The organism is Massilia endophytica (assembly GCF_021165955.1).
In the GTDB taxonomy this organism is placed as follows: Bacteria; Pseudomonadota; Gammaproteobacteria; order Burkholderiales; family Burkholderiaceae_D; genus Rugamonas; species Rugamonas endophytica.
Genome location: NZ_CP088952.1, coordinates 4,289,103 through 4,344,633 on the forward strand (window position 1 = coordinate 4,289,103; position 55,531 = coordinate 4,344,633).

Sequence of the window (55,531 nt, forward strand, 5' to 3'; positions counted from 1 at the left end):
CTAACGCCTTATTCAGTCTGAGATTGCGCAAGGATACTGCAAAGCCCCGCCCACTGGGTCGGCTATGCCATATGGAAACGTTACCATATATCTGCCGGGACTATAGCACAACGCCCGGCCAATGCAAGCGCTCAGCGGGCTGCCGCAACCTGGGCGATGGTATCCAGGTTGCGGTCCAGGGACATGGCCAGTCCGGTGAGCATCTGCGTCACGCTGGCGAAGAAGGCCGGGTTGATGCGGGCGAAAGTGTCGCTCGGCGCGTGATAGTCCTCGTGGTCAGCCACGCCGAAGTAGAGGAAGGGGATGCCCGCCTTGTGGAAGGCTCCATGATCGGAGCTGGAGGTCCAGTCCTCCACCGATCCTGCCAGCAGCTGCGGGCGGTCATGCCCCGCCGTCACGTGCACCGACGTGGCGGCTGCCGACTGCTCCACCAGGGGTTTCAGGAAGGGGTAGTGGTGGGTGCCCGCGACGAAGATCTGGTTGTCGTTATTGTGGGCGATCATGTCGAAGTTCAGGTTCATCGCAACCTGCTCCTTCGGCACCGGCAACCTCGCAACGAAGGCATTGGCGCCTTCAAGACCCAGCTCCTCGGCATCGAAAGCGGCGAAGATAATGGAATGCTGCGGCGGATTGGCCTTGAACCGGGCTGCCAGCGCCAGCATGGCAGCCACTCCAGATGCGTTGTCGTCCGCGCCGGGATAGAGCTTGCCGTTGCGGATGCCGAGGTGATCGTAGTGCGCCGAGATCACCAGGTAGCGGTCCGGCGCCGCCGTGCCCCGCACATAGCCGACAATATTCGTGGCGTCGTTATAGGCCGTTTCGTAAGGGCGCCCTGGCGTCACCAGGCCCTTGATGCTGCGGTGCTTGAAGGTGAAGGGCTGGCGGAAGCTGCCGCCGAAGGGCTGCAGGCCGAGCGCGGCGAAGCGCTGCTCGATCAGCGCCTGCGCCTTGCGGTTGCCTGGTGTGCCTGTCCTGCGCCCTTCGTATTCGGGCGAGGACAGGATACGCACATCCTCCAGCAGGGCTGCGCGCTCGGCGGCCGACATGGGCGCGGGCGGCTGCGATGCCGAGGGCATCGGCACCGAAATCCGCTTCGCTTCCAGATAGCTGGCCCCGTTGAACCAGGCTGCGATCAGGGCCACCACAATCAGCCCGCGCACAATACGCCGCTTCATTGCCATGCTCTTACTCCGCCGCCTTCACCATGTCTTCAATGACTTTCTTCGCATCGCCGAAGACCATCATGGTCTTGTCCATGTAGAAGAGCTCATTGTCCAGGCCTGCGTAGCCGGCCGCCATCGAGCGCTTGTTGACGATGACGGTCTTGGCCTTGTAGGCCTCCAGGATGGGCATCCCCGCGATGGGCGACTTCGGATCCTTCGCTGCCGGGTTCACCACGTCGTTCGCGCCAAGCACGAGCACCACGTCGGCCTGGCCGAACTCGCTGTTGATGTCTTCCATCTCGAACACCTGGTCGTATGGCACCTCGGCTTCGGCGAGCAGCACGTTCATGTGGCCCGGCATGCGGCCCGCCACGGGGTGGATCGCGTACTTGACCGTTACACCATGCTCGGTGAGCTTCTCCACCAGTTCCTTCAGCGCGTGCTGGGCGCGTGCCACTGCCAGGCCGTAGCCCGGAACGATGATGACGGTTTCCGCATTGCTCATCAGGAAGGCCGCATCGTCCGCCGAGCCGGATTTGACGGGACGCTGCTGCTGCGCGCCGCCGGTGCTGGCAGAGGAAGCCTCGCCGCCGAAGCCGCCCAGGATCACGTTGAAGAAGGAGCGGTTCATGGCCTTGCACATGATGTAGCTCAGGATCGCGCCCGAGCTGCCCACCAGCGAACCGGCGATGATCAGCATGGAGTTATTCAGCGAGAAGCCGATACCTGCCGCCGCCCAGCCGGAATAGCTGTTCAGCATGGACACCACCACCGGCATGTCCGCACCGCCGATGGGAATGATGATCAGCACACCGAGCACGAAGGCGATGGCCGTCATGAGCAGGAAAGGCGTCCATGCCGGCTCCACGCCGCCGCTGAAAACGAAGGCCAGGCCCAACGCGATCATCACCAGCGCCAGCACCAGGTTCAGGATGTGCTGGCCGCTGAAGACCACGGGCGCACCCTGGAACAGGCGAAACTTGTATTTGCCCGCCAGCTTGCCGAAGGCGATCACCGAGCCGCTGAAGGTGATGGCGCCCACGAAGGTGCCGATAAAGAGTTCGATACGGTTACCGATGGGCAGAGCCTCGCCCACGGCGGCGATATTGAAGGCATGCGGCTCCGAAACCGCCGCCACGGCGATGCAGACAGCGGCGAGGCCGATGAGCGAGTGCATGGCCGCCACCAGTTCCGGCATCTTGGTCATTTCAACCTTCTTCGCCAGGTAGGCGCCGATGGCGCCGCCCACCACCACGCCGAGGGCCACCAGGCCAAGGCCAATGCCGCCGCCCGCCGCCGCTTCCGATTTGAGCTTCAGGATCAGCGCAATAGTGGTCACGAAGGCGATGGCCATGCCGGTCATACCGAAGGCATTGCCCTTGCGCGCCGTGGCGGGCGAGGAAAGGCCTTTCAGCGCCTGGATAAAGCACACGGACGCTATCAGATACAGCATCGTCACCAGGTTCATGGAAATGAAGCTCATTGCTTGCCCCCTTCCTTGGCGCCCTTGCCTTCCTTCTTCTTGAACATCTCCAGCATGCGCTGGGTGACGAGGAAGCCGCCGAAGACGTTGACGGCCGCCAGCGCCACGGCGACCGTGCCCGCGACCTGTCCCACGACGCCATCCGTCAGGCCCGCCGCCAGCATGGCGCCGACGATGATGATGGCCGATACCGCATTCGTCACCGCCATGAGCGGCGTGTGCAGCGCAGGCGTAACGTTCCAGACCACGTGGTAGCCGACGTAAATCGCCAGCACGAAAATAATCAGGTTGATGATGGTGTGGCTGACTTCCATATGTCTCTCCTATTTGCGCAGCACTTCGCCAGCGTGGGCGACGAGGGTGGCCTTGATGATTTCGTCTTCGCGGTCGATCAGCAGCTTGTCTTCTTTGTCGATCACCAGCTTGAGGAAGTCCAGCACATTGCGCGCGTACAGCGCGGACGCATCGGCCGCCACCTGGCAGGCCAGGTTCGGTTCGCCGACGATGTAGACGCCATGCTTCACCACCGTCTTGCCCAGTTCGGAGAGCGGGCAGTTGCCGCCCTGCTCCACCGCCAGGTCCACGATGACGGAGCCCGGCTTCATGGCCTTCACGGTTTCCTCCGAGATCAACACCGGCGCGGGGCGGCCGGGGATGAGGGCGGTGGTGATGACGATATCGGCCAGCTTGGCGCGTTCGTGCACCAGCTCCGCCTGGCGGCGCATCCAGTCCGCAGGCATGGGACGCGCGTAGCCGCCCACGCCCTGCGCGATTTCCTTCTCCTCGTCCGTGAGGAAGGGCACGTCGATGAATTTCGCGCCGAGCGACTCCACCTGCTCCTTCACCGGCGGGCGCACATCGGAAGCTTCGATCACGGCGCCCAGGCGCTTGGCCGTGGCAATGGCCTGCAGGCCCGCCACGCCCACACCCATGATCAGCACACGCGCGGCCTTCACCGTGCCCGCTGCAGTCATCAGCATGGGCATGAAGCGCTGATAGGTGTTCGCAGCCACCATCACGGCCTTGTAGCCCGCGATATTGGCCTGGGATGACAGCACGTCCATGGACTGAGCGCGCGTAATGCGCGGCACGGCCTCCAGCGCAAAGGCGGAGAGGCCCGAGGCAGCCATGGCGACGATGGTTTCCGCGTCGAAGGGGTTGAGCATGCCGATCACCACACTGCCCGGCTTCATCTGCGCGCGCTCGGCGGCATCGGGCGCCCGCACCTTCAGCACCATCTCGGCGCCCAGTGCATCGGCCGCGCTGCCGATGGTGGCGCCTGCGGCGGCATAGGCGTCATCCGTGATGGATGCCGCCAGCCCTGCGCCCGACTGCACGACGATGGTGTGCTTCCCGGCCAGCTTCTTGACGGTTTCCGGCGTGGCTGCAACTCGGGTCTCCCCCGGCCTGGTCTCGGCCGGAACGCCTATTCTCATAAGTGCCTCCAAAAATGTGGATAAACTGGCTAAAATCTAACATGGATTCATAAAAGCCAACATTTTATGTTTGCAACATTTGGAAGAATCCCACACCCGCCGGGGCGGGTCCGGTGCGCTCAGCCGGAACAGGCTAAAATAGCGCCTCTTTCAAGGATGAAACATGCCGCTTACCTGGAGACCTAACGTCACCGTCGCCGCCGTTATCGAGCGCGACGGCAAGTTCCTGCTGATCGAAGAAGAGACCAGCGATGGCATTCGCCTGAACCAGCCGGCGGGCCATCTGGACCAGCACGAATCGCTCGAACAGGCCGTGGTGCGGGAGACCCTCGAAGAAACGGCGCATGACTTCACGCCCACCGCGCTGGTGGGCATGTACATGTCGCGCTACCGTTCCGCGCGCACGGGGCAGGCGGTGACCTACCTGCGCTTCGCCTTCTGCGGCGATGTGGGCAAGGAACACGACCGGCCCCTGGACGAAGGCATCCTGCGCACGCTGTGGATGACGCGCGACGAGATCGCGGCCTGCCGCGAACGCCACCGCAGCCCGCTGCTGCTCACCTGCGTGGACGAATACCTGGCAGGCAAGCGCGCGCCGCTGGACATCCTGCATACCCACTCCTCGGTGTTCGAGGAAGTGTGACCGAACCGGATTGAATGGAATGAGCAAGAAAAAAGTCGTGATCGGCATGTCCGGCGGAGTGGACTCCTCGGTCGCGGCCTGGATGCTGAAGGAACAGGGCTACGAAGTAGTGGGCCTGTTCATGAAGAACTGGGAAGACGACGACGATTCCGAATACTGCTCCACGCGCCAGGACTGGATCGACGCGGCCAGCGTGGCGGACGTGATCGGCGTGGACATCGAAGCCGTCAACTTCGCCGCCGAATACAAGGACCGCGTGTTCGCCGAATTCCTGCGCGAGTACCAGGCGGGCCGCACGCCCAACCCGGACGTGCTGTGCAACGCCGAGATCAAGTTCAAGGCCTTCCTCGACCACGCCATGCACCTGGGCGCGGACCTGATCGCGACCGGCCACTACGCGCGCGTGCGCCAGAACACGGAGAACCAGCGCTTCGAGCTGCTGAAAGCCTTCGACCATACCAAGGACCAGAGCTACTTCCTGCACCGCCTGAACCAGGCGCAGTTGTCCAAGACGCTGTTCCCGCTGGGCGAGATTCCGAAGACGGAAGTGCGCAAGATCGCCGAGAAGCTTGGCCTGCCCAACGCCGCCAAGAAGGATTCGACGGGAATCTGCTTCATCGGCGAGCGTCCCTTCCGCGACTTCCTGAACCGCTACCTGTCCTACAAGCCCGGACCGATGAAGACCCCGGACGGCAAGGTGGTGGGCGAACACGTGGGACTGTCGTTCTACACGCTGGGCCAGCGCAAGGGCATCGGCATCGGCGGCGTGAAGACCTACCAGAACGCGGACGGCAGCAGCGACGCGTGGTATGTGGCGCGCAAGGACATCGCCAACAACACGCTGTGGGTGGTGCAGGGACACGACCATCCCTGGTTGCTGTCGCAAACGCTGGAAGCGGACCAGGCCAGCTGGATCGCGGGCGTGGCGCCCGAAGCGGGCCGCATCGCCGCCAAAACGCGCTACCGCCAGTCCGACGTGGCCTGCGACGTGGCGCCGCGCGAGGACGGCAATTTTGCGCTGAGTTTCGTGGATGCCCAATGGGCGGTGACGCCGGGCCAGTCGGCCGTGCTGTACGACGGCGACGTCTGCCTCGGCGGCGGCATCATTGCCGGTTCAGGCTTCGTCCCCGCCTGATTCCTCCGTGCCTGCGGCTTCAGCCTGGGCTTTCTGCTGGCGCTTCACCATGGCGATCACCGTATTGCGGATGGTCTTGAGCACCGTGCCCGCGTTGAAGGGCTTCACGATAAAGCCATTGAAGCCCAGGCCATGCGCCCACTGCACGCTGGCGGCATCGAACTCGCTGGAGACCATGAACATGAGCGCCTTCGGGTAATCGGCGCGCATGGCCTTGGCGGCATCCACGTCCGCCTCGACGGAATCGCGCGCCACGCAGATGATCTGGGGCTGATACTTAATCAGCAGCACGGCGCCTGCCGCGCAGGTATGGGCCTGGCCGGCCACATCGTAGCCGCCCTCCGTCAGCACGGTATTGAGCAGGCCGCGCGCCACTGCGCTGCCGTCGATAATCACTGCCTTTAACATCGTCTTCGTCCTATGGGGCGCGGTGCCAGGCCAGCATGTTCCAGCTGACGCCGACCCGCACATCCGTCTTCAATTGAACCAGCTGACGTGAAAGATACAGCATCTCGCGCTCTTTTCGTAGTGTTTCGCCAAGCTTGTCTTTCAGGATGCCCGCGCCGGCCATGATGCCGTCCAGCGTGCCGTAGGTGCGCAGCAGCTTCGCGGCCGTCTTCATGCCGACCTGGGACACGCCGGGAATGGAATCGGTGGCATCGCCCATCAGCGCCAGCAGGTCCGGTAGCTGGTCGGGCGGGACGCCCCATTTGTTCTCGACCCATGCATGGTCGTGCCACTCGCTGCGGAAGTGATCCCAGACCAGGGCGCCGTGGGCGATAAGGCAGTGCAGGTCCTTGTCTGTGCTCGCGACGACGGCCTCGCCGCGGCCCTCGTTCAGCCAGCGCATGACGACGGTGCCGATCACATCGTCGGCCTCCACTTCGGGCAGGGACACCGGCTTCAGGCCGATCTTCTCGAGAGTCTGATAGAAGGCAGGCAGCGCAGCGCGCAGCGGCGCCGGCATGGGATCGCGCGCCTCGCGGTAACCCTGGTAGAGCGCGTGGCGCCAGGTGGTGCCGCCGAAATCGAAGGCAGGCAGCACATGGCTGGGATCGTGGTCGTTGACGAGGGTGCGGAAAGACGACAGCGCATGGCGCAGCGCGATCTCGGCCTTCAGATCCGAATCCGGCTCCGGGCTGGCCTCATACACGCGCCGCACGATATTCAACCCATCGATGGCAAGCAATCTCCCCATCCGCGCATTCTACCGTAGAGCCCGTGTCACACCCTGGTGCCAGGGAAGAAAGTGCGACACGGACTGTGCTCTACGCGGCTAGCGCAGCGCTCGTGTCACCCTTTCTTCCCTGGCACCAGAAGGTGACACGGGCTGGGCTGTCAGCTGAGCTGGAAGGGGCCGCCGCGCTCGAGGGCGCGCTGGTAGGCGGGGCGGGCGTGGATGCGGGAGAGGAAGGCGCTCAGGCGGGGACGGGTGCTGTCGAGGCCCCCTCGCGCGGCTGCCGCTTCCACCGGGAAGCTCATCTGGATGTCCGCGGCGCTGAATTCGCCGCCAGCAAACCAGTCGCGATGGGCCAGCTCGCCTTCAAGATAGTCGAGGTGGGAGGCGATCTGGGGCATGACGAAGGTACGCTTGACCTTCTGCGCAATGCCGCGCGTGAAGGGCTTGAGGAAGAATGGGGCGGGAGCGGATTCGATACGATCGAACACGAGCTTCAGCAGCAGCGGCGGCATGAGGGAGCCTTCCGCGTAGTGGAGGAAGTAGGTCCAGCGCCGCTTTTCCACCGTGCCCGCGACAGGCACCAGCCGCCCGCCGCCATGGGTCTCCAGCAGATACTCGATGATGGCGCCGGATTCGGCCAGCACGGCGTCGCCATCCACCACCACGGGCGATTTGCCCAGGGGGTGGATGCGCTTGAGCTCCGGCGGCGCGAGCATGGTCTTGGCGTCGCGCTGGTAACGCACGATTTCGTAGTCGAGGCCCAGCTCTTCCAGGAGCCAGAGCACGCGCTGGGAGCGCGAGTTGTTCAGGTGGTGGACGGTGATCATGCGCTTCCTCGTTGTTGAGCAAACGCCAGCTTAGCAGCTTTGCCGCCGTCCACCATCGCTGTCAGAAACCGGGCGGCGGGTTCTCCGGGATCTGGTTGCGCAGGCTCAGGTTGATGACGTTCCAGCCGCGGATCACTGCCACGCAGTAGCAAAGCTCCGCAATTTCGGTCTCGCTGAAGAAGTCCTTCACCTTGGCGAAGGCGGCATCGGTGTGGTCCTGCTGCGGCAGGGCGTTCATCGCTTCGGCCCATTCCAGCGCGGCGCGCTCACGTTCGCTGAAAAAGGGGGCCTCGCGCCAGCCGGCCACCGCGTTCAGGTGGCGCGGATCGGCGCCTTGCTTGATCAGGTCGCGCCAGTGCATGTCGATGCAGACGCCGCAGCCGTTGATCTGCGATACGCGCAGGTTGACGAGTTCCACAAGGCGTGCGCCCAGCGAGCTTTTCTTCACGCTGGCGGAAAGCTCGATCATGGCGCGCAGGTTGTTCGGCGCGAGCTGGATGAAAGGAAGACGTGCAGTATGAGTCATGATTTGGCCTTTCAGGGTCTGGAGGACGCCCTGTGCGCCCTCTTCATGCTCATAAGACGTGGCGCTTAGCCGGTTTGTGACAGCCTTTCTCAAATATTCCGAGGTATCCCTGCCAGCTTGTCGGGATTTCGGATCACAAAAATGGCGACGATGCGCCCATCGTCCACGATAAAGGACTGGGCGGACTCGATCTGCCCGTCCACGTAGCGCAGCAGTCCTGGTTCGCCGTTGATCTGGGCGGCGCGGTAGCTCACCTGCCCAGGGAACTTGTGTTCCAGCGACCAGTAGACGCCTGCCACCCGCCCTGCCCCGCGCAGCACCTTGAGGAAGGACGTGACCTTGCCGCCGCCGTCGGCCACGAACTGCACTTCGTCCGAGAGCAGCGCCTTCATGGCGCTGCGGTCGCCCACGGCCGCCGCCTGCATGAATTTGCCCAGCAGTTCCTTGTGCGCGTCCTTCGGCACCGTGAAGCGGGGACGCTCCTCTCCAACCCGCGCCTGGGCGCGGCTCACCATCTGGCGGCATGCAGCCTCGGATTTGCCCAGCATGGCGGCGATATCGGCATAGTCATGATCGAAGGCCTGGCGCAGCAGGAAGGCGGCCCGCTCTTCCGGCGCCAGGCGCTCCAGCACCCACAGGACCGCCAGCGAAACTTCGCTCGCCAGCTCGGCGGCCGTTTCCGGCGTTTTCTCTTCCAGCTCCACCAAGGGTTCAGGCAGCCACCAGCCGACATAGGCCTCGCGCTCCACCTTGCGTGTGCGCAGCCGGTCGATGGCAAGCCGCGTGGTAACGGTGACCAGCCACGCTTCGGCCGATTGCAGCGTCCCGCGCTCGGCCTCGTGCCAGCGCAGCCAGGCGTCCTGCACCACGTCTTCCGCATCGGCGCGGGTGCCCAGCATGCGGTAGGCGATGGAGAACAGGCGCGGACGCAGGCGGGTGAAGGTCTCTTCTTCCGGGGAAGGGCTCATGATCTGTCCATTGTAAGCTCAACGGACAACAAGACGTTCGGGCTCCCGGTTTTGTGACAGGCCTACTGTTTGTGGATCTTGATGACGCGGCGCCTGGAATCCGGTTCCGGCGGCGCCTCGGGCTCGCAGGAGCCGCAGGTGTCGCAGCCGTCGCCGCAGCTGGACTGGGTCTTGAAGATTTTCGCCAGGCGGTCCTGGTTGAAGCCGCGCCGCGACAGCAGATAGACGATCTGGCGCCGCCATGCCGATGGCAGGTACTTCGTGCAGGCGTGCAGCGCGGCGAGAACCACGATGATGCCGACAACGATCTCCTGCCACATGGTCAGCTCCCCAGCATCAAGGCAATGCGGTAGGTGAGGAAGGACGCGGTATAGGCCAGCGCGAACATGTAGCCCGCCATCAGCAGCGGATAGCGCATGCTGTTGGTCTCGCGGCGCACCACGGAGAGGGTGGACATGCACTGCGGCGCAAACACATACCAGGCCAGCAGGGATAGAGCCGTGGCCATGGACCAGGACTGGGCGATCACCGGCGCCAGCGAGCTTGCCAGTTCGTCGCCGCTCTGGGACAGCGCATACACGGTGCCCAGCGCACCCACCGCCACCTCGCGCGCGGCCAGGCCCGGCACCAGGGCGATGCAGATCTGCCAGGTGAAGCCGATCGGCGCGAACACGAATTCGAGCGCGCGGCCCAGCATGCCCGCCACGCTGTAGTAGATGGGCGGGTGCGTGGCGCCTTCCGGCGCGCCTGGGAAGCTGGACAGGGCCCACAGCAGCACCATCAGGGTCAGGATGATGGTGCCGACACGGGTCAGGAAGATCTTGGCGCGCTCCCACAGGCCGATCGCCAGGTTGTGCATGTGCGGCCAGTGGTAGCTGGGCAGCTCCAGCATGAGCGGCTGGTTGCGCTTGGCGCCCATGGTGCGCTTCATGAAGTAGGCCACCCCCATGGCGGAGAAGATGCCCGCAAAATAAAGGCAGAACAGCACCAGTCCTTGCAGGCTCACGGCGCCGCCCCAGACCTGGCGGTCCGGAATGAAGGCGGCAATGATCAGGGCATACACGGGCAGGCGCGCGGAGCAGGTCATGAGCGGCGCGATCATGATGGTGACGAGGCGGTCGCGCGGGTTCTGAATGGTGCGCGCCGCCATTACGCCCGGAATGGCGCAGGCGAAGCTGGAGAGCAGCGGGATGAAGGCGCGGCCGGAGAGGCCCACGCCGCCCATCAGGCGGTCCAGCAGGAAGGCCGCGCGCGGCAGGTAGCCGCAGTCTTCCAGCACGAGGATGAAGAAGAAGAGGATCAGGATCTGCGGCAGGAACACGAGCACGCTGCCCGCCCCGCCCAGGATGCCCTCGACCAGGAGGCTGCGCAGCACGCCGTCCGCCATATGCGCCTTGAGCAGTTCACCCAGGCCTTCGACACCGGCCGTAATCATGTCCATCGGCACGGCGGCCCAGCTGAACACGGCCTGGAAGACGAGGAACATCAGCACGGCCAGAATCGCGGGACCGGCGACGGGATGCAGCACTACATTGTCGATCTTCTCGGTCAGGTTGCCGGTATCGTGGAAGTCGTTGGACACGATGGAGAGAATGCGGCGCACTTCGCGCTGCGTTTCTTCCACCGATACCGCGTCGATGGCGGCCAGCGGGCGTGCCTGCGCCACATGCAAAGGCCACATCTGGTCCAGCGCGCGCAGCAGGGACTTCTCGCCGCCGTTCTGCACCGCCACCGTTTCGACGACGGTCATGCCCAGTTCCTGCGCCAGCTTGTCCGCGTCGATCTCGATGCCGCGCTTCTTGGCCACGTCCACCATGTTCAGGCAGAGAATCATGGGCAGGCCGAGGCGCTTGATCTCCAGCACCAGGCGCAGGTTCAAGCGCAGGTTGGTGGCGTCGACCACGCATACCACCACTTCCGGCGCGGCCTCGCCCTGGCGCAGGCCGGCCACCACGTCGCGCGTGATTTCCTCGTCCGGCGTATGGGCGGAGAGGCTGTAGGCGCCCGGCAGGTCCAGCACCTTATATGTATTACCTCCCGGGGAAGTGAACTGGCCTTCCTTGCGCTCGATGGTCACGCCCGCATAGTTGGCGACCTTCTGGCGCGCGCCGGTGAGGCGGTTGAACAGCGCGGTCTTGCCGCAGTTGGGATTGCCCAGCAGGGCGACCATCGGCATGCGCACCACGGCGGACGCCGTCTTTTCAGCTGCACCCATGGCTTATTCCGGCTGGATGGCGATCAGGGCCGCCTCGAAGCGGCGCAGCGCGAAGGTGGCGTTGCCGACCTTGATGGCGAGCGGCTCGCCGCCCGGCATGCCGCGCTTGAGCATGCGGATGCGCTCTCCCGGCACGAAGCCAAGCTCCATGAGGCGGCGCGCCAGGTCGGCGCCGTCTTCGGTGTCGGCCGGATTGCCCGGCGCCACGTGCACAACGGTGCCGCTCTTCCCGGCCGCCAGCGTGTCCAGATTGATCAGGGTGGGGGCAAGTGTCATGGCCGGGTCGATGGATTCTTTAGGGAAAGTCAGTGCGCTCATTATAAGCTGAATGCGAATGGTTTGTATTTGCATGAACTGCTTGCATTGTACGCTCTCTTCCGGCAGAATAGGAAACGTAATGATAATGATTCTCATTAAGTTACAAGCAACAATGGCTGAAAGGTAAGGCAATGATCGTCTGCGTCTGCAATAACATCTCTGACCGCGAAATCCGCCAGGCCGTGGATATGGGCCTGAGCACGATGGCCGAACTGCGCCGCGACCTGGGCGTGGCCACCTGCTGCGGCAAATGCGCGCCCTGCGCCAAGGAAGTGCTGACCGAGCACCTGGCGGTGCAGGTCAACGAGACTGTCCTGAAACGTCCCGTCTTCACCCAGTAAATATGAGTACGATGACCCTGCCGTCCGGCGACGCGGGCGCCTTCCTGTCCGGGCTGTGGCAAGAGAAGCGCGGCCAGCTGGGCAAAATGGCGGTCATCGCCGGCATTCACGCCGTGCTGTTCTACGGGCTGCAAAGCTCGATGGTGCACGAAGCCGTGCAGAAGCTGCCGCAGGTGGTCGATGTGACCTTCGTTACGCCTGTCGAGCCTCCGCCCTCCGCGCCACCCAAGATGGTGGAAGTGGCGCCCAAGCCGCCCGCCTTCGTGACGCCGGTGCTGCCGGTGCTGCCGATCCAGATCGAGAACACCATCACCCCGCCGCCGCCCGCTCCGGTGCAGAAGGCGGCTGAACCGGCCCCCGTGGCGGTGAGCGCGCCCGCGCCAGCGGCTCCGGCCGCGCAGCCAGCGCCCGCCGGTCCGCGCGTGGTGTCCGCCGTTGAATATGTTCGCCCGCCGCAGCCTGTGTATCCTTCGATCTCCCGCCGCATGGGCGAGAGCGGCGTGGTGACGCTGCGTGTGCTGATCAGCGAGAAGGGACTGCCGGAGAAGGCGGTGGTGCAGACCTCGTCCGGCTCGCAGAACCTGGACGAGGCAGGCCGCCAGGCGGCCATGCGCACCCTGTTCAAGCCCTATATTGAAGACGGCAAGCCGGTGCCGGTGTACGTGCTGGTGCCAATCAACTTCCGGCTGTCGTAAAGATTTCTATGAGCCCTTCGAGCCCGCCCAGCGCGGGCTTTTTTTTGCTCAGCGCACCTGCGTGGCGATGAAGTAGGTGGCGGCCACGAGGGCGGCGCACCAACAGCAGACAAAAGTAATCACGCGCCTGGTTTGCTTCTTGAGCGCATCGTGCAATTCCTGCTTGGTCAGCATATTCGAGCGCATCACTGCAAGAGTCTGCTCAAGGTTGATGAGGGTGTGCACTGAACTGGGAGTCATGGCGTTCTCCAATCTTACATCTCGGCCCACATGCGCAGGAGGTTGTGGTAGTGGCCCGCGAGGCCGACGGTGGCGTCGTTGTCGCCGTGCTGGCCGCGCAGTTTCTGGATGTTCTGGTCCAGCTCGAAGAGCATGGTGCGCTGCCAGTCGTCGCGCACCATGCTCTGGGTCCAGAGGAAGGAGGCGACGCGCTCGCCGCGCGTGACGGGGTTCACGCGGTGCACGCTGCTCGATGGGTAGACGATGGCGTCGCCCGCCGGCAGCTTCACTTCGTGCGCGCCGTACGAGTCCATCACCGTCAGCTCGCCGCCGTCGTATTCGTCCGGATCGCTGAGGAAGACCGTGGTGGACACGTCCGCGCGCATGGTCTGGCTGCCGTCGTTGCGGGCGCGAATGGCGCCGTCGATGTGCAGGCCGTAATGCTCGCCGCCCGTATAGCTGTTGAAGAAGGGCGGCAGCACGCGCAGCGGCAGGGCCGCCGAGAAGAACAGGGGATTGGCCGTGAGCGCGCGCACGATGGCATTCCCCAGTTCGACCGCCAGCGGCGACCCTTCGGCCAGTTGCCGGTTGCGCTTCACCGCCGCGCCCTGCTGCCCCACGCTGGCCCGCCCATCGATCCACTCCGCTTCCGCCAGCTTCTGGCGGAACTGGCGCACCTGTTCAGGGGTCAAAACACCGGGAACGTGGAGCATCATGATGGACTTTCTGGGATGGGAAGGGAGTTCTAAATGATAATGGTTTTCATTTAGCTTAGCAATCCTGATTGGCCCCGCGCCCTTACGCCCGCCTTGCCTTCATGGCAAAATGGGCTTCGTTCAACACCAACAATAAAGGCACACCCATGAAGGGCGATAAAGACGTCATCCGTCTGCTGAATGCGCAGCTGACCAATGAACTGACCGCTATCAACCAGTACTTCCTGCATGCGCGCATGTACCGCCACTGGGGCTTCGAGAAAATTGCGAAGAAGGAGTACGACGAATCGATCGGCGAGATGAAGCACGCCGACAAGCTGGTCGACCGCATCCTGATGCTGGACGGACTGCCCAACCTGCAGGCCCTGCACAAGCTGCTGATCGGCGAGTCCACCCAGGAGATGCTGGAGTGCGACCTGAAACTGGAGCGCGGCGCCCACGTCACGATCAAGGAAGGCATCGCGCAGGCGGAGAAGGTGGGCGACTACGTGTCGCGCGACCTGCTGCTGGAGATCCTGGAAGACACCGAAGAGCATATCGACTGGCTGGAAACGCAGATCGACCTGATCGGCAAGATCGGCATCCAGAACTACCTGCAAAGCCAGATGGCCGATACCGAATAAGTTTCAGCGCGCCCAGCGTTCCAGCCAGGGCGCGTAATCCGGCAGCTGCGGCACGGCGCCCGCCACGCCGCAGCAGGCCGATGCAAAGGCATTGGCGCGCGACAGCGTCTGCTCGATGCTCCACCCCTTGAGGCGCCCCAGCAGGAAAACGGCGTCGAATGCATCCCCCGCCCCCACCGTGTCCGCAAACTGCCCGGCCTGCGACACATCGTGCTGCGACATGCGCACGCCATCCGCGCTGTACCAGGTGGCGCCGCGTTCTCCCTGCGTGACGATCAGTCCCGACAGCGAGAAATTGTGCATCATGGCGCGGCATTCCGACTCCACTGCCGCGTGATCCATATTCGCGGTTTCAGGACAGGTATGGCAGTACCAGCCGAACAGCACCTGCAGCTCCTCTTCGTTCACCTTCAGAATATCGGCCTGCTGCAGCGAATCGAACACGATGCTCTCGTCCACCTGGCCGTCGCGCAGGTTCAGGTCGAGGAAGCGCATGGCCTGGCTGGCGCCGAGCAGGGTATGCAGGGTTTCGCGGGAAGTGGGGCTGCGCTGGGCGAGCGTGCCGAAACAGATGATGTCCGGCCGCGTCGATTGCAGCGCGGCGAGCGCGGGGCCCGCTGCGATATGGTCGTATGCCTGCTCGGGAGGAAAATCGAGATCGCCCGCCGCGATGACGCGGCCGGTGCGATGCGCGTCGTCGCGCTGCAGGCCCGCCTGGCTCATGCCGAAGCGTTCGAACTCGGCCTGCACCAGCGCGCCGTTCGCGTCGCTGCCCACGCGCGTAACCATGGTGCTGCGCACACCCAGCGCCGAGAGGTGGCGCGCGAGATTGAAGGGCGCGCCGCCCACCGCCGGGCGGCTGCCGGATTCGTCCACCAGCGCCTCGCCGAAGACCAGTACCGCGTGTTCCATGGCTGTCCCACCCGCATAGCTGTCGATGGCGACAGTGTACCCGAAGCGGGCGCCCGCGCAGCGCTCAGGCGAGGCGGAACAGGCTTACCGCGCGGCCCAGTGCCCCCGTCTGTTCGCGCATGCTTTCCGCGGCGGCTGCCGTCTGGCTCACCAGCGCCGCGTTCTGCTGCGTCATCTCATCCACTTCGCCCAGGCTGCGGTGCACCTGTTCGATGCCTGCGGCCTGCTGGCGGCTGGCGGCGGCGATGCCGTCCATGATGCCCGCCACCTGCGTCACGGAGCCGATGAGCTCCTGCATGGTGCGGCCCGCATGGTCCACCAGCTCCGTGCCCTGGCCGATGCGCTCGACCGAACTGTCGATGAGCTGCTTGATCTCGCGCGCCGCCACCGCGCTGCGCTGGGCCAGGCTGCGCACCTCGCCCGCCACCACGGCGAAACCCCGGCCCTGCTCTCCCGCCCGCGCCGCTTCCACCGCGGCGTTCAGCGCGAGGATATTGGTCTGGAACGCGATCTGGTCGATCACGCCGATGATCTCCACGATCTTGCGCGAGCTGTCGCGTATTGCGCCCATGGTGCTGACGGCGTCGCTGAAGGCCTGGCCGCTGCGCGAGGCCACGCCTGCCGCATCGTTGACCAGGCGGTTGGCCTGCTCGGCGCTGCCCGCGTTCTGCCGCACCGTCATCGTCAGCTCGTTCATCATGGCCGATGCGCTGCGCAGGGAAGCCGATTGCTCCACGCTGCGTGCGGCCAGGTCGGCGTTGCCATCGGCGATCTCGTCGGAGGCTACCGAGAGCGTCTCGGTGCTCGCATGCACCTGGGCGATGGCGCTCACAAGGCTGCGGTTCATGTCCGCCAGCGCGGAGAGCAGCTGCCCCGTTTCGTCCTGCCCCTTTGCCGCGATGCTGGCGCTCAGGTCACCTTCCGCGACACGGCGCGCCACCTCCACGGCCGCGCCCAGCGGGCCGGTGATGGAGCGCGTAATCAGCAATGCGGCCAGCATACCAACGACCACTGCAAACAGCCCGAGGCCAATCGCCAGCACGCGGGACTGACCGATGTTCTGCTTGATGTCGCTGCCATTGCCGGACATTTCCAGCTTCTGCGCCGCCACAATCTCGTCCACGAGTCGCAGCACCTTTTCCAGCGCCGGCTCCACCTTGTTCGTCATGGTGGCGACGGCCGCTTTCGTGTCGCCCTCCTCCACCAGGTCCGCCGCTGCGGTGTAAGCCTTCTGGAAATCGGCATAGGCCTTCTTCAGGCGCTCCAGCATCGCGTGCTCGCCTTCGGTGCGCGCCAGTCCCTCCAGCACCTTCACCAGTTCCGCGATGCGGCGCTGGTTGGTGTCGATGGCCTTGTACTGGGCGATGCGGATATCGCGGTCCTCGTGGATGAACAGGGTGAGCGTGCGGCCCCGGTTCTGCTGGGTGAGCATGTCGATTTCCAGCGCGGCGGAGGCGCCCACCCAGTTCTTGTCGACGATGGTGGCGGTCTTGCCCTCGATCGCCATCAGGCGCGAGGCGCCGGTGACGGCCAGCACGGCCATCACGACAATCAGCGTGCCGAAGCCCAGCGCCAGGCGCCGGCTGATCTTGAGATTACTGAGGAACATGGCTCACCTTTCCCTGCGGAAATTATTGATGAGCCTTTGTCGGGGCGGCCCCGCAAAACCTTACACCGTGTTTTCAATCGGGCGGGCGGCAGGGTTCGGAGCGGCGGCCCGCAGCTTCACGAACAGCACGGCCACGGCGCCGCACAGCAGCAGCGCGCCTGCCAGACGCACCACGTTCGAAGGGTCGCCATTCAGCCAGCTGCGGTAAAACAGGGGCAGCGTGAAGATCTGGATAATCATGGGGATCACGATGAACATGTTGAAGATGCCCATGTAGACGCCCGTGCGTTCCGCGGGAATGCTCCCCGCCAGCATCACATAGGGGTTGCCCATGATGCTGGCCCAGGCCAGGCCCACGCCCACCATGGGCAGCAGAAGCTGCGCGGGCTGGGTCGCCAGCGGAATGCACAGCATGCCGGCGCCAGCGGCGGCCAGGCAGATGCTGTGGGTGATCTTCGGCCCGTAGCGGCGCGTGAACGGCACCAGGGCCAGGGCTGCGAGAAAGGCGACGAAGTTGTAGAAGGCCCCTATCTGCCCATTCAGCAGGCCCGCTTCGCGGAATCCCGCCGAAGCGGGATCGGAGGTCTTGTAGATGGAGGACGCCAGCGCCAGCATGATGTATTGCCAGTAGCAGAACATCGCATACCACTGGAACAGCTTGACCACGGCCAGCTGACGCATCGTGGGCGGCATGTCGCGCAGCGCTTGCACGATCTCGCCAAGCGTGTGGCGCCAGCCGGACGGCTTTGCGCGCAGCGCCGCCTCTTCCTGCGGCGACAGGGGAAGCTCAGGCGTCGTCCAGCAGCTCCACAGAACGCTCGCGAGCGAAAACACGGCGCCCAGAATGAAGGCGCCGATCACGGTGTAGGGAATGTGGTGGCTGTTCACAGCGTCGCGGCTGATGCCAAGGTAGACCAGCACCGATGGCGTAAGGTAGGCGAGCGTCTGCCCCAGCCCCGTGAAGGCGCTCTGCGTGAGGAAGCCCAGCGAGTGCTGGCGCACCGCGAGCCGGTCGCTCACGTAGGCGCGGTAGGGCTCCATGGTGACGTTGTTGGCCGCGTCCAGAATCCACAGCAGGCCCGCCGCCATCCACAGCACGGGGCTGAAGGGCATGGCGAGAAGGCCCAGGCTGCAGATCAATGCGCCGATCAGGAAGTAAGGCGTGCGGCGCCCCCAGCGCGACACGGTGCGGTCGCTCATGGCGCCGATCAGGGGCTGCACCAGCAGGCCTGTGACGGGGCCGGCCAGCCACAGGTAAGGCAGGCTGGCCTCGTCCGCGCCCAGGTACTTGTAGAGGGGGCTCATGCTGCTTTGCTGCAGCCCGAAGCTGAACTGGATGCCGAAGAAGCCGATGTTCATGTTGACGATCTGCCGGAAGGACAGATGCGGTTTATGCTGCATCATCTTTGCTCTCCGGTGAGGTCAGGCCTGCCAGCGCTGGAGCCAGGGTTCGTAGAAGGCCATGTCCGGCGGCACCGCGCCGGAAAGGCTGCATATCGCGCCTGCGAAGGCGTTGGCGCGCGCCATTGTCAGCACCAGGTCCCAGCCCTGCACATGGCCGTGCAGGAAGACGGCGGAGAACGCATCGCCCGCGCCAACGGTGTCCACCAGCTTCCACGGCTCTTCGTTGCCGTGCTCGCGGATCAGGCGTCCGTCCGCGCCAATATACATCGCCCCGCGCGGGCCCAGGGTCACCACCATGGCTTGCAGCGCGAACTTGCCGATCAGGCGGGCGCAGGCCTCGCGCATTTGCGGATCGTCGGCACGTACCCCCTGCGGTGCGGATTCAGCGTACCAGCCGAAGAGCGCTGCCAGCTCCTCCTCGTTTACTTTGAGGATGTCCGCATGGCGCAGCGACTCGTACACGGTGCGCTCGGTGTACTGGCCTTCGCGCAGGTTCAGGTCGAGGTAGCGCGTGGCCTTGCTGGCCGCCAGCAGGTCGAGCAGCGTGGAGCGGGACGCAAGGTCGCGCTGCGCCAGCGTGCCGTAGTACAGCACGGAGGGCTCCGCTCCCATCAATGCAGCCAGCGCAGGCGGCGCCTCGATATGGTCGTACGCCTGGCCGGGCAGGATATGGAAGGTGTGGCCGCGCTGGCTGCGCTCCACCGCCACGCGGCCCGTTGGCCGCTCCGCGTCCAGTTGAAGGCCGGATTGCACCATGCCGTAGCGCTCGAACTCCGCGCGCACCAGCCTGCCGTTGCCGTCGTCGCCGATGCGCGTCACCATCAGCGCGGGCGTACCGAGCGCCGCGAGATTGCGCGCCGCGTTGAAAGGCGCCCCGCCCACCACCTGCTCCACGCCGAAATCGTCCACCAGCGCTTCGCCGAACATTGCCACACACTTGGCCATGCCTGTCTCCATTCTTTCATTATGCCCGTTCGAGCCAGTGCATGGCCCAAGGTGCGAGCTGCACGTCCTTTGTATATTCCTGTAGCGACAGGCAATCGCGCCAACTGCCGTCCAGCGTGAAAACCTGCGGCGCGCCCGAGAAATTGTATAGGCCCAGGAAGCCGCTGCCGCGAGCAAGCGCCAGCACCGCACGCGGCGCAGGCAGCAAGGCGCGCGGCGCGTCCGCTGCAAGCTGGGGCAGGCGCCGGCGCGCTGCAATCAGGGCGCGCAGGCCCGCATACACGCGGCCCGCCTGCGTGTCCGCATCGTGGCGCTGGGCGAAGCGCGCCTCGTCCAGTGGCGGGCGCTGCAGCCAGCGGCTGTCCATGGCCCGGTCGCGGCGCTCGCGGTAGCTGTAGTCGTTGGTCTGGCCCAGCTCATCTCCCATGTAGAGCACCGGCAGGGCGCCGAAGCTGAGCGCGAGGCCATGCAGCAGCATGAGGCGGCGCAGCGCCAGCGTTTCGTCCAGTGGCGTCACGCTGTCCTCAAGGCCCGTCAGGCTGGCGGCCATGCCGTTGCTGCCATGCGCCGCTGCCGGATCGCTGCTCTGGAAGGCTGCGCCGCGCGCGTAGCTGCCCTCCGCTCCGCTAAAGAAGCGCGAGATCGCGGCGAGGCGCAGCGCGGGATCGCGGCCGCCCTCCCCTGCCTCGGCCTTCAGCACGTTCCAGCCGATATCGTCGTGGCAGCGCACGTAACTGAGCCAGCTGGCGTTGGGCGGAAGCTCGGGCGTGCCTTCGGCGACGCGCCGCAGCAGCGCCGTGTCCTGCTCCGCCAGCGCGCCCCAGGCCGCCGCCATCAGGCTGCTGTGATAGGCGATATGGCATTCCGGCTGGTCCGGCTGGCCGAAGTAGGCAGGCAGTTCGCGCGTGGGCACGATGGCCTCCGCCTTCAGCAGCACGCCCGGCGCGGCAATGGCGACGATGGCGCGCAAGGCCTGCAGGATCGTGTGGGCCTCCGGCTGGTTCATGCAGTTGCTGCCTTCGCGCTTCCACAGGAAGGCCGTGGAATCGAGGCGGAAGACCTCGATGCCGCGATTGGCCAGCCGCAGCAGGGTGGCGGCCATGGCGGCGAACACTTCGGGGTTGGACCAGTTCAGGTCCCACTGGTAGGGATAGAAGGTGGTCCAGACCCAGCCACCCATCGCAGGCACTTCGGTGAAGTTGCCCGGCGCCGCCTGCGGGAACACCTGGCCCAGCGTGCGCTCGTAGCGGTCCGGCATCTCCCGGTCGGGGAAGACGTGGAAGAAGCGGCGCAGGCCTTCGTCGCCCTCGCGCGCGCCCTTCGCCCAGGGATGGTCGTCAGCCACATGGTTGAGGATGAAGTCCGAGCACAGGCTGATGTTCGCAGCGCGCAGGCTGGCCGTCAGCTCTTCCAGGTCAGCATTGCTGCCGAAGCGCGGCTCCACTGCCTCGAAACTGGCGACCGCAAAGCCGCCGTCGTTCTCGCCTTCGCGCATCTTCAGGAAGGGCAGCAGGTGCAGGTAGCGCACGCCCAGTTCCTGCAGGTGCGGGATGCGCCGCTCCACGCCGCGCAGGTCGCCGCCCAGCCGGTCCACATAACTGCAGTAGCCCAGCATCTGCGGGCCGAGGAACCAGTTGGGCCGTTCGCTGCGCGCGGCGTCGAGCACGGCCAGCGCCGTGGGACGTTCGCCGTGCAGGCGGCCGATGTCGCCCAGCAGGCCTTCGTACCATTGCTCGAAGCCGGGCTGTGCGCCGTACAGCCCTTTCAGGCAGCCGTACAGCGCAGGCCCCCAGGCTGCGAGGCGCCGCTTCGCCTCCTCGCGCCTCCCTTCCGGAACGGCGTTCAGCAGGAGGTGCGAAGAGGAAGACGTCGGCATTGCAGGTTCCAGTTTCAGAAGGAGTAGTTCAGGCCAAGCTTCACGGCGCGGCCGCCGATCGAGCGCGCGGCGTGCCCGTCGCCTTCAACCTCGGTATAGCCGATCTTGTCGAAGAGGTTGTTGACGCTCAGCGAGAGGTTCAGCTGCTGCGTGATCTCGTAGCGCACGAAGGCGTTCACCACGCGGAAGGCCGGCATTTCGATGGTGCTGGCATCGTCCGCCCAGGACCGGCTCGTGCCAATCAGGCTGCCGCCCGCCGTCAGCGCGCCCCAGGTGTAGCTCGGGGCGATCTGGTAGGTGAAGCGCGCCTGGCGGCGCGGGGTGTGGCCGATGGTCGCTTCCATGCCTGGTGCGGCGCCCACGATCTCGGCATCCGTGTAGGTGACGCCGCCGTTCACGCGGAAGTCGCCCAGCTTCCATGCCGCTTCCAGTTCCGCGCCCTTGGCGTCGTAACGGTTCGCGGTGCTGATCTGCGTGGTGGCCTCGAAGTTCGTTTCGTCGGTCTTGGCACGGAACAGGGTCAGGAAGGCGCTTGCGCCGCCGGAACGCCATTTCACGCCGCCTTCCACCTGCCGCACCGTGTTGATATTGATCGGCGCGCTGCCGTCGAGCGGCGTTCCGAACAGGATGCGGTCGGCATTGAAGGCCACGCCGTCGCTGATGCGGGCGAAGGCGGCGAAATTGCGGTCGAACTGGTAGTTGCCGCCCACGGAGTAGGAAGTGTGATGGATGTTGTAGTCGACCAGCTGCCCGGCCGCCGGGTTGTACGCCAGGCCGCCGGTGGCGATATTGGCGGCGCCGTTGGCGCGCTGGCGGTCCTGGCGCACGCTGGCGTCCACGTTCAGCGGACCTTTTTCCCAGCCCAGGTTCACGTATGGCGACAGCAGCTTGTATTCCATGTCCACGGCGCGCATGCAGCAGCCGCCCCAGGCCGGGCCCACATAGCCTGGCGTGGACGATGCCGTCTGCAGGAGCGCCGGCTTGTCGCCGGTGAGCTGCATCAGGTACTCATTGAAGTTCCAGGTGAGGCCCAGCTTCTGCAGCGACGAGTACAGGCCGCCGGTGGCCGTGAGCTTGCCGCCTTCGACTGCGAAGGATTTCGACAGCTTCACATCGTTCAGGGTGTTATCCGCATTGTCGATGGAGGTGTTGAAGACGACGGCGGAGAAGGCCATGCCGTTGTAGGCCTTACCCTTGTCCGGACCGGTGGCGATGGTGTAGCTGCCCGCCTTGCCGTTATTGGCGGGGAAGACGCCGAGGAAGCGGCCGCTGTTCTGCGACTTGCGGAAGTTCTCGCTCAAGGTTACGCCGCTGCCCAGGTCGAAGGAGGCGGCGATGCCGAAGGCGTCGCTCTTCACGCGCAGGCCGTCGTTGACGTTGCTGGAGACCTTGCCGTTCTCCCTGGTCAGCGACACGTCGCGCACCCAGTAAGGCGAATAGAAGGTGGTGCTGCGTGGATCGATGCCGGCGATCTCGCTGACCTTGCCGTTCGTGACACGCACTGGCACCGGCAGCGCAGTTGGCGCCTTGTCGTCCAGGTGCTTGAAGGAGAGGCGGATCCAGCCCTTGTCCAGCTCGCGGGTGATATTGCCGCGGATCTGGCCGCCGTCCTCCGTGCTCATGCCGGTGTTGCGCTGGCCTTCGCCGGTGCGGTAATGGCCGCCGATGAAGAAGCGGGTTTTCGCGTCCAGGCGGCCGCCGTAGTCGAAGTCGTAGCGGGTTTCGTCGTAGCCCAGGCCGCGCTGGATGCCGATATTGCCGCCCTCCTGCTCGCCCGTCTTGCTGATGAAGTTGATGATGCCGCCCGGCGAGTTCGTGGCGAGAGTGGAGGCCGAGCCCCCGCGCACCACTTCGAGGTGGTCCAGTGTGCCGTCGATCTTCACGTAGCTGTCCGGCGTGATGAAGTTGAAGTCGCCCGATTGCAGCACGGGCAGGCCGTCCTCCTGCATCTGCACGTAGCGCGCGCCGCCTGCCGAGATGGGCACGCCGCGCACGGTGATGTTGGCATTGCCTTCGCCGCCCGAGGATTCGGCGCGCACGCCGGGGATGGAACGCAGCACTTCGGCGGCGCTGGTGGGCGCGGCCAGGGCGATGTTCTCGGCGTCCATGGTGCTGACCGAGACGCTCGAACGCATCTTGGTGCTGCGGCTGGCGGTGCCGGTGACGACGACGCGCTCCAGGTTCAGGCCGTCCGCGGGGGCGGGTGCGGAGTCCTGCACGGCCGGGACGGCGTTCGTTTCCGGCGCTTGCTGGGCGCTGGCGGTGTGGGTGAATGCGGCAGCGATGGCGGCAGCCATGCAGCCAAGTTTGGCTGTACGTAAAACCATTGTCTCCTCCGATTGGGCTTATCAAGTGGCCGCATTCTTGCTGGCGGCGCGCTTCTGCTGTGTTGCAGATGCCTCATTATTCATCAGCTTTTTGAAAATTGCAATCGATTGCAATAAATTGTGCAAAAACGCTGTGCTATAGGTTCAAATCGCTTTGCAAACGGTTGTAATTATGCGGAACTGGCGCGTTGCACGAGTTCGGTGGGGAGCTGGAGGGAGGGGGCGGGCCGGCCTTCGGTCAGCTGCAGCAGGGCCGCCACCATGGCGCGTCCCGCAGCCTGCACGGGCTGGCGCACGGTGGTGAGCGGAGGATGGAAATAGGAGGAGAGTTCGATATCGTCGTAGCCGACCACGGCAAGGTCTTCCGGCACCTTGCGGCCCTGGTCGCGCAGGGTGTTAATCGCCATCATGGCCAGCAGGTCGGAGCAGGCGAAGATGGCGTCGTAGTCCACGCCGCGCCGCGCGAGTTCGGCCACGGCTTCGCGCCCTCCTTCGGGCAGGAAGGTGGCAGGCACGCAGAGGGCCGGGTCGGGTGCGATGCCTGCTGCCTGGAGCGCATCGCAATAGCCGCGGTAGCGCTGCTCCACCTCGGGCAGGCGGATGTCGCCGAAGAAGGCGATGCGGCGGCGTCCCTGGGCGAGCAGGTGCTCGGCGGCCAGCCTGCCGCCCGTTACGTTGTCGCCGCCCACGGTGCAGTAAAGCTGCTGGGGAAGCTGGGCGCCCCACACCACCACGGGCACATGGCGCGCCGCCATTTCATTGAGCTGGTCGTGGTGGCCCCACTGGCCGATGAGGATGATGCCGATCACGCGGCCCGTATCGAACGGCGTGGCGGCGGCGCTCAGCTGCTCGGCGTCCACGCGCGAGAGGAGCATGTCGAAGCCCTGTTCGGTCAGCGCGTCGGCCAGGGAGCCGATCATGCTGAGGAAGAAGGGATCGGACAGGCTCTGGTGCACGTGCTGGTCCGACGGCACCACAACGGCCACGGTGCGGTTCTGCTTCAGGCGCAGGTTCTGCGCGCCCACATTGATGGTGTACTTCAGCGAACGCGCCAGGTCCATGATGCGGGTGCGCGTTTCCTCGTTGACGAGGGGGCTGCCTGCCAGGGCGCGCGACACGGTGGAGGTGGACACGCCCGCCAGGCGCGCAATGTCCGCCATCTGCAGGCGTTCCTGGGATGGAAGCTTGGCCATGCGGGCGGCTTAGCCTTGAGGCACCGTGTCTTTGAAGGACGCGCGTTCGGACAGCTTGTCGAACAGCTTGCCCAGGTTGGGGTGGGCGCCGCGCCAGTCGATGTCGGGGAAGCGGAAGCTGAACCAGCCCAGGGCGCAGCCCACGGCTACATCCGCCAGGGAATAATGGTTGCCTGCGCACCATGCGTTGTCGCCCAGGCGGTCGGACATGGACGCCATGCCGCGTTCCACCTTGCCCATCTGGCGGGCGATCTGTTCGGCGCTCTGCAGCTCGGGCGGACGCTGGATGCGCTCCAGGCGCATGGCCACGCCCGCGTCCAGCACGCCGTCGGCCAGGGCTTCCCAGTTCTTGATGGCGGCGCGCTCGCGGCCGTTGCCATTGGGCGGCAGCAGCTTGCAGACCGGAGTCAGGGTATCCAGATACTCGACGATCACGCGCGAGTCGTACATCACGTCGCCGTCTTCCAGCACCAGGCAGGGCACCTTGCCCAGCGGGTTCAGTTCATGGATGGTGGTTTCCGGGAGCCATACATCCTCCAGCTCGATGGCATAGTCAAGCTTCTTTTCCGCCAGCACAACGCGCACCTTGCGGACATAGGGACTGGTCAGCGAACCGATAAGTTTCATAAAGGACGAGAGTGAAAGATTGGGCCACAGTATACCATCCGGCATCTTGCCGGCGGCGCAGCGCAGGCGCTGAAGAAGGGGGCCTGCAATGGTAAAATCGCGTTTTTTCCTGCCTCTCCTCCTGCCATGACTACTCCCTATTCGACCTTGTCGGCCCTGTCCCCCCTGGACGGCCGCTACGCCGCCAAAACCGACAAGCTGCGCCCCATCCTGTCCGAAGCCGGCTTCATGCACCACCGCGTGAAAGTGGAGATCGCCTGGCTGCAGGCCCTGTCGCTGGCGGGCTTTGCCGAGATCAAGCCCTTCCCGGCCCCCGCCACGGCCCTGCTGGACAAGCTGGCCGCCGATTTCAGCGAAGCGGACGCGGCCCGCATCAAGGAAATCGAAGCCGTCACCAACCATGACGTGAAGGCCGTCGAGTACTGGCTGAAGGAAAAGGTGAAGGACGTGCCCGAACTGGTGGCCGCCTCCGAGTTCATCCACTTCGCCTGCACCTCGGAAGACATCAACAACACTTCCCACGGCATGATGCTCAAGGCAGCGCGCGACCAGGTCATGGTGCCTGCGCTGCAGGGCCTGGTGGCCAAGCTGAAGGAGATCGCCCACGCGAACGCCGAGCTGCCCATGCTCTCGCGCACCCACGGCCAGACGGCCAGCCCCACCACCCTGGGCAAGGAATTCGCCAACGTGATCGCCCGCCTTCAGCGCGCCATCGAGCGCATTGCCAAGGTGGAGATCCTGGGCAAGATGAACGGCGCCGTGGGCAACTACAACGCCCACCTCTCGGCCTACCCCTCCTTCGACTGGCCTGCCTTCTCGAAGAACGTGATCGAGCAGCGCCTGGGCCTGGTGTTCAACCCCTACACCATCCAGATCGAGCCGCACGACTACATGGCCGAGCTGTTCGACGCGTTTGCCCGCGCCAACACCATCCTGCTCGACCTGAACCGCGACATCTGGACCTATGTCTCCCTGGGCTATTTCAAGCAGAAGCTGAAGGCGGGCGAGATCGGCTCCTCCACCATGCCGCACAAGGTCAACCCGATCGACTTCGAGAACTCGGAAGGCAACCTGGGCCTGGCCAATGCCGTGCTCAAGCACCTGTCCGAAAAGCTGCCCGTGTCCCGCATGCAGCGCGACCTGACCGACTCGACCGTGCTGCGCAATATCGGCGTCGGCCTCGGCTACGCCCTGCTTGCCTACGACAGCTGCCTGCGCGGCCTGAACAAGCTGGAGGTGAACCCGGCCCGCTTGGAAGCCGACCTGGACGCGAACTGGGAAGTGCTGGCCGAGCCCGTGCAGACCGTGATGCGCCGCTACGGCATCGAAAACCCCTACGAGCAGCTGAAGGAGCTCACCCGCGGCAAAGGCATCTCGAAGGAAGCCCTGCGCGACTTCATCACCGGCCTGGCGATCCCGCAGGAAGCAAAAGACCTGCTGCTGGCCATGACCCCCGCCAACTACACCGGCATCGCCGCCCAGCTCGCGAAAGCCATCTGAGGTCGAGCTCCTGTCCAACCCTGAGGTCAGCAGGGTTGGCGTTTCTTTGGTATATTTAGTCCTAATGCGTACTAATTTGCTGGAGAGTCGATGCCGCGCTATACCAACACCGCCATCCTGCTGCACTGGCTGATGGCCTTGCTGATCGTCGCCGCCTTTTCGCTGGGGCTGGTGATGACGGATATCCCCGGCATTACCCCTGCCAAACTCAAGTACTACTCCTGGCATAAGTGGATGGGCGTGACCGTGCTGGCGCTCGCCGCCGTCCGCCTGCTGTGGCGCCTGGCGCACAAGCCGCCCATGCATCCCGCCGGCATGCCCGCCTGGCAGGTGAAGGCGGCCGATGCCAGCCATGTGCTGCTCTATGTGCTGCTCTTTGCTGTGCCCATCTCCGGCTATCTGTACACAACGGCGTCCAATGTGCCGGTGGTGTATCTCGGCCTGTTCCAGATTCCCGCCCTGTTCGAGGGCACGCCCGAGCTCAAGGCGCTGTTCAAGCCCATCCATTACTGGCTGAACATGCTGCTGGCTGCAGGCGTGGCCGTGCATGTGGCCGCCGCACTGAAGCATCATTTCGTCGACCGCGATAGCGTGCTGAAGAGTATGCTGCCTTAAATTTTAATCGGAGATCCCATGAAGAAAACCCTCCTGCTCGGCCTGCTCGGCGTGTCCCTCGCGGCCGGCGCCGCCGTCCTGAAAACCGATCCGGCCAAGACTTCCGTGTCCGCCGTGTTCAAGCAGATGAATGTGCCGGTCGAGTCGAAGTTCAAGAAGCACGCTATCGTTATCGATTACAACGCGGCCAAACCGGAAACCTCCAAGGTGACCGTGGACGTGGAAACCGCCAGCCTCGACCTGGGCGAGGCGGAGATGAACCGCGAGGTGGCGAAAAAGGACTGGTTCAACTCGGCCCAGTTCCCGAAAGCCAGCTTCGTGTCGAGCGCCATCAAGAGCGCCGGTCCTGGCAAGCTCAACGTGAGCGGCAAGCTGACCATCAAGGGCAAGAGCGCCGATGTGAATTTCCCGGTGACGGTGAAAACGGAAGGCGGCATGCAGGTGTTCGACGGCGCGGTGCCCATCAAGCGCCTCGCTTTCAATGTCGGCGAAGGCGAATGGAAGGACACCGGCATGGTCGCCGATGAAGTGACGATCAAGTTCCACGTGGTAGGCCAATAACCCCTCTTTTGAACGGAGATAGTATGAAATTGAAGCTGTTGATCGCTGTACTGGCTGCCGCTGCGGCAGGCTCTGCATTTTCCGCGACCACCTATAACATCGACCCGAACCACACCTACCCCAGCTTCGAAGCGGACCACAAGGGTCTGTCGCTCTGGCGCGGCAAGTTCAACAAGACCAGCGGCACCATCGAGCTCGACCGCGCCAAGAAGACCGGCAGCATGGACGTGACCATCGACGCGGCTTCCATCGATTTCGGCCATGACAAGATGAACTCGCACGCCATGTCCGCCGACATGTTCGACGTCGCCAAGTTCCCCACCGTGGTGTACAAGGGCAAGTCCTTCACCTTCCAGGGCGACACCCCGGTGGGCGTGGAAGGCGAGCTGACCCTGCACGGCGTGACCCGCCCCGTGGCACTGAAGATCAACAAGTTCAAGTGCGTGATGAACGAGCAGATGAAGCGCGAAGTCTGTGGCGCGGACGCGACCGCCGAGTTCAAGCGCACCGACTTCGGCATCAACTACGCCATCCCGGCCTTTGCACCGGAAGTCACCCTGCGCATTCAAGTGGAAGCGATCGCCGCGCAGTAATTGCGGTTCGCCATCCCGGCCCCTGCCCGCTCTGCGTGCAGGGGCTTTTTAATGCCGTGTATCATGCCCGCTATCATGAAAAAGCTACTTCCGGTCATTCTCCTGCTCTCCGCTTCCGTTCACGCCGCCGAATGGCGCGGCCTGCTCGATGTACGCGCCGTCCATTCGAACGCCGGGCGCAGCTGGCTGGAGGCGGGCATGGGCAAGAGCCGCTACGACCGGGATTCGGATGCCTTCAGCGTCGGCCAGGCCGTGCTGCGCGGCGACTTCGACCTGGCGGACAGCCTGAGCGCTTCAGCCGTGTTCAGCGCCGACGACAGGCACCATGGCGTCGTGGATGTGCGCGAGGCCTGGCTGGCCTGGAAGCCCTTGCCGTCCGGCGCGTGGAAGGCGGGCGTGAAGCTGGGCGCTTTCTTCCCGCAAACCAGCGTGGAGATCGATTACGACGACATCGCGTGGACGCCGTCGCGCACCATTTCCTCCTCCGCCATCAACAGCTGGATCGGTGAAGAACTGCGCACCAAAGGCATCGAACTCCAGCTCCTGCGCAGCGGCCGCTGGGACGGCTCCCCGCACGACATCGGCTTCACGGCCGCCCTCTTCCGCGGCAACGATCCCACGGGCACCCTGCTCGCCTGGCGCGGCTGGACCATCAGCGACCGCATCGCCGGGCTGAACGAATCCGTGCTGCTCCCGGACCTGCCCGTCTACCGGCCGGACGGCGCCATCTGGCGCCAGACGCGCACCATCCATCCCTACCGCGAGCTGGATGGCCGCCTGGGCTATTACGCGGGCGCCCAGTACCGCTACGGCACACGCGTGGAGCTGGCGGGAATGCACTATGACAACCGCGCCGATCCCCTCGTGGTGGTGGACGGCCAGTACGGCTGGCGCACACGCTTCGACCATGTGAGCGCCGTGCTGCGCCCTGCCGGACAATGGGAGCTGATGATGCAGGCCATGCGCGGCGACACGCTCATGGGCAAGAACGGCGTGGCCGTCGACTTCAAGTCCTGGTACGCCCTGGCCAGCCACCCTGTGGGCCCCGGCAGGCTCGCGCTGCGCTACGACCGTTTCAGCACCACAGGCCGCGACGCGCTGCCCGAAGACCCCAACGATGAAACGGGACACGGCGTCGCCCTCGCCTACAGCATGCAGTTGAACGATTCCCTGTCCGTGGTGGGGGAACTGCTGCGCGTGCGCAGCGAACGCGGGGCGCGAAGCCAGATCGGCCAGGCGCCCCTGCAGAATGAGCACAGCGCCATGGTGGCGCTGCGCTGGCACTTCTAGACTCTTAGCGGCCGTCGCCGTCGAAATCGCCCGGCATGGCGCGCTCCACCTTGTCCCAGGCGGCGCGGGTTGCGCTCTTGGCCTGTTCCCAGGTCAGGCGCGATTTGCCTTTCACCGTTTCCCAGTCGTTGCGCAGGCTGCTTTCGCTTTCGTCCCAGGTGCCGCGATACTTGCCGCGGCTGTTGTAGCCCAGGGAGTAAGCGGGATCGTAGTCGTCGTAGGTATAGGCAGGGTTGTAGTAGGACTCGTTGCGGTAGTTGTCCTGCCAGTAGACTTTCTCGTCCGCCGGATTCACCAGGCCGCCCACGCCCTTGCCTGCCATGCCGCCTGCCAGCGCGCCAATGGCGCCGCCTGCCGCCATGCCCACCGGACCGGCCGCAGCGCCCATGGCCGCGCCAGCCAGCGCGCCGCCGCCTGCGCCAACACCCGTTGCCATGTGGTGATCGCTCAGGTCATCGCCTGCCTTGGGATTCGCCACCTCGGCAGCGCCCTTGCCCGCCAGGCCGCCTGCAATGCCGCCCACCACCGCGCCAGCCGCCATGCCCACGGGGCCGCCCGGCGAGCCTGCCGCAATGCCTGCCATGGCGCCGCCTGCCGCGCCGAGGCCGGTGCCGATCACGTGCTGGCCCGAGCTGTCTTTCCAGCTCTGCTCGATGTGCGCCGCGTCTTCGTCCGAGCGGGTATGCACGCCCATCACGATGCCGCCGTTCTTCAGGCCTTCCTCATAGTGCTTGACGCGCTCTTCGGGAATGCCCGCGCCGATCAGCGCGCCCAGCAGGCCGCCCGTCAGGCCGCCGGCGCCGGCGCCCGCCAGCGCCGCAGCCAGCGGACCGGCCACGACCACGCCCAGGCCCGGCAGCACAAGAGTCGTGCCCACGGCAGCCACCGCAGCGAGCGCGGCACCTACTGCGCCGCCCACGCCCGCGCCGATGCCAGCGCCTTCAGCGGCTTTCGAACCCAGTTCGGTTTCGGCGCCGTCGGCGGCGAAGTGGCGCTTGCGGGTGTCTTCGGACATCATCACATTGATGTCGTCCTTGCCGTAGCCGCGCGAGGTCGCATGCTGATAGGCACGTTCCGCACTGGCGCGGTCGGTGAACAGGCCGGTTACCAGACGGGAATTCTTGTCGTATTGGTTCATGGAATTTCCTTTCGCGTTGTGGGGTTCAAAAGATCCAACCAGCACACGATAGGCTTGCTGACTCCGATATTCTGTACGTTCCCGCACGCTACTTCGGGGAGGCTTTCTCATCACGTCTTCGGTTCGCTGGCGCACCGACCACCCTTGGTGTTCTGCCTACACTTTTTCTCACGGCAGGGCCTTTGGTCCCGTCAATTTCGTCAACGACATAAGGGGAATGAAGATGAGCTTTATTATCTGGATCGTGATCGGCGGTGTGATTGGCTGGCTCGCCAGCCTGGTGATGAAAACGGACGCACAGCAAGGCCTGTTCCTGAACGTCGTCGTCGGTATCGTTGGCGCCCTGCTGGGCGGCTGGCTGCTGTCGCCACTGTTCGGCGCTGGCACCATCAATTCGGATGACTTCAGCGTCATGTCGCTGGTGGTCTCCTTCCTCGGCGCAGTTATTCTGCTGGCCATCGTGAACCTCGTGTTCCGCGGGCGCGCACGCTAAATCGGGCGGCCAGGGAAAGCCGGCGCTGCGGTGCCGGTTTTTTTTGTCCGATGCGCAACATGGTGCGCTGCACCAATGGCCCTCAGGCGGGTTTCGGGTTGACGAATCGAAATGTGATGCGGATACTCTATATCGCCTCAACCTTCCTATCGACCCGATGAAAAAATCTCTCCTTGCGCTCGCCATCCTGAGCGCGGGTGCAGCCTATGCCGACGAAGGCATGTGGATGCCCCAGCAGCTGCCGCAGATTGCAAAACAACTGAAAGCAGCGGGCCTGAAACTCGATCCCGCTACGCTGACCAAGCTGACCGAATTCCCGGCAGGCGCCATTGTGAGCCTGGGCGGCTGCTCGGCCTCCTTCGTGTCGCCGCAGGGCCTGGTGGTCACCAATCACCACTGCGTGTACGGCAGCATCGCCTCCAACTCCACGCCCGAGCGCAACCTGCTGGCGAACGGTTTCGTGGCGCACAGCCTGGCCGAAGAGCTGCCAGCCTCGCCCGGCACCCGCATCTTCGTGACCAGGGAAGTGCTGAACGTCACCGACAAGGTCATTACGCCCGACGTGGCGAAGCTGAGCGGCAAGGCGCGCAGCGATGCGATCGAACGCAACCAGAAATCCCTGGTGGCTGCCTGCGAAAAGGACGAAGGCCACCGCTGCAGCGTGCCCGCCTTCTACGGCAGCCTGGAGTACTACCTGATCAAGCAGCTGGAAATCCGCGACGTGCGCCTGGTGCACGCGCCTGCCGAAGGCGTGGGCAAGTTCGGCGGCGACACCGACAACTGGATGTGGCCGCGCCACACGGGCGACTACGGCTTCTACCGCGCCTACGTGAGCAAGGACGGCAAGGCCGCCGACTACAGCAAGGACAACGTCCCTTACACGCCGAAGCATGTGCTGAAGCTGGCCAGGGAAGGCGTGAAGGAAGGCGACTTCGTGATGGCCATGGGCTATCCCGGCCGCACCAACCGCCACCGCCTGCCTTCGGAAGTGAAGTTCACCTTCGACTGGTTCTATCCCGCCTTCGTGAAGGCCTCCGGCGAAACGCTGGCCGTCATCGACCGCGAGACCAAGGACAGCAAGGATACGGCGCTGAAGTACGCCAGCCAGGTCGCAGGCATCAACAACTACTACAAGAACCGCCAGGGCATGATCGACTCCTATGCGGACAGCGACTTCCTGGCGCGCAAGACCGCGCAGCATGAGGAGCTGAAGGCCTGGGTCAATGCGGATGCCAAGCGCAAGGCCGAATACGCCGCCGATATCGAAAAGGTGGAGAAGCTGATCGCCGAGCGCGATGCGGACACCAAGGCCGATTTCTACTACGGCTATTCGCAGCCGCGCCTGCTGAACACGGCCCGCTCGCTCTACCGTCTCGCCATCGAATCGCAGAAGCCTGACGCGGAGCGCAAGGCGGGCTACCAAACGCGCGATCTGCCCCGCTTCAAGTCGGGCGTGGCGGCGCTGGTGCGCACCTACGATCCGAAGGTGGACAAGGCCATCGTCATGCACCACATGAAGAACTACCTGGCGCAGCCAGCGGCCGAACACAAGGCAGCCTTCGATGCTGCGCTCGGCCTGCGCGCGGGCATGAGCGATGCGGAGCTGTCCGCCGCGCTGGACAAGCTGTACTCCGGCAGCCAGCTGGGCGACGCCGCCGTGCGCACCGCGTGGCTGGACAAGAAGCCTGCCGACTTCCAGGCCTCGAACGACGCCTTCATCAAGGCCGCCGTCGCCATGTACGAGGCGGCCATGAAGGAAGAAGCGGAAGAGGAGGAACTGGCCGGTAACATCCAGCAGGCCTACGCCAGCTACATGAAAGCGAAGATCGCCTTCATGAAGACCAAGGGCCAGGCCGTGTATCCGGATGCGAACAGCACCCTGCGCGTCACCTACGGCAACGTGGCAAGCCGCGACCACGGTGCGGACGGCACCACCTGGACCGCCTTCACCACCGTGAACGGCGTGGTCGCCAAGCACACGGGCAAGGGCGAGTTCAACGCGCCCAAGGCGCAGCTGGACGCCATCAAGCGCAAGGAGTTCGGCAAGTACGCCGATCCGAAGCTGAAGACCGTGCCGGTGGACTTCCTCGCCACGCTGGACATCACGGGCGGCAACTCCGGTTCCGCTGCGCTGAACGCCAAGGGCGAGCTGGTGGGCCTGGCCTTCGACGGCACGCTCGATTCCATCATCTCGGACTGGGACTTCAACAAGGCCAAGACCCGCGATATCCAGGTCGACCTGCGCTACATCCTTTGGAACATGAAGTATGTGGACAAGGCCGACAACCTGCTCAAAGAAATGGGCGCCGAGTAAGCACGGCCTCCCAACGCCGGGGCGTTCGCGCCTCTTCCGAAAGCCGCGCAGCAGCGCGGCTTTTTTTCGTTTACGATCTGTGGATCCACCAACAAGGAGTTCACATGTCCGTAAAAAAAGTCGCGGTACTGATTGGCAGCCTGCGCAAGGAATCACTCACCCGCAAATACGCCTACGCAGTGGCCGAGCTGGCGCCTTCGCTGCAGTTCGAGTTCATCGAACTCGGCGACCTGCCCCTGTATAACCAGGACCTGGACGACGGCGGCAACCCGCCCGCCACCTGGACGGCGCTGCGCGCGAAGATCAAGGCCAGCGACGCCGTGCTGTGCGTGACGCCGGAGCACAACCGCTCCATTCCGGCCGCGATGAAGAACGCCATCGATATCGGCTCGCGCCCCGTGGGCTACAGCGTCTGGAACGGCAAGCCTGTGGGCGTGGTGTCGCAGTCGCCGGGCGCGCTGGGCGGCTTCGGCGCCAACCACCACCTGCGCCAGACCATGGTCACGCTTGGCGCGCCGGTCATGCCCGCGCCGGACCCGTACATCGGCAGCTCCGCCACCTATCTGGACGAACAGGGCAAGGTCAATAACGAGCGCACCAAGGAAACCCTGGCCAAGTTCGGCGCCGCGTTCGAGCGCTGGATCGACGCCAACGCGCCAAAGGCCTAACGCTTCACGGGCCGGAAGCGGTAGGCCGCATCCTCCTTCAGCTGGAGCATGCGCGCTCCCCGGCCCCGGTCCGGCATGACGCCGAAGAGGCGCCGCCCGCCGCGCTGTAGCAGCGCCAGGTCGGCACCGGGAAAGCGGCGGGGTATCTCCTCCAGATCGCCCGCTGCGAGTGCGTCGCCGCTGATGTAGATGCGGTAGCTGCCCTCTCCGCTGAAGTCCAGCATCATGCCGGGTGTGCTGCCGCGGCCCGGCATCGCCGTGATGCGCAGCCTCGCCCCGCCCTTGAATACCTCCATCGCTTCCCACGTCCTGAGCGCATGCACATTGTGGAATCCGGGCGCCGACAGGTCCGGCGCCGCCGCTTCACTTGCGACGAAAGCCCGGGCCTTGCCCAGCTTTCGAATCGCCGGCGCGGGCTGCGCCAGCAGCACGAGATCGGCGTCCGGCGATTCTCCCTCCGGGTCGGCCAGCACAGTGATGCCTCCGCAGCGGATGAGGGCCGTGACGGCGCCAATGAGCTGCACCTCTCCGCAGGCAGGCCTTGCGCCATCGGCGGGCAGGTCGAGGCGGTGCAGCTGGCCGGACGCGAAGGGGCAGAACAGCAGCGCCAACACGGCGAACGGGATTCTCATGGCAGGCCTCCGAAGAAGCCCCACATTTAGCATGCCGCAGCATGGGAGGGCATGAACTATATCAATCGTGCGGGTGTACAATTCCGGCTCGTCACCTCACCTCCTCCCGCCATGCCAGAAAAAATGCTCACGCCCTACGAAAAGGGCAACCAGAACCAGACGACACTTTGGACCGAGTGCATCGCCTTCTATGAAGAGCTGGCGCGCCGCTTTCCCAATGTGCTGCGTTTCGAACAGGCCGCCGTATCGGACGCCGGCATTCCCCTGCATGTGGGTGTGGTGAGCGCGGATGGCGTATTCGACCGCGAGCAGATCAAGCGCGAAGGCCGCCCTGTATTCTTCAACAATAACGGCATCCACCCCGGCGAGCCCGAAGGCATCGACGCCTGCATGGCCATCGTGCGCGACCTGTGTTTCGAGCCGGAACGCCTGGCGGCGCTGGGCAAGACCGTGCTGCTGTTCGTCCCTGTCTACAACGTGGACGGCTGCTGGAACCGCGCCAACACCTCGCGCCCGAACCAGGAAGGTCCGGAGCTGTTCGGCTTCCGCGGCAACAGCCGCCACCTGGACCTGAACCGCGACTTCATCAAGTGCGACACGCTGAATGCGCAGTTCTTCAACAAGCTGATTACCGCCTGGGACCCGGACGTGATGGTGGATACCCACACCTCGAACGGCGCGGACTACACCTACACCATGACCCTGATCCAGACCCAGCCCGACAAGCTGGGCAGCGGCCTCGGCCCCTACATGCGCAGCACCATGCTGCCGCAGATCTACCAGGACATGGAAGCGCGCGGCTGGCCCACCACGCCTTATGTGAATCCGCTGAAGGATACCCCGGACGACGGCATCGTGGACTTCCTGGAAGTGCCGCGCTTCTCCACCGGCTTCACGGCCCTGCACAACATCATCGGCTTCATGCCCGAGACGCATATGCTGAAGCCATTCCGCGACCGCTACGAATCCATGCGCACGCTGGTGGAGGTGACGATGGCGTTCACCGTGTCGCACGGCGAAGAGATCAGGCGCCTGCGCGCGGAAGCGAAAACCGCCCAGCGGCAGCAGAAGGAGTGGGCCATCAGCTGGAGCCTGGACGAGAAGAATCCGGGAAGCTTCCGCTTCAAGGGCTACGAGGCCAAGCGCCATCCATCGGTGCTGGGCAACTACACCCGTCTGTCCTACGACCGCAGCAAGCCGTGGGAGCGCGACATTCCCTACTACTGCAACTTCGTGGTGGACGTGAAGATCACGGCGCCCAAGGCCTACGTGGTGCCGCAGCAGTGGCGCGAAGTGATCGAGCGCCTGCAATGGAACGGCGTGCAGATGACGCGCGTGGAGGCGCCGCAGACCGTGCAGGCGCACTACTACCAGATCGGCGAGCTCAGTACCCGTGCCCATGCCTACGAAGGCCATATGTTCCACGACGTTGTGGACGTGGAGCAGCGCAGCGGAACCTTCACGCTGAACACCGGCGACTATATCGTCCCACTGGACCAGGACAATGCCCGCTATGCGGTGGAGACACTGGAGCCGCAGGCCCACGACAGCTTCTTCCGCTGGGGCTTCTTCAACTCCGTTCTGGAGAAGAAGGAAGCGATTTCGGACTACGTGTTCGAAGACCTGGCCGTGGAGCTGCTGCGCACCGAACCGGAGCTGAAGGCGAAGTTCGAGGCCTGGAAGGCTGCCAATCCCGAGCTGCTGTCGAACCAGGATGCGGTGCTGCACTTCATCCTCCACAATTGCGCGCGCCACGCGGAGCCTGAATGGCGCCGCTACCCGGTGCTGTCGATTCCATGCACTACGCACTAAGCCCGCGCACTTTCTTCTACAGTCATTACTTCCACCTCGGCCTGCGCTTCGGCGCGGGCCTGGTCGGAATCATCTGGTTCACCCTGCAGCTGTCCGATATGCACACCGCCATGACGGTGGGTATCGGCGCGCTGTGCACAGCCTTGATGGACCTGCCAAGTCCACTGCGCCACAAGTTCAATGAGATGTCCGCCTCGGTGCTGCTGTGCGGCGCCGTGACCTTGCTGGTCAGCCTGTGCGGGCCGTACTATTGGCTGCTGATGGCGGTGCTCGTGCTGGTGAGCTTCTTTGCCAGCATGATGGTCGTCTACGGCAAGAAGTCCATGCCCTTGCAGCTGGCGGCGCTCTTCATCATGACGATGTCGATGGAGCACCAGCTCACGCCCATGCAGTCCATTGTGCATGCGGGGCTGTTCACACTGGGCGCCGTCGCCTATCTCGCCTATGCGATGCGCGTGAGCTGGCTGCTGCGCCACCGCATCAAGCAGCAGGTGCTGGCGGAAGCGCTGTTCGAGCTGGCCGCCTATATCGACATCAAGGCCGATTTCTACGACACGCGCTACAACCTGAACGAACAGTTCAACAAGCTGGTGCGGCACCAGGCCTTGCTGGCCGACCGCCAGCAAGCCTCGCGCGACCTGATCCTGCGCGCCCACAACAACCGCAAGGACGCGATCGTGGTGCAGATCCACGTCTGCATGCTCGACCTGTACGAGCAGGTGCTGTCCACCCACACCGACTATGCCCAGCTGCGCCGGCACCTGGCCGACTCGCCTGCGCTGGCCAGCCTGCACGGTCTGGCCTACAAGGCGGCGCGCGATATCGAATCCCTCGCCTTTGCCGTCACCAGCAAGCGGGCCTCGCAGCAGAATGTGGACTACGAGCCTGAGCTGAAGCAGATCGAGGCGCAGCTGGCGGAACTGCAGGCGGCGGTGGAGGCAGGCAAACCCGTTCAGGAAGCGCTGACGGTGCTGCGCGCCCAGCGCAACAAGGTGCGCGCCATCATCAACATGATCGGCGAACTGCACGTGGCAAGCCAGCGCGCCTACGACAGCACGCCCTTCTGGAAGGACGCGGACATGCAGCCCTTCCTCTCGCAGCAGAAGTACGAGCTGAAGGTGATGCTGTCCCACTTCCGCATGGATTCGCCGATCTTCCGATTCTCGCTGCGGGTATCGATGGCGATTGCGGCGGGCCTGGCCATCGGCGCCGTGCTGCCCTACACCGCGCACAGCTACTGGATCGTGCTCACCATCGTCATCATCCTCAAGCCCAGCTTCAGCATGACGAAGCAGCGCCGCAAGGACCGCATCGTGGGCACGGTGATCGGCTGCGTCATCACGGCGGTGATACTGACCTGGTTCAACTACCCGGCCGTGATCCTTGGCGCGCTGATTCTTTCCACCGTTGCCACGCCCACCTTCGTCTACCTGCGCTACCGCTATGCGGCCATTGCCGTCAGCGTGATGATCCTGCTGCAGATGAACCTCGTGGCGGGCGGTACGATCAGCGCGGTGTCGGAGCGCCTGACCGATACCTTCATCGGCGCCGCCGTGGCCACCGTGTTCAGCTTCGTGCTGGCGAGCTGGGAGTTCCAGAGCATTCCCCGCCTCGTGCGCCGGGTGCTGGAAGCGAACCTGCGCTATATGCAGGCCAGCTTCGAGCTGCTTCAGGGCGATTGCCGCAACGACTTCCCCTACCGCATCCAGCGCAAGGGCCTGATGGACAGCCTGGCGGACCTGAGCACGGCCATGGTGCGCATGGTGGACGAACCGGCCAGCAAGCAGCGGGCGGTGGAGGATATCAACCTCTTCATCGTGCAGAACTACCTGCTGGTGGCGCATGTGGCCGCGCTGCGCGCCATCCTGCGGCGGCATGCGAAGGACATTCCCGCGGCCGAAGTGAATGCCATGCTGGCGCAGAGCCATGCGCAGGTCTGCCGCACGCTGACGGAGGCGCTGGCGCGGCATGGCGCGGCCCTGCCCGCAGCCGCGCCGCCGCAGGCTGCGGTCCTGCCTTCGGAGAACGTCGAATGGTCCGGCTGGCCGCTGGTCCAGCGCCGCATCCGCCTGCTGCAGGCGGATGCCGAAAAGATCATCGTGCACAGCGAAGCGATCGAACGCAACGTCAGCATGGAGCCCGTCTGAGGCATCAGCTACGTGCCAGCGCCGTACGCGCCGCAGCCAGATCCCAGGCGGCGCAGCCCACCGTCTTGAAGAGCACCGCTTCCGTATCGGCCATGGGCCTTGCGGCCAGCGCGGCGGCAATGCCCTGCACGCCCGCCCAGTCCACGCCCGCCAGCAGCAGATCGCCCGCCTCGTGGCGGGCGCCGTGCGGATCGTCCACGAAGACCCGGCTGGCGCGTACCGTATCCGCGCCGATCTCCGCCGCATCGGGCTTGAAAGCGCCGACTGCAATCACCAGTCTCCCTGCCTGCGCGGGATGCAGGTAGACGGGCTGCCTGCTGGTGGTGCAGGTGATGACGAGATCGGCATCCGGCGCCGGTTCCGAAAGCAGGGCCGGCGCCGCGAATGGAAAGCGCGCGCAGAAGTGCGCAGCCGCTTCGGCGCTGCGGGCCGCTACACTGAGTCGAGCCTGGGGATACAGCTCGGACAGCGCCTGCGCGTGGTTGGCCGCCTGCGTTCCCGCGCCCACGATCAGCACATGACGGGGTGCGCGGCCCAGCAGCACTTCGACGCCAAGCATCGAGAGCGCGGCCGTGCGGCGGCCCGTTACGGTGGCGCCGTCCAGCACCAGCCTCACCGTGCCATCCACTGCATCGACCACGCTCACGCGGCCGGAAATCGTGGGCAGGCCGCGCGCCGGGTTGTTCGGGACGACAGATATGAGCTTGTGCACGGCGATGTCGCGCGCCGTCGCCACCATCGACAGCAGCAGTGCGCCGTCCTGCAGCGGCTCGACCTGCCGCGCGGGACAGAGAATCGCGCCATCGGCCAGCTCTGCCACGGCGCGCCGCAGCGCCTGCACCAGCTGGGGATAAGGCAGCAGGGCTGCCGTTTGTTCGGCGTCAAACGTCGGTGTCATGGGCTCTCCGCAAGCGGTCATTTTGATATCATATTCCGCTCACCGTATTACTGCATGAAGAAGCGATGTCCGAATCCTGCCAGGACTGCGGCGCCTGCTGTGCGCACTACCGTGTGTCCTTCTACTGGGGCGAAAGCGATGCCCATCCCGGCGGCACCGTGCCGCAAGCGATGACCATTCCGATCACGCCCTACCGCATTGCCATGCGCGGCACGGAGCGCAGTTCTGTACGCTGCGTGGCGCTGGAAGGGGAAGTTGGCCACCGCGTGGGCTGCGCCATCTACCCGCAGCGCTCGGCCACCTGCCGCGAGTTCACTGCAGGGACGCCCGAATGCGACAAGGCGCGCGCCGCCTACGGCCTTGAGCCGGTCACCGTTCAGACGTGACAGACGCGGTTGCGGCCCGTTTCCTTGGCGCGGTAGAGCAGCACATCCGCCTTGCGCAGCATGGCCTCGGCGCTTCCTGCGGCGAGATCGGCGCAGACACCCATGCTCATCGTCACCCGCAAGTCGGGATGCAGCGTGTGCCAGGGATAGTTCTCGATCAGCCCGCGCAGCTTGTCGCATAGGGCGCGCGCCTGCGGGGCCGCCGTTTCAGGCAGCGCCAGCACGAATTCTTCGCCGCCATAGCGCGCAACAAGGTCGCTCAGGCGCATGTGCGTGCGCAGGATCTCTCCGATCTGCCGCAGCACGGCGTCGCCCGTCGCGTGGGTGAACTTGTCGTTGATGTGCTTGAAGTAGTCGATGTCCGCAATCACGAGGCTGAGCGGGCGCTTGTGGCGCATCGCCTGCTTGAACAGCGTGGATGCCTGCTCGTCGAAATGGCGGCGGTTGTACAACTGGGTGAGCGCATCGCGCACGCTCAGCTCGCGCAGCTGCGCCGCCTGTTCCAGAATCTTGCGGTGGGAAACCTGCAGCTCTTCGTGGCTGCGCGCCAGCTTCTCGCTCATTTCGTTGAAGGCCTTTGCCACCACGGCCACTTCGTCGCTGCCTTCGGCAGGCACCTGCTGGTGCAGCGCGCCGCCATGCATGGCGCGGATGGCGCCGGTGAGGCCCTGCAGGCGGCGGCTCAAGCCTGCGCCGAGCAGCAGGCCCAGTCCCACGGCCAGCGCGGCGGCAGCCATACCGCCCGTCAGCAGCGAAGACTGCATCGCGCGCAGATAGGCGCGATCCTGCTCGCTGGGAGCGAACTCTCCGTCCGCCACCACGTGCGCGACGGTGCGGCCGTTCACCTCGACAGGCCGCGTCGCCAGGCGCACCTGCGACGGCAGCGCGCTGCCGGGCGTGAAACGTCCAGCGCCAAGCAGCACGCGGAAATCGGCATCGGCCAGCACGAAACGGAACGGCGGTTCGGGACGCGTCGGGCGCGGACCACCGCCATGCGGAGGACGCGGACCGCCCTCGTGCGGCGGCGGACCCTCCGCCCCTGGCCCCGGGGAATCGCTGCGCAGTTGAGCCGCACCTTCACGGCGGCGCATGAAACGGTCGAACGGTTCGCGTTCGCTGGCGGTCGTCCAGTCGCCGTACTGGTTGAAGTAGGCGTTGACGCCGCTGTAGAAGTGCTCGGCCGCCTGCTCGCGGCGCAGAGCATCGAATTTGTGACTGAGGCCGAGATAGGCCAGGCCGCCTGCTACCGCCACTGCCGCGAGACCTGTCGCGAGCAAGGCAGCCATGAGCTTGAGGCGGAGAGACATACGATAACCTGTCGAAATAGCAATTGATAAATATCAAAGGATCATACCGCAAAGCAGTAGCGAAGAATCACTAATAAAGTGATTTTTGCACGGACGAGGGCCGTGGTCATACGCTTTCTGTATAACGGCCATCATGAACGGGAAGTTTGTTTATGAGGTAGCGCGTCCTATACTGCACCGCAGCAGAACTGTTTTTGAGGAGTTTGATATGACGACCGCTACCTTCACCGGCCATGCCGCAGAGCGTGGCTATCTGGGCAATGTTGCCGACGCCGCCGCGGCCCTGCTGCGCGCGCTGTTCGACGTAAGGCCTGCCGTTTCGCAGCGCAGCAGCGTACGCGACCGCGCTTCCGTGTTTGCGCTGGCGAGCCGCTTCGAGCGCCTCTCGCCGAGCCAGGCGGCGGAGCTGAGGGCGATTGCCGGCCGCGATTGATGCGGCGATAAAAAAACCGGGCCGCAGCCCGGTTTTTTTTACTTCGACAGGTACTTGTCGAACCAGGCCAGCGTGCGCTGGCGCAGGTCGCGTTCATGTTCGGGCTTGCGGATGCTGTGGCCCTCGTCTTCATAGATCACCAGCGAGCTTGGCACGCCCATGGCGCGCAGGCCATGCCAGAACTCCATCGACTGCGCAGGCGGGCATTCGACATCGCGCTCGCCGACGTACACCAGCGTTGGCGTCTTCGCGTTCTTGATGCTTTCGATCGGCGAAAGCTTGCGGTAAATGGCTGGGTCGTCGTAGGCCGAGGCGCCGAAGAAGGGAATCATCCACTGGTCGATGCCGTTCTGGCCGTAGTAGCTGATCCAGTTCGCGATGCCCGCACCGGCCACCGCAGCCTTGAAGCGGTTGGAATGCGTCACCGTCCACATGGTCATGAAGCCGCCGTAGGAGTGGCCCATCACACCAAGCCGTTCGCCATCTACCGGCACGGTCTTCAGCACAGCGTCAATGCCGGTCTGGATGTCGCGCAGGTCGCCGCCGCCGAAATCGCGGCGGTTGGCGCGTGCGAACTCCTGGCCCTGGCCGAAGCTGCCGCGCGGGTTAGGCAGGAAAACGAAATAGCCCTTGTCGATCAGGGCCTTCACCATCGAATCGCCGCTGCCGTCCGCATCGATATAGCGCGGCGCTGCTGCCGAAGCAGGGCCGCCGTGCACGCGCACGATCATGGGATAACGCTTGCCCGCTTCCGTCTTCTGCGGGCCGAGCAGCCAGCCCTGCACATTGAAGCCCTCGTTGGTCCACGCGATATTGCGCACCGAGACCTGGGGCGCCGCGCCGTCGTTGTCATGCGTGACTTGCGCCAGCTGTGGCAGGCGGCCCGCCACGATATGCTGCGCATGTTCAAAGTCCTCGACGGTGCCCGCGGCCATGCTGCCGTCCGCGTTAAAGGACATGCGGCCATCCGACCCGCTGCTGCTCACTGCGGCGGACCACAGCTTCTCCGTCCTGCCGCTTTGCGCGTCGATGGCGAGAACGGTCTGCTGGTCGCCCATCAGCGCGGTGCCCATCAGGCTCTTGCGCTTCCATGCCAGGCCGTTGAAAGTGCCCTTGAAGCCGGGCGTGATGTTCTTCGGCTCACCGCCCGCCAGCGGCACGGTGTAGATGTCGCCGCCGATAACGCCGAAATCGCTCATCAGGCCGCCGATGAAGGCCACCGTTTGCCCGTCCGGCGACACGCGCGGCATATTCAGCTGGGTGCCCGGCGATGCGATCACGCGCAATGCGCCGGTGGCCGCATCCACATAGGTCAGCTTCGCCACCCACCAGTTGTTGTCGCCATTGCCCTTGGCGCTCGTGGCCACGAAACCCTTGCCATCCGGCGTCCAGTCGTATTCGTAGACGAAGGTGTCGTCGGGCGACAGCAGTTTCAGTTCGCCGCCCTGCGCCGGCACGGAAGCGATGCGCTGCGCGTCTTCCTCGGAACCGATCTCGCCGATCAGGCGCGCGCCTGCCGCCGTGGCGCCGGTTTCCTTGCGTGCGCCCGGCGTGGCCAGCAGCGCCAGCGTCTTCCCGTCCGGCGACCAGCGCGCCGTGCTGGCAACGCCCTTCACCGTGGCGACCTGCCGGGCCTTGCCCTGTTCCGCCACGTAGAGCATTGCGCTGCCCGCCTTGCTGTCGCGGCCGATGAAGGCCACGGCACGGCCGTCCGGCGACCAGCTTGGGCGGTCGTAGCTGCAGCTGCTGCATGGATCGCTGGACCAGAGAATCTGTCCCTTGCCCGCATCGCGCACGACGATGGTGGCATGCGAGCGGCGGCCTTCGGCGCTGCCCGGCGTTTCGATGGCGGCGATGCGTTCGCCGTCGGCGGAGAGCGCAACGTTGCGGTAGCTGCGGATGCCGTCGGCCTGGGCGGCGGAGGAAATGAGCGCTGCAGCGAGGATGCTCGCCTGCGCAATAGCTTTGACGTACATGGTTCAGGCCTTGTTCAAACGGGAATTGCGAATACCGTAAAGGAAATAGGTCGCCACGGCGGCCGCCATCCAGACGCCGAAGACGACGCGGGTGGTGGTCGGCAGGTCGACCATGATGTAGAGGCAGGCGAAGATCGACAGCCCCGGCACCAGGTAGGGGCCGAAGGGCACGCGGAAGCCGCCCTTCTTGTATTCGCCCGCCTTGCGCTCCTTGTGGCGCATCACCGGCACGGCGATGGAGACCACAATGAAGGCGGTGAGGGTGCCCATGCTCACCATATCCCAGAGGAAGGTGGAATCCACCAGGCCGCCCAGCAGGGCCACGACGATGGACACGATGATGGTGTTGACGACTGGTGCGTGGCTGCGCGGGTTCACGCGCTGGAACACTTTTGACACCAGGCCGTCGCGCGAGATGGCGTAGAGGATTCGCGTCTGGCCGTAGATGGTCACCAGGGTCACGGAGAACACCGAGATCACGGCGCCTGCAGACAGCACCAGCGCAGGCCATGCGCTGCCCGTTACGTTCTGCAGGATCACGGACAGGCCGGCTGCCTGGCCTTCGAACATCTTCGCAGGCTGCGCGCCCAGCGCGGCCACGGCAACGAGGATATAGAACACGGTCACGATCAGCAGGGCGCCGAGAATACCCAGCGGGACGTTGCGCTTGGGGTTCTTCACCTCCTCGCCCGCCGTGGCCACCGTATCCAGGCCGATGAAGGAGAAGAAGACGGTGCCCGCGGCCGCCGTCACCCCGGCCATGCCCACCAGGCCGGGAGCGCCTTCGGTCTTGAAGAAGGGCGTGAAGTTCGCGCTGTCGAAGCCCGTGAAGGCAACCACCATGAAAAAGACGAGGATGGCCAGCTTGATGATGACCATGATGGTGTTGGTGAGCGCCGATTCCTTCGTGCCGCGCGCCAGCAGGATGCAGCACAGGGCGCACAGGATCATCGGCGGCAGGTTGATATGGCCGGTGTGCCAGACCGCGCCGTCCGGACTCGATGCAATGAGCGGAGTGCGCAGCCAGGCAGGAATGTCCCAGCCGAAGGCGTTGTTCAGGAAGTTGTTCAGATAGTCCGACCAGCCGATGGCGGTAGCGCTGGCGGCCAGCCCGTATTCGAGCAGCAGGCAGGCGGCCATGACGAAGGCGAGGAATTCACCCACCGTGGCATAGGCGAAGGAATAGGAGGAACCCGAAGCCGGGATGCGGAAGGCCAGTTCGGCGTAGCACAGCGCGGTGAGGCCCGCGGTGACGGCCGCCATGAGGAAGGACAGCAGCACGGCGGGACCGGCCTTGGGCACGGCTTCGGCCATCGTGAGGAAAATGCCGGTGCCGATGGTGGCGCCGACGCCGATCATGGTCAGGGAGAAGAGGCCGAGGGAGCGCGCCAGGCCGCCTTCGGCTGCGTGGTCATCTTCGGCGTGGGCTTCGACAGGCTTGATGCGGGTGAGTTTCTGGACCAGCGTTTGGTTCACAAGCAAATCCTTTGGGCGCTAAATAATCCGGCGATTATAGGCCCAGAGCCGGGCTCGGCCCTAAAGGAATTTTGTATAAGAAACACAACGGCGTGGAAATATTCAGCGCGCCGCCAGGCGGCTCGCCAGCTCGTCCACGGAGCGGAACAGCAGGCGCGGCGAGCGGGCGGCGAGGGCCTCGGGCGCGGCATAGCCCCAGCTCACGGCGCCGAAATCCAGGCCTGCGGCATGGGCGGCGAGCAGGTCGCGCACCTCATCGCCCAGGCAGAGCGTGCGGGTGGCGGGCACGCCGCCTTCGCGCAGCACGCGGCGCAGGCGGCGCTGCTTGCCGAAGAGGGACACGCCGCACTCGTAATGGTGGAACAGGGCCGCCTCCTCCGCCAGCACGGCGCGCACATTGGCTTCCGAATTGGAACTGACGACAGCCAGGCGCAGGCCACGCTCCGACGCCACGCGCAGGAACTCGCGCATGCCCTCGAACAGGGAGATGCGGGCGATGTTCTGGGCCATCAGGGCGCGGAACTGGAGCGCCACGGGCAGCAGCTTCCAGCGGGGCAGGCCGACGTGGCGCATCATCTGGTTCACGTCGTAGTGGCGCAGGGTGTCGAGATTGCCGCGGTCGAGGCGGCGGAAGCTGTGGGCATCCGCCAGGGTGTCGAAGACTTCCAGGAAAAAGGGGAAGCTGTCGGCCAGGGTGCCGTCGAAATCGAAGATCAGCTGGTCGTACTGGCGCCCGCTCATGTCGAGTCCACCCTCAAAAAGTTACAGTTACTTACTTTTGATACAGCGCAATGTCTAGATTGCCAAGGATGCCAAAGGTACATTGAGACTCATGCATTAACAAGTCTCACAGGGGAGCCCATCATGACGCTGTATCAAAAAATTCCGACCCAAACCTCCCGCGTTCACCCGCTGATGATGATTGGCGCGCTGGGCGTTATCCTGCTGAGCCTTGTTTCGACCGCAGCGATTGTCGGCTGGCTGCCGGCGCACCAGGGCACGCCTGTGGCGGCGGCCGGCGCCCCCGCCCCGGCTGCGGGCTATGCAACGGTTTCGGCTCCTGGCCCGGCAAACGCCGCGCAGGCTCCGTCCCCTTCGAAGGCGCGCGCCCAGCGCAGCAAGAACGTGCAGGCGCCCATCGCCCAGCTGGCTAAAGCCTGAGCCAGGCTGCACCGCCATGGCCGCCGCGCCCCTGTGGGGTCCGGCGGCTTTTTTACGCCTGATCGAAAGGGCCGAGGTAATCCAGCTTACCGATTTTCACGCCCTGGTTGCGCAAGATATCGTAGGCCGTCACCACATGGAAATAGAAGTTCGGCAGGGCGAAGCTGAGGAGATAGTCCTGCCCCTGGAAGGAAGCGCTGAAGGAGCCCCAGTTCAAGGCCACGGTCCTGGCCTCGCCCGTGTCCAGCTCGGTGCCAGGCACGCTCTCCAGCCACTGGATGGTCTTCGCGATGCGTTCCTGGAGCTGCTGGAAAGAGGTCTCATCGTCGGCGAACTTCGGCGACTCGACGCCGGAGATGCGCTGGACGGCGAGTTTGGACGCATCGCTGGCGCGCTGGACCTGGGCGGACAGGGGGAGCATATCGTCGGCCAGGCGGGCGGCCAGCAGCGCCTCCGGCACCATGCCCTGCTGCGCGGCGAACTCCTCGCCCTTGGCGAGCAGCGTGGACAGCACCTTCAAGCCGCGCACAAACAGCGGCACCGACACCTGCGACATCGTCATCGACATACGAACTCCTCGAAAAGATTGGCAATTCCACCAGTCTACCCCGGCCGAAAACTTCCCGCTGAGCCCGTGTCCAACTCTGGTGCCAGGGAAGAAAAGTGGACACAGGCTCAGCCTATCGGCCCCTACGGACGGGCTCGTGTCCAAATTTCTTCCCTGGCACCAGAAGTGGACACGGACTGAACCGTTAGCGGGTGACCATGAGGGCGGCGCGGAGGCCGATGCGGACGTCGGGGTTGGGGAAGACGACGTACTCTTCTTCATTCTCGACGCGATAGACCGTTTCGCCGTCGCGCGCGATCTCGTCGCCGCGCTTGAGGACAGTGAAGTTTTGCGTGTCCTTGCCGAAGGCCATGCGGAAGCCGTCGCTTTGCTTGATGATGTTGCGCGCAACCTTGAAGACCTGCGGCGGCGCCACCTGCTTCAGGGCCTCGCCGCGCAGCAGGCTGTCCAGGGCGCGGCTGGCGTCCGCGAACTGGCTCAGATCGTTCTGGCCGAGGGTGCCGATCTTGCCCAGTTCGACCGTGGTGCCCGCCGCGCCATGGTGCTCGGCGCTGTAGTAGCTGTAGGTGCCCACGGAGGCCGGGTTCATGATGATGGCGCCAATCGCGGCCGCCCCCATCCAGTCGATCAGCTTGCGCTTTGCACTGTCCTCGATCAGGTCGGGGACGATGGCGAAGGCGGGATAGAAGGACGGACGGATGGCCGTGTGCAGGTCGAGGTGCCAGCGCTCCTTGCCCGCATTGGCGAAGAAGGCACTGGTCGCGGCGATCATGACGTCCGCGCGCGCGGCTTCGGCGGTGCCCGCCAGCGTGCCGCGTTCGGGACGGAACATGCGGTTGAGGTCCGCGTCGATGAAGCGCTTGCCTTCGCGGATGGCGCCGATATTGCCGACGCAGAGCATCAGGTCCACCGCCAGCTTTTCCGGTTCCTGCGCGAGCGCGTCGAGCAGGAAGGCGGTGAGTTCGATCGGTCCCGTTTCATCGCCATGCACGCCGACCGATACCAGAACGGCGGGACGGTTCCCGCCTTTCCTGATCGTGAGGATGCCGTCCGCCGGTTCTTCAACGGCGAAGCCCGCAGCCCGGAAGCTGCGCGCGACTGAGCTGAAGTCGGCTTCGGCCAGCGCACGCACTGCCGATGGCAGTGCGCTGCCTTGTGCTGCACCGGCCATTTACGCTGCCTGCGCCATGCCGACGGCGTTCACTGCCTCGGACAGGGCCCATACGTCGAGCATTGCCTGTTCCAGGTCCGTGGCGACGGGATAGCCGGAGAGGCCCAGCGTGCAGGTGACGACTTCCACCGCTTCCACCGCGTCGTGGCCTTCCGTGGCTCGCAGCAGCACTTGCGTGAGCAGGCGCTGTTGCGTGCGGCGCAGGGCCTGCAGGGCGTAGGCGCGCAGCTGTTCCTGGGAGCGGTTCGCTGCAGGCAGCTTGAGGCCGCGCTCCAGGTTGTCGATGCCTGCCTGGCTGCGCAGGGACATGCCCACCTGCAGGAAGGCCGGAAGGTCCATGCCCGCGGGGCGCTTGACGGAGAGCGCCGCGAACACGAAGGCGGCCACGCCTTCGATCGCATCCAGCGCCTTCCAGGCCTGCACGTACTCCGGACGCAGGCCGGTGTGCGCATCCGCATCCGAAGCGCCCGCCGGGGTGAGCTTGGAGATGGTGGACGGCTCGCCGAACAGGCGCGCAAGTTCGGCAATGCCGCTGCCGCCGCGCAGCTGGTCTTTCGGCACCGTGAGCGCGCCTTCGATCACTGCCTTCAGCATCGTGCGGCTGCGCGCATCGACGGCAATCGCCACGCTGCGCTGTACCTTCAGCATGTCCGCATCGAGCGTGTCGAAGATCGGCGCCAGGTGCAGGGCGGACCAGGCCTGGCCCCAGGCCAGGATGACGTCCGACTCGTCGCCGCCATGCTGCGCAGCGAGATCGCGGATCATCAATGGGCCGCAGCGGTTGACCACTTCGTTCGCCAGCACGGTCGCGAGGATGGCGTTGGCCAGCGGGTGGGCCAGCGCGGGACGGGTCGCCACCAGCAGGTCAGGGAAGTAGGGCTTGAGCACGGACTCGGCCCAGCTTTCCTCCGTCAGCGGCAGGGCGGACAGCATGCGCTTGTAGCGGTTCTTGACATTGGCGATGACCACGGCCAGTTCCGGCGTGGTGAGGCCGCGGCCGTCCGTCTTGCGGCGCGCCAGTTCGGCCACGCTTGGCAACTGTTCCAGTTCGCGCGACAGGGCGCCCTCTTCCTCCAGGCTGGCGATCAGCGCGGCATAGCCTTCCTGCACGTGCGCATCGCCCTGGGCCTGCAGCTCGCGCACCAGGAGGCGCGTCTGCTGGGTGTTGTCGCGCAGGACGAGGCGTTCGATATCCCCGGTCATGTCGTTCAGCACGCGGTTGCGCTCTTCTTCGCTCAACTGGCCCGCGTTCACCTCCACGTCCAGCCAGATCTTGGCGTTCACCTCGTGGTCCGAGCAGTCCACCCCCGCCGAGTTGTCGATGGCGTCGGTGAAGATGCGGCCGCCGGACAGGGCGAACTCGATGCGGCCCGCCTGGGTCGCGCCCAGGTTGCCGCCTTCGGCCACCACCTTGCAGCGCAGCTCATTGCCGTTGACGCGGATACTGTCGTTGGCGCGGTCCTTGACCTGGGCGTTCGTTTCGGAGGACGACTTGATGTAGGTGCCGATGCCGCCGTTGTAGAACAGGTCCACCGGCGCGAGCAGGATGCGGTGCATCAGCTCTTCCGGCGTGAGCGAGGTCTCTTCGATGTCCAGCGCCTTGCGGATCTGCGGCGAGAGCTCGATGCTGCGCACATTGCGCGCAAACACGCCGCCGCCTTCGGAGATCAGCTCCTTGTTGTAGTCGTCCCAGGAGGAACGCGGCAGCGCGAACATGCGGGCGCGCTCGTCGAAGGACTTCGCGGTGTCCGGGTTCGGGTCGAGGAAGATGTGGCGGTGGTCGAAGGCCGCCAGCAGCTTGATCTGCTTCGAGAGCAGCATGCCGTTGCCGAACACGTCGCCGGACATGTCGCCCACGCCCACCACGGTGAACGGGGTGCTGTCCATGTCGTGGCCCATCTCGTAGAAGTGGCGCTTCACTGCCTCGAAGGCGCCCTTGGCCGTGATGCCCAGCTTCTTGTGGTCGTAGCCGTTCGAGCCGCCCGACGCGAAAGCGTCGCCCAGCCAGAAGCCGCGCTTCACGGCGATGCTGTTGGCGATGTCGGAGAAGGTCGCGGTGCCCTTGTCGGCCGCCACCACCAGGTAGGGGTCGTTGCCGTCGTAGCAGACCGTGTCTTCAGGCGGAACGATCTTGCCCAGCACGCGGTTGTCCGTCACTTCCAGCAGGCTGGAAATGAAGAGGCGGTAGACTGCTTCGCCTTCGGCCGCCACCACGTCGCGCGGGGCGCCTGCCGGCATCTGCTTGCAGACGAAGCCGCCCTTCGCGCCCGCAGGCACGATCACGGCGTTCTTCACCATCTGCGCCTTCACGAGGCCCAGCACTTCGGTGCGGTAGTCTTCCATGCGGTCGGACCAGCGCAGGCCGCCGCGCGCCACGGGGCCGCCGCGCAGGTGCACGCCTTCGAAGCGGCGCGAGAACACGTAGATCTCGCGGAAAGGACGCGGCTCGGGCACCAGCGAGAGCTTGCTGGTGTCGAACTTGAAGATGATCTTGTCGCCCTGGCCCACGTTCTGGAAGTAGTTGGTGCGCAGCGTGGCCAGAATCAGGTCGATCAGAGCGGCCAGAATCAGTTCGGTGTCCGCATGGTTCACGGAAGGCAGGCGCGATTTGATGGCGAGCAGGGTGTCGCGCGCGCCATTGCGCGTGGCTTCGTCCAGCGCGGGGTTGAAGCGCTGCTTGAAGGCGTCCACGATCTCCTTGACCATCGCAGGCTGCTTGCGCACGGTCTCCGCGATATAGCGCACGGAAAGCTGGGTGCCGGTCTGGCGCCAGTAGCTCATGTAGGCGCGCACCAGCTGCACTTCATGCGGGGACAGGCCGCCTTCGACCACCAGGCCGTTCAGGCGGCCGTCTTCCACGTCGTTGTTGAACAGTTTGGTGAACAGGTCTTCCGCCACCTGCGCGATGCCGGGGCGCGCCAGCTTCTCGGCGCTGGATGCGTCCACGGTCAGGCTGGTCACGTAGTGGCGCTTGCCGTCGGCGGTGCGGATGGAATGGGCCTGTTCGCGGTCGATGGATACGCCCGCATTGTGCAGGGCGGGCAGCAGAGCGGACAGCGCGGGCACCTTCTCCACCGAGTAGATGCGGATGGTGGTCGGCGCGCCTTCCGTGGTTTCGATACGGACCGCAGTGTGCGACTCGTCGCCATTGCGCAGGATCTTGTCCAGGTCGTGGAAGGCCACCACCGGCGAGGTGGTGCTCACGTAATCGACGGGCAGCGTGGAGCACAGGCGGCGCAGCTTGTTGCGCAGCGGCTCGTCCGGCACGGCGTTGGCCAGCTCGGAGAAGCTGTTGTGCCAGCCGTCCAGGATGGTCAGCAGCGGGCGCTGGATATCGCCCTCCAGGTCCAGCGGATAGCGCGCGGCGCGCGCGATCAGGTAGACGCGGGCCAGGGGGCCGTCCGCCACCAGGGTCTGCATGGTGACGTTGCTGGCGCCCGAGCTATCCTGCAGGGCGCGCGACAGGGCATTCGCCACGCTTGCGCTGTAACGCTCGCGCGGCAGGTAGACCAGCACGTTCAGGTGGCGGCCGTACACGTCGCGGCGCGCGAACACCTTGGTGCGGGGCTGCTTGTAGAGGGACACGACCGAACCGCACACTTCGGCCAGCCATTGCGGGTCCGCTTCCAGCGCTTCGGTGCGCGGCAGGGACTCGAGGATCTCGATGAATTTCTCGGCGCGGAAGCCTTCCTCGCGTACGCCTGCAATCTGCAGCACCTTGGCGATGCGGCCGCGCGCAAAGGGCAGGCGGGCCAGCGGCGTCAGGTTCGCGGCGCGGGTGAACAGGCCCACGAAGCAGTGTTCGCCCAGGATATTGCCTTGCGCGTCAGTGTTGCGCACGCCGATGAAGTCCAGCTGCTGGTCGCGGTGCAGGGTGCCGCTCACGTCCGCCTTCACGATGGACAGGGTATGGCCGCGGCGCGTCAGCGTTTCGAAGTCGCCGGGGATATTGGCCAGGCAGGTGCCGTACACGGGGTGCGAAGTGTCCTGCAGCACGCCGATGCGGCTCGGGATATCGCGCTCCAGTTCGCGCACGCCCGGCTTGATCTGGTAGTAGGCATAGCCATGCACCTCGAAGCCTTCCTTGCGCGCCCACTCGAGGAAGGCTGCTACTTCGGCGCCTTCTTCGCTGCGCGACGCGGCGTCCGCGGCGACGGCGCTCATGCGGTCCTGCATGGCGGCCAGGTCGCGCTTCACGACGGCGGCGTCGCGCGCCACCATTTCGATGCGCTCGACGAGTTCCTTCAGCGCCTGGGCGTCCAGCTCCTCGGAGAGCAGGCAGAGAACATAGGATTCGGCCTTCGCGCCCTCTTCGCCGACGGCCGCCACGGCGCCGTCCTCGGAGCGGCGCACGCGCAGCACGGCGTTCATCACGCCGTTCGCCACAACGTGCTGGCGGCGCATGGCCATCACGATGGAGTCCACCAGGTAGGGCATGTCGTCGTTCAGGATCAGCAGGGCGGTGGCCATGCCGCCGCTGCCGTCGGCGTAGCGCATGGTGGCGATCTGGCAGCCGGAAGTCGTGCGTTTGGACGCCTGCGTGAAGCCTTCCACAAGAACCGGCGCGAGGCTGTCGGGCGCGGTGCCCGCCAGGTCTTCATCGTCCAGGGATTTCAGCCAGGCCGAGATCAGGGCTTCCAGCTGCGTGCCTTGCGCTGCCTTGCCTGCGTTAACCAGCTCCAGCGTTTCCTTGCGCAGGTCTTGTGGCATTTTTGTCATCATGCATCTCCAATACGTTATAGGTATTCCGTGCGCCGCTCCCGCTTCTGGCCGGGCGGCCATGCCCGCAGATGTGGGTGAAAAGCGGGATTACAAATCATACAGGCCTGGCAGGCCCAGAATGCGGGTCAGTTCCTCCAGTGCGGCGTTCACCTCGATCGCCAGCGCGGGATCGGCCAGGTCCTTCGGTTCCAGATGGTCGCGGTAGTGCTTCTCGACCCAGGCAACCAGCTGATGATACAGCGCTTCGGTCATGATGACCCCCTGGTGCATGGCGCGCGCCTCCTCATCGGTCAGCGCCACGCGCAGGCGCAGGCAGGCGGGCCCGCCGCCGTTGCGCATGCTCTGGCGCAGGTCGAAGTGGATCAGCTCATCGACCGGACCGCCGCCGCGCACCAATCCTTCGAGATAGCGCGCCACGGATTCCACTTCCTGGCATTCCTGCGGGATCACCAGCGCCATCCGGCCGCCCTCTTTCGACAGCAGCTGGCTGTTGAACAAGTAGCTCTTCACCGCATCCTGCACCGGCACCATGCCGGTATCGACACGGATGGGCGTCAATTCGGCATCCACGCCTGCCATGGCCTGGCGCAGTTGGAAGAGCGCGCCCTGCTCGTCGGCGAAGGCCTGCTCGTGGTAGAACAGCACGTTGGCGTTACCCACGGCGATCACGTCGTTATGGAAGACGCCCTGGTCGATCACGTCCGGATTCTGCTGCACGTAGACGGTGCGCGCCGCGTTCAGGCCGTGCAGGCGCGCCACCGCTTCCGAAGCTTCCAGCGTCTGGCGGGCGGGATAGCGCCTTGGCGCAGGCGCTGCGGCGTCGAACTCCACGCGGCCGTAGACGAACATTTCGACGGCGTCCGCGCCATGGGCAGAGCACAGGCGGGTGTGGTTGGCCGCGCCCTCGTCGCCGAAAGCGGGCGTGCCGGGCAGCGCGTCGTGGACGGCGAAATGGCGCTCGTCCGCGAAGATGGCGCGCAGGGCACGGGCCGACTGCACATGCTCGTGTGCGCGGTGCAGTTTGTTGTTCAGGTTAGCAGGCGTGAAGTGCACGCGGCGGTCGGCCGTGTCGGCCGAAGGGCTGACGGTGGCCGCATTGGCCGTCCACATCGGCGAGGCCGAGTAGGCGCAGGCCAGGATGACGGGCGACTCCTTGTAGGCCTTGGCCAGCACCTCCGAATCGCTGCCCGTGAAGCCCACGCTGCGCAGCAGGCGGAAGTTGGGACGGTCCTGCGGCGGCAGCACCGCCTGGGCGAAGCCGCGCGCGGCCAGCGCACGCATCTTGGCCAGGCCCTGCAAGGCTGCCTGCTTCGGGTTGGAGGCGCTCTTCACATTGTTGAAGGAGGCCACGTTGCCGAAGGAGAGCCCGGCATAGTTGTGCGAAGGCCCGACCAGGCCGTCGAAATTGAACTCGCGTGCGTTAGGCATCATGCACCTCAGAAGTGAAGGCCGGGCGACAGCTTGGCGGGCATCTCCAGCGCGCTGTTCTCGATGGAGGCGACAGGATAGGCGCAGTAGTCGGCCGCGTAGTAGGCGCTCGGGCGGTGGTTGCCTGATTTGCCGACGCCGCCGAACGGCGCGCTGCTGGCCGCGCCGGTGGTCGGGCGGTTCCAGTTCACGATGCCGGCGCGGGCGCGCAGCTGGAACTTCTGCCACAAGGCGTCGTCGTTCGAGAGCAGCGCGGCGGCCAGGCCGAAGTCCGTGTTGTTGGCAACCTTCAGCGCGGTATCGAAGTCCTTCACGCGCACGATCTGCAGCAGGGGGCCGAACCATTCTTCGTCCGGAATGCCCTTGGCGTCGGTCACGTCCACGATGCCCGCGGAAACGAAGCCGGTGCCCGGTTGCAGCTGCTTCATCTCCAGCAGCAGCCTGCCGCCCTTGGCGACCATATCCTTCTGCGCCTGCAGCAGCTTCTCCGCCACGGCGGCCGATACCACAGGGCCCATGAAGGGCTGGGGTTCGGCGTTCGATTCGCCGACGGTGATCTTCGAGGCCACTTCCACCAGGCGCTGGATGAAGGCATGGCCCTGCGCCGTATCCTGCACCACCAGGCGGCGCGCGCAGGTGCAGCGCTGGCCTGCCGAAATGAAGGCCGAGGAGATCGCCATGAAGACGGCGGCGTCGATATCCTTCACGTCCCACACCACGAGCGGGTTGTTGCCGCCCATTTCCAGCGCCAGCAGCTTGCCCGGCTGGCCGCCGAACTGCTTATGCAGGGCGGCGCCGGTCTGGCTGCTGCCCGTAAACAGCACGCCGTCGATCAGCGGATTCTGGCCCAGGGCCACACCC

At 65.2% G+C, this 55,531-nt stretch carries 52 protein-coding genes (1 of these 52 running past the window's edge); 18 read left to right on the plus strand and 34 right to left on the minus strand.

Annotation, left to right across the window (positions count from 1 at the left end; all coding sequences use genetic code 11):
- Positions 1-131: 131 nt before the first annotated feature.
- Genes LSQ66_RS19640 through LSQ66_RS19655 form a run of 4 tightly spaced genes read right to left on the minus strand, consistent with a single transcriptional unit; the run spans position 132 to position 4,082 of the window.
- Entirely contained in the window at positions 132-1,181 is a 1,050-nt protein-coding gene (locus LSQ66_RS19640) for a M20/M25/M40 family metallo-hydrolase (RefSeq protein WP_231766872.1), read from the minus strand.
- A gap of 4 nt (positions 1,182-1,185) precedes the next feature.
- On the minus strand, positions 1,186-2,646 hold the full coding sequence (locus LSQ66_RS19645) for an NAD(P)(+) transhydrogenase (Re/Si-specific) subunit beta (protein WP_231766873.1): 1,461 nt from the start codon (positions 2,644-2,646) through the stop codon (positions 1,186-1,188).
- Positions 2,643-2,960, minus strand: coding sequence for a proton-translocating transhydrogenase family protein (locus LSQ66_RS19650; RefSeq protein ID WP_231766874.1), 318 nt, complete (start codon positions 2,958-2,960; stop codon positions 2,643-2,645). Before LSQ66_RS19650 ends, LSQ66_RS19645 begins: the two co-directional genes overlap by 4 nt.
- 9 nt (positions 2,961-2,969) lie before the next feature.
- Complete coding sequence (locus LSQ66_RS19655; protein ID WP_231766875.1) at positions 2,970-4,082, minus strand: Re/Si-specific NAD(P)(+) transhydrogenase subunit alpha; 1,113 nt, start codon at positions 4,080-4,082, stop codon at positions 2,970-2,972.
- Between the two features lie 163 nt (positions 4,083-4,245).
- Between LSQ66_RS19655 and LSQ66_RS19660 the strand changes: the two genes are divergently transcribed.
- Together LSQ66_RS19660 and mnmA are read left to right on the plus strand one after the other, a co-directional pair.
- The gene (locus LSQ66_RS19660) at positions 4,246-4,725 is read left to right on the plus strand and encodes an NUDIX hydrolase (protein WP_231766876.1); all 480 of its coding nucleotides are present in this window, start codon (positions 4,246-4,248) and stop codon (positions 4,723-4,725) included.
- A gap of 19 nt (positions 4,726-4,744) precedes the next feature.
- Entirely contained in the window at positions 4,745-5,860 is a 1,116-nt protein-coding gene (gene mnmA, locus LSQ66_RS19665; RefSeq protein WP_231766877.1) for a tRNA 2-thiouridine(34) synthase MnmA, read from the plus strand.
- Here mnmA and LSQ66_RS19670 read toward each other — a convergent pair.
- From LSQ66_RS19670 to LSQ66_RS19705, 8 genes are all read right to left on the minus strand, one after another.
- On the minus strand, positions 5,840-6,268 hold the full coding sequence (locus LSQ66_RS19670; protein ID WP_231766878.1) for an ANTAR domain-containing protein: 429 nt from the start codon (positions 6,266-6,268) through the stop codon (positions 5,840-5,842). The genes mnmA and LSQ66_RS19670 overlap by 21 nt on opposite strands.
- A 10-nt stretch (positions 6,269-6,278) precedes the next feature.
- Positions 6,279-7,058, minus strand: a complete 780-nt coding sequence (locus LSQ66_RS19675; protein ID WP_231766879.1) for a 5'-3' exonuclease — start codon at positions 7,056-7,058, stop codon at positions 6,279-6,281.
- Positions 7,059-7,198: 140 nt separating this feature from the next.
- Complete coding sequence (locus LSQ66_RS19680) at positions 7,199-7,867, minus strand: glutathione S-transferase family protein (protein ID WP_231766880.1); 669 nt, start codon at positions 7,865-7,867, stop codon at positions 7,199-7,201.
- A gap of 61 nt (positions 7,868-7,928) precedes the next feature.
- Positions 7,929-8,393, minus strand: coding sequence for a carboxymuconolactone decarboxylase family protein (locus LSQ66_RS19685; RefSeq protein ID WP_231766881.1), 465 nt, complete (start codon positions 8,391-8,393; stop codon positions 7,929-7,931).
- 89 nt (positions 8,394-8,482) lie between these two features.
- Positions 8,483-9,361: an RNA polymerase sigma-70 factor gene (locus LSQ66_RS19690; protein WP_231766882.1), complete on the minus strand. Its 879-nt coding sequence runs from the start codon at positions 9,359-9,361 to the stop codon at positions 8,483-8,485.
- A 62-nt stretch (positions 9,362-9,423) separates the two neighbouring features.
- A complete protein-coding gene (locus tag LSQ66_RS19695; RefSeq protein WP_231766883.1) occupies positions 9,424-9,681 on the minus strand; it encodes a DUF6587 family protein in 258 nt (85 codons plus the stop codon).
- Between the two features lie 2 nt (positions 9,682-9,683).
- On the minus strand, positions 9,684-11,576 hold the full coding sequence (gene feoB, locus LSQ66_RS19700) for a ferrous iron transporter B (protein ID WP_231766884.1): 1,893 nt from the start codon (positions 11,574-11,576) through the stop codon (positions 9,684-9,686).
- Positions 11,577-11,579: 3 nt separating this feature from the next.
- Positions 11,580-11,894 carry a FeoA family protein gene (locus LSQ66_RS19705; RefSeq protein ID WP_407659539.1) on the minus strand — a complete coding sequence of 105 codons (315 nt, stop codon included), beginning with the start codon at positions 11,892-11,894 and terminating at the stop codon, positions 11,580-11,582.
- Between the two features lie 131 nt (positions 11,895-12,025).
- On the opposite strand from LSQ66_RS19705, the gene LSQ66_RS19710 reads away from it, so the two are divergent.
- Positions 12,026-12,235: a (2Fe-2S)-binding protein gene (locus tag LSQ66_RS19710; RefSeq protein ID WP_231766885.1), complete on the plus strand. Its 210-nt coding sequence runs from the start codon at positions 12,026-12,028 to the stop codon at positions 12,233-12,235.
- Positions 12,236-12,237: 2 nt separating this feature from the next.
- Positions 12,238-12,930 carry an energy transducer TonB gene (locus tag LSQ66_RS19715; RefSeq protein ID WP_231766886.1) on the plus strand — a complete coding sequence of 231 codons (693 nt, stop codon included), beginning with the start codon at positions 12,238-12,240 and terminating at the stop codon, positions 12,928-12,930.
- A 48-nt stretch (positions 12,931-12,978) separates the two neighbouring features.
- Here the strand turns inward: LSQ66_RS19715 and LSQ66_RS19720 are convergent, their stop codons facing one another.
- Positions 12,979-13,170: a hypothetical protein gene (locus LSQ66_RS19720; RefSeq protein ID WP_231766887.1), complete on the minus strand. Its 192-nt coding sequence runs from the start codon at positions 13,168-13,170 to the stop codon at positions 12,979-12,981.
- A gap of 14 nt (positions 13,171-13,184) precedes the next feature.
- A complete protein-coding gene (locus LSQ66_RS19725; RefSeq protein ID WP_231766888.1) occupies positions 13,185-13,865 on the minus strand; it encodes a Fe2+-dependent dioxygenase in 681 nt (226 codons plus the stop codon).
- 146 nt (positions 13,866-14,011) lie between these two features.
- Here LSQ66_RS19725 and bfr point away from each other — a divergent pair, with 146 nt between their 5' ends.
- A complete protein-coding gene (gene bfr / locus LSQ66_RS19730; RefSeq protein ID WP_231766889.1) occupies positions 14,012-14,488 on the plus strand; it encodes a bacterioferritin in 477 nt (158 codons plus the stop codon).
- A gap of 3 nt (positions 14,489-14,491) precedes the next feature.
- On the opposite strand, the gene LSQ66_RS19735 is transcribed toward bfr, so the two are convergent.
- The 8 genes from LSQ66_RS19735 to LSQ66_RS19770 all read right to left on the minus strand — a co-directional run bounded on the left by LSQ66_RS19735 (position 14,492) and on the right by LSQ66_RS19770 (position 25,381).
- Positions 14,492-15,400, minus strand: a complete 909-nt coding sequence (locus LSQ66_RS19735) for a PfkB family carbohydrate kinase (protein WP_231766890.1) — start codon at positions 15,398-15,400, stop codon at positions 14,492-14,494.
- Positions 15,401-15,464: 64 nt separating this feature from the next.
- On the minus strand, positions 15,465-17,009 hold the full coding sequence (locus LSQ66_RS19740) for a methyl-accepting chemotaxis protein (protein ID WP_231766891.1): 1,545 nt from the start codon (positions 17,007-17,009) through the stop codon (positions 15,465-15,467).
- A 60-nt stretch (positions 17,010-17,069) separates the two neighbouring features.
- The gene (locus LSQ66_RS19745; protein ID WP_231766892.1) at positions 17,070-18,413 is read right to left on the minus strand and encodes an MFS transporter; all 1,344 of its coding nucleotides are present in this window, start codon (positions 18,411-18,413) and stop codon (positions 17,070-17,072) included.
- Between the two features lie 18 nt (positions 18,414-18,431).
- Positions 18,432-19,358, minus strand: coding sequence for a PfkB family carbohydrate kinase (locus tag LSQ66_RS19750; protein WP_231766893.1), 927 nt, complete (start codon positions 19,356-19,358; stop codon positions 18,432-18,434).
- A gap of 19 nt (positions 19,359-19,377) precedes the next feature.
- Positions 19,378-21,234, minus strand: a complete 1,857-nt coding sequence (locus LSQ66_RS19755; protein WP_231766894.1) for an alpha-amylase family protein — start codon at positions 21,232-21,234, stop codon at positions 19,378-19,380.
- 14 nt (positions 21,235-21,248) lie between these two features.
- On the minus strand, positions 21,249-23,561 hold the full coding sequence (locus tag LSQ66_RS19760) for a TonB-dependent siderophore receptor (RefSeq protein WP_231766895.1): 2,313 nt from the start codon (positions 23,559-23,561) through the stop codon (positions 21,249-21,251).
- 170 nt (positions 23,562-23,731) lie between these two features.
- Positions 23,732-24,754 carry a LacI family DNA-binding transcriptional regulator gene (locus LSQ66_RS19765; protein WP_231766896.1) on the minus strand — a complete coding sequence of 341 codons (1,023 nt, stop codon included), beginning with the start codon at positions 24,752-24,754 and terminating at the stop codon, positions 23,732-23,734.
- Between the two features lie 9 nt (positions 24,755-24,763).
- Positions 24,764-25,381: a glutathione S-transferase family protein gene (locus LSQ66_RS19770; RefSeq protein ID WP_231766897.1), complete on the minus strand. Its 618-nt coding sequence runs from the start codon at positions 25,379-25,381 to the stop codon at positions 24,764-24,766.
- Between the two features lie 126 nt (positions 25,382-25,507).
- Between LSQ66_RS19770 and purB the strand changes: the two genes are divergently transcribed.
- The 5 genes from purB (at position 25,508) to LSQ66_RS19795 (ending at position 29,940) form a co-directional block, all read left to right on the plus strand.
- On the plus strand, positions 25,508-26,881 hold the full coding sequence (gene purB / locus LSQ66_RS19775; RefSeq protein WP_231766898.1) for an adenylosuccinate lyase: 1,374 nt from the start codon (positions 25,508-25,510) through the stop codon (positions 26,879-26,881).
- Between the two features lie 90 nt (positions 26,882-26,971).
- Positions 26,972-27,496 carry a cytochrome b gene (locus tag LSQ66_RS19780; protein ID WP_231766899.1) on the plus strand — a complete coding sequence of 175 codons (525 nt, stop codon included), beginning with the start codon at positions 26,972-26,974 and terminating at the stop codon, positions 27,494-27,496.
- A gap of 18 nt (positions 27,497-27,514) precedes the next feature.
- Positions 27,515-28,057, plus strand: coding sequence for a YceI family protein (locus LSQ66_RS19785; protein WP_231766900.1), 543 nt, complete (start codon positions 27,515-27,517; stop codon positions 28,055-28,057).
- Between the two features lie 23 nt (positions 28,058-28,080).
- Entirely contained in the window at positions 28,081-28,650 is a 570-nt protein-coding gene (locus LSQ66_RS19790) for a YceI family protein (protein WP_231766901.1), read from the plus strand.
- Positions 28,651-28,725: 75 nt separating this feature from the next.
- The gene (locus LSQ66_RS19795; RefSeq protein WP_231766902.1) at positions 28,726-29,940 is read left to right on the plus strand and encodes a hypothetical protein; all 1,215 of its coding nucleotides are present in this window, start codon (positions 28,726-28,728) and stop codon (positions 29,938-29,940) included.
- 4 nt (positions 29,941-29,944) lie between these two features.
- Here the strand turns inward: LSQ66_RS19795 and LSQ66_RS24745 are convergent, their stop codons facing one another.
- Positions 29,945-31,078 (minus strand): hypothetical protein, encoded by a 1,134-nt coding sequence (locus LSQ66_RS24745; RefSeq protein ID WP_269449106.1) that lies wholly within the window; start codon positions 31,076-31,078, stop codon positions 29,945-29,947.
- 223 nt (positions 31,079-31,301) lie between these two features.
- Here LSQ66_RS24745 and LSQ66_RS19805 point away from each other — a divergent pair, with 223 nt between their 5' ends.
- The 3 genes from LSQ66_RS19805 (at position 31,302) to LSQ66_RS19815 (ending at position 34,553) form a co-directional block, all read left to right on the plus strand.
- On the plus strand, positions 31,302-31,571 hold the full coding sequence (locus LSQ66_RS19805; protein ID WP_231766903.1) for a GlsB/YeaQ/YmgE family stress response membrane protein: 270 nt from the start codon (positions 31,302-31,304) through the stop codon (positions 31,569-31,571).
- Positions 31,572-31,728: 157 nt separating this feature from the next.
- Positions 31,729-33,885 (plus strand): S46 family peptidase, encoded by a 2,157-nt coding sequence (locus LSQ66_RS19810; RefSeq protein WP_231766904.1) that lies wholly within the window; start codon positions 31,729-31,731, stop codon positions 33,883-33,885.
- A gap of 104 nt (positions 33,886-33,989) precedes the next feature.
- Entirely contained in the window at positions 33,990-34,553 is a 564-nt protein-coding gene (locus LSQ66_RS19815) for an NADPH-dependent FMN reductase (RefSeq protein WP_231766905.1), read from the plus strand.
- Here the strand turns inward: LSQ66_RS19815 and LSQ66_RS19820 are convergent.
- Positions 34,550-35,185, minus strand: a complete 636-nt coding sequence (locus LSQ66_RS19820) for an MBL fold metallo-hydrolase (RefSeq protein WP_231766906.1) — start codon at positions 35,183-35,185, stop codon at positions 34,550-34,552. The genes LSQ66_RS19815 and LSQ66_RS19820 overlap by 4 nt on opposite strands.
- Before the next feature lie 111 nt (positions 35,186-35,296).
- Here LSQ66_RS19820 and LSQ66_RS19825 point away from each other — a divergent pair, with 111 nt between their 5' ends.
- Both LSQ66_RS19825 and LSQ66_RS19830 read left to right on the plus strand, forming a co-directional pair.
- On the plus strand, positions 35,297-36,997 hold the full coding sequence (locus LSQ66_RS19825; protein WP_231770158.1) for a M14 family zinc carboxypeptidase: 1,701 nt from the start codon (positions 35,297-35,299) through the stop codon (positions 36,995-36,997).
- Entirely contained in the window at positions 36,982-39,144 is a 2,163-nt protein-coding gene (locus LSQ66_RS19830; protein WP_231770159.1) for an FUSC family protein, read from the plus strand. The genes LSQ66_RS19825 and LSQ66_RS19830 overlap by 16 nt, the downstream gene beginning before the upstream one ends.
- Before the next feature lie 4 nt (positions 39,145-39,148).
- Here the strand turns inward: LSQ66_RS19830 and lhpI are convergent, their stop codons facing one another.
- On the minus strand, positions 39,149-40,042 hold the full coding sequence (gene lhpI / locus LSQ66_RS19835; RefSeq protein ID WP_407659540.1) for a bifunctional Delta(1)-pyrroline-2-carboxylate/Delta(1)-piperideine-2-carboxylate reductase: 894 nt from the start codon (positions 40,040-40,042) through the stop codon (positions 39,149-39,151).
- Between the two features lie 65 nt (positions 40,043-40,107).
- Here lhpI and LSQ66_RS19840 point away from each other — a divergent pair, with 65 nt between their 5' ends.
- Entirely contained in the window at positions 40,108-40,428 is a 321-nt protein-coding gene (locus tag LSQ66_RS19840) for a YkgJ family cysteine cluster protein (protein WP_231766908.1), read from the plus strand.
- Here LSQ66_RS19840 and LSQ66_RS19845 read toward each other — a convergent pair.
- On the minus strand, positions 40,419-41,735 hold the full coding sequence (locus LSQ66_RS19845; protein ID WP_231766909.1) for a GGDEF domain-containing protein: 1,317 nt from the start codon (positions 41,733-41,735) through the stop codon (positions 40,419-40,421). The genes LSQ66_RS19840 and LSQ66_RS19845 overlap by 10 nt on opposite strands.
- Positions 41,736-41,943: 208 nt before the next feature.
- On the opposite strand from LSQ66_RS19845, the gene LSQ66_RS19850 reads away from it, so the two are divergent.
- A complete protein-coding gene (locus LSQ66_RS19850; protein WP_231766910.1) occupies positions 41,944-42,168 on the plus strand; it encodes a hypothetical protein in 225 nt (74 codons plus the stop codon).
- Positions 42,169-42,206: 38 nt separating this feature from the next.
- Here LSQ66_RS19850 and LSQ66_RS19855 read toward each other — a convergent pair whose 3' ends face one another.
- The 3 genes from LSQ66_RS19855 to LSQ66_RS19865 form a co-directional block, all read right to left on the minus strand.
- Positions 42,207-44,144, minus strand: coding sequence for a S9 family peptidase (locus LSQ66_RS19855; protein WP_231766911.1), 1,938 nt, complete (start codon positions 44,142-44,144; stop codon positions 42,207-42,209).
- 3 nt (positions 44,145-44,147) lie between these two features.
- Positions 44,148-45,620, minus strand: coding sequence for an APC family permease (locus LSQ66_RS19860; RefSeq protein WP_231766912.1), 1,473 nt, complete (start codon positions 45,618-45,620; stop codon positions 44,148-44,150).
- A gap of 102 nt (positions 45,621-45,722) precedes the next feature.
- Positions 45,723-46,361 (minus strand): HAD hydrolase-like protein, encoded by a 639-nt coding sequence (locus tag LSQ66_RS19865; protein ID WP_231766913.1) that lies wholly within the window; start codon positions 46,359-46,361, stop codon positions 45,723-45,725.
- Between the two features lie 123 nt (positions 46,362-46,484).
- On the opposite strand from LSQ66_RS19865, the gene LSQ66_RS19870 reads away from it, so the two are divergent.
- The gene (locus LSQ66_RS19870) at positions 46,485-46,781 is read left to right on the plus strand and encodes a hypothetical protein (RefSeq protein ID WP_231766914.1); all 297 of its coding nucleotides are present in this window, start codon (positions 46,485-46,487) and stop codon (positions 46,779-46,781) included.
- A 52-nt stretch (positions 46,782-46,833) separates the two neighbouring features.
- Here the strand turns inward: LSQ66_RS19870 and LSQ66_RS19875 are convergent, their stop codons facing one another.
- The 5 genes from LSQ66_RS19875 to astD form a co-directional block, all read right to left on the minus strand.
- Positions 46,834-47,349, minus strand: a complete 516-nt coding sequence (locus LSQ66_RS19875) for a DUF1993 domain-containing protein (RefSeq protein ID WP_231766915.1) — start codon at positions 47,347-47,349, stop codon at positions 46,834-46,836.
- A gap of 184 nt (positions 47,350-47,533) precedes the next feature.
- Positions 47,534-48,520: a succinylglutamate desuccinylase gene (locus LSQ66_RS19880; RefSeq protein ID WP_231766916.1), complete on the minus strand. Its 987-nt coding sequence runs from the start codon at positions 48,518-48,520 to the stop codon at positions 47,534-47,536.
- On the minus strand, positions 48,521-53,239 hold the full coding sequence (locus LSQ66_RS19885; RefSeq protein WP_231770160.1) for an NAD-glutamate dehydrogenase domain-containing protein: 4,719 nt from the start codon (positions 53,237-53,239) through the stop codon (positions 48,521-48,523).
- A 90-nt stretch (positions 53,240-53,329) separates the two neighbouring features.
- A complete protein-coding gene (astB, locus tag LSQ66_RS19890; protein WP_231770161.1) occupies positions 53,330-54,670 on the minus strand; it encodes an N-succinylarginine dihydrolase in 1,341 nt (446 codons plus the stop codon).
- An 8-nt stretch (positions 54,671-54,678) separates the two neighbouring features.
- Positions 54,679-55,531, minus strand: the 3' portion of a protein-coding gene (gene astD, locus LSQ66_RS19895; protein ID WP_231766917.1) for a succinylglutamate-semialdehyde dehydrogenase. Its footprint extends 623 nt past the window's final position; the window shows 853 of its 1,476 coding nt (coding positions 624-1,476); its start codon lies off the right edge, out of view; it ends in the stop codon at positions 54,679-54,681.

Coding starts and splice junctions, on each gene's coding strand:
- LSQ66_RS19640 (WP_231766872.1), bottom strand. CDS start 1,181: ATGGCAATGAAGCGGCGTATTGTGCGCGGGCTGATTGTGGTGGCCCTG.
- LSQ66_RS19645 (WP_231766873.1), bottom strand. CDS start 2,646: ATGAGCTTCATTTCCATGAACCTGGTGACGATGCTGTATCTGATAGCG.
- LSQ66_RS19650 (WP_231766874.1), bottom strand. CDS start 2,960: ATGGAAGTCAGCCACACCATCATCAACCTGATTATTTTCGTGCTGGCG.
- LSQ66_RS19655 (WP_231766875.1), bottom strand. CDS start 4,082: ATGAGAATAGGCGTTCCGGCCGAGACCAGGCCGGGGGAGACCCGAGTT.
- LSQ66_RS19660 (WP_231766876.1), top strand. CDS start 4,246: ATGCCGCTTACCTGGAGACCTAACGTCACCGTCGCCGCCGTTATCGAG.
- mnmA (WP_231766877.1), top strand. CDS start 4,745: ATGAGCAAGAAAAAAGTCGTGATCGGCATGTCCGGCGGAGTGGACTCC.
- LSQ66_RS19670 (WP_231766878.1), bottom strand. CDS start 6,268: ATGTTAAAGGCAGTGATTATCGACGGCAGCGCAGTGGCGCGCGGCCTG.
- LSQ66_RS19675 (WP_231766879.1), bottom strand. CDS start 7,058: ATGGGGAGATTGCTTGCCATCGATGGGTTGAATATCGTGCGGCGCGTG.
- LSQ66_RS19680 (WP_231766880.1), bottom strand. CDS start 7,867: ATGATCACCGTCCACCACCTGAACAACTCGCGCTCCCAGCGCGTGCTC.
- LSQ66_RS19685 (WP_231766881.1), bottom strand. CDS start 8,393: ATGACTCATACTGCACGTCTTCCTTTCATCCAGCTCGCGCCGAACAAC.
- LSQ66_RS19690 (WP_231766882.1), bottom strand. CDS start 9,361: ATGAGCCCTTCCCCGGAAGAAGAGACCTTCACCCGCCTGCGTCCGCGC.
- LSQ66_RS19695 (WP_231766883.1), bottom strand. CDS start 9,681: ATGTGGCAGGAGATCGTTGTCGGCATCATCGTGGTTCTCGCCGCGCTG.
- feoB (WP_231766884.1), bottom strand. CDS start 11,576: ATGGGTGCAGCTGAAAAGACGGCGTCCGCCGTGGTGCGCATGCCGATG.
- LSQ66_RS19705 (WP_407659539.1), bottom strand. CDS start 11,894: ATGAGCGCACTGACTTTCCCTAAAGAATCCATCGACCCGGCCATGACA.
- LSQ66_RS19710 (WP_231766885.1), top strand. CDS start 12,026: ATGATCGTCTGCGTCTGCAATAACATCTCTGACCGCGAAATCCGCCAG.
- LSQ66_RS19715 (WP_231766886.1), top strand. CDS start 12,238: ATGAGTACGATGACCCTGCCGTCCGGCGACGCGGGCGCCTTCCTGTCC.
- LSQ66_RS19720 (WP_231766887.1), bottom strand. CDS start 13,170: ATGACTCCCAGTTCAGTGCACACCCTCATCAACCTTGAGCAGACTCTT.
- LSQ66_RS19725 (WP_231766888.1), bottom strand. CDS start 13,865: ATGATGCTCCACGTTCCCGGTGTTTTGACCCCTGAACAGGTGCGCCAG.
- bfr (WP_231766889.1), top strand. CDS start 14,012: ATGAAGGGCGATAAAGACGTCATCCGTCTGCTGAATGCGCAGCTGACC.
- LSQ66_RS19735 (WP_231766890.1), bottom strand. CDS start 15,400: ATGGAACACGCGGTACTGGTCTTCGGCGAGGCGCTGGTGGACGAATCC.
- LSQ66_RS19740 (WP_231766891.1), bottom strand. CDS start 17,009: ATGTTCCTCAGTAATCTCAAGATCAGCCGGCGCCTGGCGCTGGGCTTC.
- LSQ66_RS19745 (WP_231766892.1), bottom strand. CDS start 18,413: ATGATGCAGCATAAACCGCATCTGTCCTTCCGGCAGATCGTCAACATG.
- LSQ66_RS19750 (WP_231766893.1), bottom strand. CDS start 19,358: ATGGCCAAGTGTGTGGCAATGTTCGGCGAAGCGCTGGTGGACGATTTC.
- LSQ66_RS19755 (WP_231766894.1), bottom strand. CDS start 21,234: ATGCCGACGTCTTCCTCTTCGCACCTCCTGCTGAACGCCGTTCCGGAA.
- LSQ66_RS19760 (WP_231766895.1), bottom strand. CDS start 23,561: ATGGTTTTACGTACAGCCAAACTTGGCTGCATGGCTGCCGCCATCGCT.
- LSQ66_RS19765 (WP_231766896.1), bottom strand. CDS start 24,754: ATGGCCAAGCTTCCATCCCAGGAACGCCTGCAGATGGCGGACATTGCG.
- LSQ66_RS19770 (WP_231766897.1), bottom strand. CDS start 25,381: ATGAAACTTATCGGTTCGCTGACCAGTCCCTATGTCCGCAAGGTGCGC.
- purB (WP_231766898.1), top strand. CDS start 25,508: ATGACTACTCCCTATTCGACCTTGTCGGCCCTGTCCCCCCTGGACGGC.
- LSQ66_RS19780 (WP_231766899.1), top strand. CDS start 26,972: ATGCCGCGCTATACCAACACCGCCATCCTGCTGCACTGGCTGATGGCC.
- LSQ66_RS19785 (WP_231766900.1), top strand. CDS start 27,515: ATGAAGAAAACCCTCCTGCTCGGCCTGCTCGGCGTGTCCCTCGCGGCC.
- LSQ66_RS19790 (WP_231766901.1), top strand. CDS start 28,081: ATGAAATTGAAGCTGTTGATCGCTGTACTGGCTGCCGCTGCGGCAGGC.
- LSQ66_RS19795 (WP_231766902.1), top strand. CDS start 28,726: ATGAAAAAGCTACTTCCGGTCATTCTCCTGCTCTCCGCTTCCGTTCAC.
- LSQ66_RS24745 (WP_269449106.1), bottom strand. CDS start 31,078: ATGAACCAATACGACAAGAATTCCCGTCTGGTAACCGGCCTGTTCACC.
- LSQ66_RS19805 (WP_231766903.1), top strand. CDS start 31,302: ATGAGCTTTATTATCTGGATCGTGATCGGCGGTGTGATTGGCTGGCTC.
- LSQ66_RS19810 (WP_231766904.1), top strand. CDS start 31,729: ATGAAAAAATCTCTCCTTGCGCTCGCCATCCTGAGCGCGGGTGCAGCC.
- LSQ66_RS19815 (WP_231766905.1), top strand. CDS start 33,990: ATGTCCGTAAAAAAAGTCGCGGTACTGATTGGCAGCCTGCGCAAGGAA.
- LSQ66_RS19820 (WP_231766906.1), bottom strand. CDS start 35,185: ATGAGAATCCCGTTCGCCGTGTTGGCGCTGCTGTTCTGCCCCTTCGCG.
- LSQ66_RS19825 (WP_231770158.1), top strand. CDS start 35,297: ATGCCAGAAAAAATGCTCACGCCCTACGAAAAGGGCAACCAGAACCAG.
- LSQ66_RS19830 (WP_231770159.1), top strand. CDS start 36,982: ATGCACTACGCACTAAGCCCGCGCACTTTCTTCTACAGTCATTACTTC.
- lhpI (WP_407659540.1), bottom strand. CDS start 40,042: ATGACACCGACGTTTGACGCCGAACAAACGGCAGCCCTGCTGCCTTAT.
- LSQ66_RS19840 (WP_231766908.1), top strand. CDS start 40,108: ATGTCCGAATCCTGCCAGGACTGCGGCGCCTGCTGTGCGCACTACCGT.
- LSQ66_RS19845 (WP_231766909.1), bottom strand. CDS start 41,735: ATGTCTCTCCGCCTCAAGCTCATGGCTGCCTTGCTCGCGACAGGTCTC.
- LSQ66_RS19850 (WP_231766910.1), top strand. CDS start 41,944: ATGACGACCGCTACCTTCACCGGCCATGCCGCAGAGCGTGGCTATCTG.
- LSQ66_RS19855 (WP_231766911.1), bottom strand. CDS start 44,144: ATGTACGTCAAAGCTATTGCGCAGGCGAGCATCCTCGCTGCAGCGCTC.
- LSQ66_RS19865 (WP_231766913.1), bottom strand. CDS start 46,361: ATGAGCGGGCGCCAGTACGACCAGCTGATCTTCGATTTCGACGGCACC.
- LSQ66_RS19870 (WP_231766914.1), top strand. CDS start 46,485: ATGACGCTGTATCAAAAAATTCCGACCCAAACCTCCCGCGTTCACCCG.
- LSQ66_RS19875 (WP_231766915.1), bottom strand. CDS start 47,349: ATGTCGATGACGATGTCGCAGGTGTCGGTGCCGCTGTTTGTGCGCGGC.
- LSQ66_RS19880 (WP_231766916.1), bottom strand. CDS start 48,520: ATGGCCGGTGCAGCACAAGGCAGCGCACTGCCATCGGCAGTGCGTGCG.
- LSQ66_RS19885 (WP_231770160.1), bottom strand. CDS start 53,239: ATGACAAAAATGCCACAAGACCTGCGCAAGGAAACGCTGGAGCTGGTT.
- astB (WP_231770161.1), bottom strand. CDS start 54,670: ATGCCTAACGCACGCGAGTTCAATTTCGACGGCCTGGTCGGGCCTTCG.